A 57,158-nucleotide genomic window follows, 5' to 3' on the forward strand; every position below is an offset into this window, starting at 1 on the left:
AGGCCGGAATAACGGCATCACACACAATCCAATCCATAAATTCAAATACAGCCCCTTTGGGCAAAGTTCTCAATGATTACGGAACCCTTATGAAGGTGTTTCAGGAACAGCTTAAAAACGTCAATGCCGACAGCGACAAAGCCACAAACACCATAAGCGGGAGTTTTTCCGACATAGTCGACAAGGCAATGAATCAGTCGCAGGAGGCCGGCCGTGCTCTGGAAGGCTTCACAGGGGGAGAAGGCGGACAGGGATTCGTAGAAAGCAGCAGACAGACGCTCATCAGCGTTATCCGTGAAATGCAGGAGATGGGCTCATACGCCGTGAAGTCAAACGAAAGCCTGCAGGGTGTAATGAAAGAGGTGGAGAGCATAAGGGAGATAGTCGCAAACGTTGGCTATATAGCCGACCAGACTAACCTCCTCGCCCTCAACGCCGCCATTGAGGCCGCAAGAGCCGGAGAACACGGAAGAGGATTTGCCGTTGTTGCTGACGAGATACGCAAGCTTTCAGAAAAATCCAACCAGTTCGCTTCGGAAATAAAGACCGCAGTGAACAGCATTTCATCAAAAGTGACCTCGATCCACAGTGAATCGGCTTTCGAAGTGGACAAGATCGACCGGATCACCGCCGGAGCCCACAAAGAGGTGGACAGCACTCTGACAGGTCTGGACAAGGCCCTGGAACACTCAAAGAACATCATAGCCGAGCTTCAGCTAAGCTCAATGGCACTGGCACAGGACATCAACGCAATGGTGGTCTCAATGCAGTATCAGGACATAAACAGACAGCGGATCGAGCATGTGATCGAACCCCTTGAGATAATGAAACAGGATCTTCAGTCCATTGCGGAAGGGCTGAAAAATATAACCGAAGCGGGCGCTGCCCTGAACATAACCGAGCTTTCGGAGCATCTCAACCGGATATACACAATGGAATCCGAGCGAGAGCTTATGTCCAGCGTGTCCGCAGGCAAAACCAAAGGCGGCAGAGCCAAGGCCGCAGACAACGTGGAACTTTTTTAGGAGAACAAGATGAACCTGCATTTCAGCGGCGAAGGAGCCGTACCAAAACTTACAGTGTCAGGAAGCCTGACAGTGGAATACGCCTCAGAACTTCTGGAAAACCTTAAAAACATAAATGCGAACGGAACCGACCTGCATCTGGAAATCGGCGAAGTGGACAGCGTGGATATGACATTCTTCCAGCTTATGTGCTCCGCCCACAGAACGTTCACTGGCGGGGACAGGAAATTCATAGTCACAGGCAGAAAAAACGAGCTTCTGGAAAGAGGAGCAAAAACCGGATTCCGCAGACACAAAGGCTGCTCAAAGGATAAGTTCGGAACGTGCGCAATGGTAATGGAGAATTAAGAATGGCAAAAACAATACTTACGGTGGACGATTCCGCCAGCATAAGACAAATGGTCAAATTCACCCTTTCAAAAGAGGGCTACAGCATTATCGAGGCTTCCGACGGGCAGGATGCGCTGACAAAGATCGGCGGGGTCAAGGTCGACATGGTGATAACCGACCTCAACATGCCCAACATGGACGGAATAACCCTCATCAAACAGCTCAGGGCGAAGCCGGAATTCCGCTTCACACCCATAATAATGCTCACCACTGAATCTCAGGATTCAAAGAAGACGGAAGGAAAAGCGGCCGGAGCAACGGGCTGGATAGTTAAACCGTTTCAGCCGGAACAGCTTGTGACGGTAACAAAAAAAGTTCTGGGGTGATTTATGTCGGCAGACGTGCATCAAGAGGTTTTCATTCAGGAAGCGACCGAACTGCTCCAGGAACTGGAACAGTCGCTGCTTGAGCTTGAGGACGACACCTTAAACATGGATCTGGTGGCAAGGGTATTCCGTGCCATGCACACCATCAAAGGTTCCGGAGCGATGTTCGGTTTCGAGAACATTGCCGCACTGGTGCACAGTATAGAAACGGCCTACGACCTTGTCAGAAACGGCAAACTGGACATAACAAAGCCCATGCTGGACTACTCGCTGAAATCCTGCGACATAATCCGTGAGATGCTGGGCGACCCCTCAATGAAGGCGGATTCGCCTCTGGCTATGGAGATAGTGGCGTTCTTTTCGGAGGCAGGGGGCATAAAGCAGCCCCAGCAGAAGCCAAAAGAGAAGGAGCAGGAGAACAAACTGCTGAAAAGCAGCAATCTGAAGACCTACAGGGTGACCTTCAGGGCACCGCAGGACATTCTGCTCTCGGGCATAAATCCCGAACTTCTTGTCAAAGAGGTTGCGGAACTGGGCGAGGCAAGCATTTCAGCCCAGACAACCTATATGCCCGAACTTGGCGAAATGGAGGCGGAGAAGTGCTACACCTTCTGGGAGATAATCCTCACCACCGACAAGACCGAGAACGACATACGGGACATCTTTATCTTCGTTGAGGACGACAGCGATCTGAAAGTTACGCTGATCGATGACTTCACAGGCGGTTCCGAAAACCTGAAAAAGATAGGCGAGATACTCGTTGAAAAGGGCGACATATCTCAGGATGCCCTGATGGGGCTGATGCAGGAACGGAAGATGTTCGGCGAAATCCTTATTGAAAAAGGACTTATAACCAAAGAGGCTCTGGATTCGGCACTGAATGAACAGCTCCACGTCCGCCAGATAAGGGATCAGAAGGCGGTGGTTGAAAACATCTCCTCCGTTCGGGTTCCTTCGGAAAAACTGGATTTTCTGGTGGATCTCGTGGGCGAACTGGTGACTGTTCAGGCCAGACTGGGGCAGATAGCCGTTCAGGAGAACAATCAGGAGATGCTGAAGGTTGCAGAGGAGGTTGAACGCCTCGTCTGGGAACTCCGTGACAACACAATGAGCATCCGCATGCTTGAGATAGGTTCAACATTCAGCAAATTCAAAAGGCTGGTGCGTGACCTCTCCGCCGAACTGGGCAAAGAGATAGAGCTTATCGTCCACGGCGGCGAAACAGAGATAGACAAAACCGTTATAGAAAAACTGGGCGATCCGCTGGTGCACCTCATCCGCAACAGCATCGACCACGGAATAGAGACACCCCAGGAAAGGGTTGCCGCAGGCAAACCCGCAAAAGGACACATAACCCTCACCGCAACCCATTCAGGCGGCAGCGTTTTAATTGAAATATCAGACGACGGCAAAGGGATAAACAAGGAAGCTGTGCTGAAAAAGGCACGGGCAAACGGAATAGTTTCCGAAACGGCCGAACTCCCCGACAAAGAGGTGTTCGAGCTGATATTCGCATCCGGCTTTTCAACAGCCGAAACCATATCCAGCGTCTCCGGAAGGGGAGTCGGGATGGATGTGGTGCGAAGAAATATCGAGTCACTCAGAGGAACAATAGACATAACCAGCACTCAGGGCAAAGGAACAACGATAACCCTGAAACTCCCGCTGACACTGGCGATCATAGACGGTCTGCTGGTGGTTATAGGCGGCCAGTTCTACATAATCCCCCTTTCTCTGGTGAACGAGTGCATAGAGTTCAATGCGGCGAAGAACAGAAGCAGTTCCGGCCGCAGGATAATAATGGTCAGAAACGAGATAGTTCCCTATGTGTTTCTCCGTGACTTCTTTCAGGCAGAGGGCGAGGCGCCGGAGATTCAGCAGATAGTTATCATAGAGATAGACGGTCGCAGGGTCGGTTTTGTGGTTGACAGCGTTGTGGGCGACCACCAGACGGTGATCAAATCACTCGGCAAGGCTTTTAAGGACATAGAGTGTATTTCCGGCGCATCAGTTCTGGGTGACGGTTCGGTGGCTCTCATTGTCGATGTTTTTAAGATATACACAGAAATAGAGTAATTTTTTTACGGGGGCATTTTATGCTTAAGAATCTGAAACTTGGGGCAAAACTGTTTATTGGTTTCGGAATGCTTATCCTCCTTATCCTGCTTTCAGGATATATGGGATTCAGCGGTCTGAAAAAAGTGGAGAACAGAGTTCTTAACTCGAACGACCTGAACAGCATTATTCAGCTGGTACTGGAGTGCAGGCAGCAGGAAAAAAACTTCATAATGCGCAAGGATTATGCAGCGGCGGACATGGTCAACTCTAAAACACTGGAAATACTGAAACTGGCAGAGGAACTGAAAGGACGTTTCAAAGATCCGGCAAACAAAAAACAGATGGAAGACATCATCGCCGGAACCAATTTATATATCCAGTCGTTCAACAAGTTTGTAGAGCTTGAAAAGCAGAAAACAGAGCTTATGAACACTGTCGGTCAGAAATCCGCAGAAGCGGTCAAACTTTCCGACAAAGCCGCCATGGACTATAACTCTGTGGATGCCCAGCGGGTTGTCAGCTCATTCCTCATGGTCAGATTCCTCGGCAAGGAATTTATCATAACCCATGACGAAAGCTACCTTGTTAAGGTTGACGACGAATTCGCAAACACCATGAGACTTTCACGCTCACTCTCCGCACAGCACCCCGGCGAACTTACTTCGTCCATGGTGAAATCCCTTGAGGAATACAAGGTCAACATCGATCAGTTTTTCAAAAATATAAAAGATCAGATAACAATAGAAAAGGTTCTCATAGAGAATGCACGCAAAGCCATGGAAGTGGTATCTGCTACAACCGAGGATCAGGAAGACAAAATGATGGAAGAGATGGCAAACGCAATAACAATGATAGTAATTTTTGCAGTCATCGGTCTCATTCTTGGTGGAAGCATCGGCTATGTGCTTACAAAAGCCATAACAGGTCCTCTTTTCAAGGGTGTCAACTTTGCTTTACAGTTGTCCGAAGGTAATCTGGATGCGAAACTCGACGTTGAGCAGAAGGATGAGGTCGGTCAGCTTGCCGAGGCGCTCAAGGACATGGTCGGTAAACTCAGAAGCATAATAACCGACGTCCGCACATCATCCGACAACGTTGCCGCAGGAGCCAGAGAGCTTTCCAGCGCAGCTCAGGATATGTCGCAGGGCGCAACGGAACAGGCCGCCAGTGCAGAAGAGGCTTCAGCCTCTATGGAAGAGATGGCATCCAACATTAACCAGAACGCAGACAACGCTCTTCAGACAGAAAAAATAGCTCTGAAGGCCGCAGGCGACGCCAAAGAGGGCGGCGAGGCAGTTCAGCAGACCGTTAAAGCGATGAAAGAGATAGCAGACAAGATATCAATCATCGAAGAGATAGCCCGTCAGACCAACCTCCTCGCTCTGAACGCTGCAATAGAGGCAGCCAGAGCAGGCGAACACGGCAAGGGTTTTGCGGTGGTTGCGGCGGAAGTCCGCAAGCTTGCAGAGCGCAGTCAGGAGGCAGCAGGAGAGATCAGCGAGCTTTCATCATCCAGTGTTGCCATTGCCGAAAAGGCCGGACAACTCCTTGACCGCATTCTGCCCGACATTCAGAAGACGGCGGAGCTTGTTCAGGAGATAACCGCAGGCAGCAGCGAAATGCGCACCGGCGGCGAGCAGATAAACTCTGCCATCCAGCAGCTTGATCAGGTAATTCAGCGCAACGCAGGAGCATCCGAAGAGATGGCGGCCACGGCTGAGGAACTCTCCAGCCAGTCCGAAGCTCTCCAGCAGGCGGTCTCATTCTTCAAAATGAAGGGCGACAGCGGCAGAAGCAGCTATGCGGCTCCTGTTAAAAAAGCACCCAAGACAGTGCTTGCAGCAAAACACATAGAAAAACCCACTGTGACGGCCAATAAGAGTGCAGGCAGGAACGAGGGGATAAACCTCGACCTGACAGAGGGCAAAAGAGACAGCCTCGACCACGACTTCGAAAGTTTTTAAGGCGGTGACATCATGGAAGAGAAATACACCGCAGCAGGCGGAGAAGTATGTCAGGTACTGACCTTTAAACTGGCAGACGAGGTTTACGGGGTGGACATAATGTCCGTAAGAGAAGTTCTCGACTTCTCCAGCGTGACAAAGGTTCCCCACACGCCCGACTTTATGGTGGGCGTTATAAACCTGCGGGGCAACGTTGTTCCCGTGGTGGATCTGAAAAGAAAGTTCAAAATGGGCGCAACCGAGAAGGGAGTGAACACCTGTATAATCATCGTTGAGGTGATAATAGACGGCGATTCCACCATTCTGGGCGCACTGGCGGATTCGGTTCAGGAGGTTGTGGATTTTGAGGAAAGCGTCATAGAGGACGCACCCAAGATAGGCACACAGCTCAACACCGCATTCATAGCGGGCATGGCGAAGCGTGAGACCGGATTTGTCATAATCCTGAACGTCAACGCAGTATTTTCAATGAACGAAATAACGGCACTCTCCGCCCCGGCGGAACAGGTGCCTGTTCAATAGGAAGCGGAAATGGATGCGGAAAATCTGAATGACATATACCATCAGAAACTGACATCCGATGAATTCGGCCTTATTCAGAACTATATACAAGTGAAGTGCGGCATCCGCCTGCCCCTGACCAAAAAAAACATGGTCGAGGGCAGGCTCCGCCGCAGACTTAAGGCTCTCAACATCTCAACCTACGGGGAATACCTTGCCGTTGTTTTCGGCGGGGATTCCCCCGCGGCTGAACAGGAGCGCTTCTCCTTCATCGATGCAATAACAACCAACAAAACGGATTTTTTCCGTGAACCCAACCACTTCGATTATCTGAACAACAGACTTCTGCCAAACCTCCAGCAGCAGGGCTACGGAAAAGAGCAGACGCTGAACATCTGGAGTTCCGCCTGCTCAACGGGAGAAGAGCCGTACACTCTGGCGATGGTTCTGGCGGAATATTTCGGACTGAGCGGAAATTTCAGAATATACGCCAGCGACATCAGCACGGCAGTTCTGGAAAAGGCGGTGAGAGCCGTTTATTCCGAGGACAAGGCCGACAGCATCCCCTATGAGCTTAAGAAAAAATATCTGCTGAAATCAAAGAATCAGGATGCGGCGCTTGTCCGTGTTAAACCGGAACTGAGGCAGAAAGTGACCTTCGGCAGACTGAACCTTATGGACTCCGAATACAGCCTGCCTGTTAAAATGAACGTAGTTTTCTGCCGCAATGTAATAATTTACTTCGACCATCAGACACAATTTGATATAATTGGAAAGATATGCCGGAATATAGTCAGGGGAGGACACCTGTTTCTCGGACATTCGGAATCGGTTCACGGGATGGATCTGCCTCTCAGAACCGCTGCCCCGACAATATTCGAAAGGTTGTAAAAAATGCTGAATCAGAGCGAGAGCCTGTATCTGAAGCCGGGAGAAATGTTTTATGCCGACTCCCCCATGGTTGTGCATACAGTGCTTGGTTCGTGCGTGAGCATAACCATGTTCGTTCGCAGACTCGGCATAGGAATGATGAGCCACTGCATGCTCCCCTCCTCCACCGAATCGGTTAAACGGGGCGAGGACATCATGCGGTATGTTGACTGCGCAACGCTGTACATGAACAAAGTGATTCTGGAAGCGGGGGCAGACAAGCGTGAGACCGAGGTGAAGCTTTTCGGCGGAAGCAATATGTTCACAGGGATGAACGAGGAAGCCGGAGTGGGCCACAGAAACGTTGAAGCAGCACTGGCAATAATAAAAAAGCTGGGCTACACCATCACCTCAAGCGACACAGGCGGACAATACACACGCAAGCTCTATTTCTCTCTGGACACAGGAACGGTTTATCTCAGAAAAATATCAAGAATTCAGGGGATGTGATGATGAGCGGAAAACTGAAAGTTCTGGTGATTGATGATTCGGCGGTTGTCCGTCAGGTTCTGACGGAGATACTGCTTTCCGATTCCGCAATAGAATCCGTTGTCGCCTGTCAGGATCCGTTTGCGGCGGCTGAAAAGATGAAAACATTCATTCCGGATGTCATAACTCTGGACGTTGAAATGCCCCGTATGGACGGCATAACCTTCCTTAAAAAACTCATGAGCCAACACCCGATACCCGTTGTAATGTGCTCAAGCCTTACCGAGGAGAACTCGGCAACAGCCCTGAAATCCCTCGAATACGGCGCAGTGGATATAATTCAGAAGCCGAGAGCGGGTACGAAAGCCTTCCTTGAAGAATCCAAAATAATGATATGCGACACGGTGAAAGCCGCCGCAAAGGTGAAGGTCACCAAACTGTCCAACGCCTTCCGGGAGATTCAGCCTAAACTCACCGCAGATGCCGTTCTGGAGGCTCCGAAAGGCCATCAGGCCATGCTTAAGACAACTGAAAAAGTTATCCTTGTGGGGGCATCCACAGGGGGAACGGAGGCGCTCAGCGTGTTTCTTCAGGGACTTCCGGCCGACAGTCCCGGAGTTGCCATTGTTCAGCACATGCCCGAAAATTTCACAGCCTCTTTCGCAAACAGACTCAACTCACTCTGCCGTGTTACGGTCAAGCAGGCCGACGACGGGGACACGGTTCTCCCCGGCAGGGTTCTGATAGCTCCCGGCAACAAGCACATGCTGATAAAGCGGAGCGGAGCAAGATACTATGTCGAAATAAAGGACGGCCCGTTGGTAAGCCGACACAGACCTTCTGTGGACGTGCTTTTCCGAAGCGGCGCAAGATACGTCGGCAAGAACGCTATCGGGGTCATCCTCACCGGGATGGGCGACGACGGCGCAAAAGGAATGCGGGAGATGAAGGACGCAGGAGCATACAACATAGCACAGGACGAACGCACCAGCGTGGTGTTCGGAATGCCGAAAATGGCTATAGAGGCGGGAGCTGTGGACAGTGTTCTCCCTCTGGAAGTTATTTCAGGAGCAGTGCTGAAGCACTGTCAGGCCTGACAGCGCCATGATCTCCGCACTGAACGACTCGCTGACGCTCATTCTGGCGGCAATGACTCTGTCGTTCACCTTCCTGTTCATATATTACACCGAAAAGATGCAGTATCTGGTGCTCTGGAGCATCGGATGGGGTCTTAGCGCCCTTGCGATAGTTTTTTATTCACTCTCCATAATGGTTCCGGGCATGGAGAGATACGAAATGGCCTCGCTGGTGATAAACTACGTCAGCAGTGTTTTCATTGGTATGGGCATATACCATTTCATATACGGCAGACTGCCCTCGACACTTCTTCTAACAGCTCTCATATTCCTTACATTCATCCCCGGCGGGATTTACAGGAGCAATCCTGAACTGGCGGCTATGGCTGTTGTTTATATTTTCGGCGGAACGGTTTTTCTCCTGTGCGGTCTGGCTCTCATAAAGAATGTCAAGGGCATAGGCAGCAAGGTCGCCGGAACGTCATTCACCGTCTGGGGTGTTATCCTTATTCTTAATCTTATGTTCCGCAACAGCAGTGAGCTGGCGGCGGAGTTCATTCAGCTGAACGTTCTGCTGACTATGGTCTCTGCACTTGGCATCCTTCTGATGCACTTTGAAAAGATGCGGCTTGAACTGGCGGGAACAACCCTCCTGCTCAGGGAGCTTACCGAATCCAGCAAGGATATCGTGTTCTCCATAAGGCTTAAGCCCGAACCATACATAGACTATATAAGCCGCTCCGCAACAAAACTGCTGGGATATTCTCCGGAGGAGATACTTCAGGACAAAGGCTCGCTCTCCAGAATGATCAACGGCGAAAGGATGGCAAACCTCAGACTGATCTCCGAGGACAGAGCTGTCAAACAGCTTCAGGACATAGCCGAACTGACCGCCAAAAACGGAAAGGTCATGAAGTTCGACATAAACCAGACTCTGATATACGGAATGGACGGCAAGCCCGAAAGCATGATAGGCATAGCAAGGGACATGACCGACAGGGAACTGGAGTTTAACAGGCTGGCACTGGAAAAATCATGGTATGAGCTGATCTTCAAAAGCTCAAACATAATGACCATGCTGGTGCAGATGCAGACCATGACCATCATAGAGAGCAATATTGCCCTGAACTCATTCTACTGTTTCCCTAAAGAGGGGATGCGGGGTCTTCACATCCGTGAACTCTTTCTCAGCGACGACGACTATCTGGATTTTCTGGCCAGCACAAACGAAGGCCTTCCCTTCCAGTGCCGCAACAAGCTCCCCGACGGAACACAGGTGCACGTCACCATGCACTCCTCCATGCTCAGTTACGACGGGAAGGACTACACCTTCATAACCGTTCTGGACAACACCAGCGAAAACTATCTGGCGCATGAGCTATCATCCATAAAGAACCTGCACCGCTCCATTCTCGAATCCCTCAACGAAGGGGTCATAGGAATAAACAGCGACGGCGTGATATTCTTCATAAACAACTCGGCAGCTCAGGTTCTGGGCTATGAAACCGACGAGCTTCTATACAGATGCCACCACGAAACCATACACTACAGAGACGAATCAGGAGAGATACCCGAAAGCGGATGCACAATCCTCAACAGCCTCAAATCAGGCGGAAACATAAGGAATAAAAGGGAATTTCTGGTTCATAAGGATGGCGGGCTGATACCCGTTCTGCTGAATTTCAGCACAATGCGCTCCGAGGAGAACCGGAAACGGGGTGTTCTCATTTTCAGGGACATAACCGAGGAGCTTAATTCTGAAGAGATGATACTCACCTCTCTGGAAGAGAATAAAACACTGCTGAAAGAGCTTCACCACAGGGTTAAGAACAATTTTCAGATGATATGCAGTCTGCTTGCTCTCCATGCGGAGGATCTGCCTGAATCTGCTGAAAAAGAATTTCTGAACGAAAGCATCCTGAAGATACTTTCAATGGCTCTGACCCACGAACTGCTCTTTGAGACCAACAGTTTCTCCAGACTGGGGTCAAAGTCTTATCTGGAAAGGATGATAAGCCACCTGCAAAGAGCCAGCAACGGTGCTGACGATATCATTGTCACCACAGACATTGAGGACATAGACCTGACACTGGACGAAGCTGTCCCCTGTGCGCTGATAATAAACGAACTTTTTACAAACTCACTGAAATATGCCTCTCCTGAACCCGAAAAGCTGAAGATTCACATCAGTTTCAGACAGGACGGCGAAGAAAAGGTGCTGGTACTCTCCGATAACGGTCAGGGACTGAAAGATATCGAATCTTTCGGAAGCAAAAGCTCCTACGGCCACCTGATAATCAAATCGCTCACCAGACAGCTGAAAGGAAACATCAGCTTCGAAAACAGAAACGGACTGACCGTTACACTTCGCTACAAATAGAAATACCTATGCAGTGGCGGCTCTGTGGTAGTCCTCAAGCATGGGAGTCAGCTTTGAACACTGCCTGTATTCACCCTGCTTTATATTCGTCCGGTATTCCCTGTCGGCTCTGACATAGATGTCGCCCGTTATATGCACCTTTTTACCGATGGCGTGAACACAGCTTCCGTTTGAACAGAACATTCTGAGCGGTGTTCCTGAGCCTGCCGTCCCCCAGACAAGGGGTTTCTGCATGCATATGCTCTGAAGTCTTGCGGCAAACTCCATCAGCCCGCCCGAACATCCCTGTGAAAAAAGAATACCGAGCCATGAAACAGCCTTGCTGTCGGCATATCCGGAATCCGCAAGGTAGCGCATGTTTCTGTGCGCCTCCTGCGAAAAGGCGGTGAATCCGTTGTTCTCAAGGAGCCTGATGAATATATGAAAGGTCACGACATATCTTACATCCGAAGACACTCTGCTGTCCTCTCTGAACATCGCATCGGGCAGACAGTATCTTCCGCCGCAGTATCCAGCCGCTCTGCGAACACCCTCCGAAGGGCTGAACGCAGGAAAACAGCCGGAACCCGACCTCATGACCGGATAGAACATTACGGAAGACAGAAGGAATCTGTGCAGAGGTGACGAGGATGAGCTGACTCCGGCAAAAGACCGGATGCTTGTGCTGAGTCTGGCCGCAGAAACTGCCATGCATGCTGTATCGTGGAGCAGTGAAGAATCTTTTTCAAACTCACGCATGAGTTTAAGTCCGTCCCTGACACCGCCTGAAACGGATACAATCCGCCCGAAAAAATCAGTCAGAACAGCACTCAGGGCAGGATCTTCTATCCGGTTTTTAACAGCAGATCCCATCAGCGGGCTGCGCTCTGCCGCAGCCAGAATCATTGAAACCAGCTGTCCGGCAATGTATTGACCTGAATCTGCAACACTGCCTTCTGCATGATCTTCAGCTTTCTGTTTTCCGGGGGAAGTCTGTTCGCCGATGCTGGGCGTTGATAAGATGTAATCGACTATGTTTGAGTATATGACCGTGTTCATTGGACCTCTCGGAGATTGTGTATAAATCACGCTACATGAACAGCGGACAAAAAACAACGTTAATTATGTTAATATTTATCACAAAGTGAAATATCATGTAACCACAACGCTCTCCACAGACACCGTAATGTCACCTATTCCGTTCAGTGCGTTTATGATATGTACGGTCTCAAAATCCGAAAGCATCCCGGGGGTTATTTTCATTTCGGTTATAATGCCCGTGTCCAGCATCTGCTGACGCTTGGTTCCTTTCAGCAGACAGGCTTTCGGGGTCACATACACATTGCCCTTGTTAAGGACTATATTACTGAACGTTGTATCCGTAACCTGACCGTTCACCACAAACAGCGGCTCCTCGTCCGGCGCAAATTTTCCGGCATACTTCTGAAACATCTCCCTGTTCTCAAACTTGTGAGGATAGCTCAGGCTGTCGTCCTCAATGAGCACCAGACGGTTTATCTTGCGCCTCACATATGGAAAAACCGCCGCCTCCGCCCTTATGTCGCTGTATGACACCCTCAGTCTGTAAAGCCCGTCGGCAGGCAGCGAAACTCCCTCCAGAACCTCCTCAATACTCACCGGCCTCACCTTTGGAAAAAGTGCCTTAAAGGCCGCATCAACCCTGGCCTGATGATATCTCAGGTTAAAGATCCTCCCGCCGTCCAGTTTAATGGTTTCAAATAATAGGGACATAAACCTTCTCCAGAAGCTCGGCATATTCGTCCTGTGCACGACTGTAAACGGTTATGCCGCCGCCGCTGCGAAAGAACGTTCCGCCCTCTTTTTTTTCGATATATCTTATGATAACGCAGGTATCTATATTCTCTCCGTCATACACTCCGGCTATTCCGGTGTAAAACCCTCTGGGCGCACCCTCAGCCTGACGAATTATATCCAGTGTCATTCTTTTCGGCGCTCCGGAGACCGAACCCGCAGGCAGAAGCCCCAGAATGACCGAAGCCATATCCTTATCCTGTCTCAGCCTGCCCCGTATGTCCGTGCTGGTCTGCACAATGGTCTTTTCGCCGTGGCGGATGTATGAAGGGTATCTGAACGAGGTCACCCGAACATCGTCCGCAACCGAGTTCAGGTCGTTTCTGAGCAGATCCACAACAGTGATGTGCTCCGCCAGCTCCTTTTCGTCATCCATCAGCAGCCTTTCGCAGTCCGCCGTGGTCATCAGCCTCGTCCCCTTCATGGGGCTGGTGGTGATGTATCCGCCGGATATCCTGGCAAAACTCTCCGGCGAAAAGAACACGAACTCATCGCCGTATTTCAGCTTATATTCCGCACTGCTCCCGGCGAATATCTCATCAAAACTCAGATCAACGTCTATCTCCGTGGGAAAGGTGAGATTCAGCAGATAGCTGTCGCCGTCAGTCTGACGTTTCTGAACCATGTCAAACGATTTTCTATAACTATCAAAAGTTATAGGTCTTTTTGTGATTTCGGGAAGGCTGCGGCGGGTGTTTGTTCCTTGATAATTTGTGAGACCTCTGAAATCATAAAGGATATCAGAGGAGGAACCCAGCTCTGAAAGGGGGTGCAGAACGAAACGGCTCAGTTCAAAATCCACAATGAACAGAAAGGGTTCCGAATTGCCGTATAGTCTGTTAAACTCCGATATGAACCTGTCAGCTTCCATGTCTCCCCGCTGAAATCTAATAAGGGCATAGTCTAACAGCTTGCAAAACCATGTCAAGTCCATTACGCCAATTTTTATCATGTAAACATATAATTGAATAATTCCTGTAGATTTCCGCTGTTTTCAAGTGTAAAATCCGATATACATTGTCCCCCTAATGAGTTACGGAGCCACAATTATGCCGGCCATAAAAAAACTATCACTATTATTAATTGCCATATCTGTTCTGTTTACCACCTTCTGCGGCTGGGCAAAGCCGCTTTTAACAGCGGAGGAGAAACAGTACATCAGCAGAAAGAAGACTGTGATTGTGGGCGTTGTCAACGACAACGAGCCGTACTCATTCTTCCGTGACGGAGCCGAAAAGGGTTTTTCGGTGGATTTTCTGCGCCTGCTAGAAAAGGAATCCGGACTCAGATTCGAAATACGAATGGGCAACTGGACGGACATCTACAAAGCTTTCCTCTCCGGCAAAATAGACGTTATCGATGAAATATCATACACCGAAGAAAGAGCCAGAATAGTCAGCTTCACAGAACCTTATCATTTCCGCAAGACAGTGTTTTTCAAAAGGGGCGACGACAACAGGTTCTCCGGACTGTCGGTGGAGTCACTTAAAGGAAGAAAAATAGGCATCGCCAAAGACATATACTATCTCCCCATTCTAAGGGAGGCGGGAATTGAACTCACCGAGTACAACAACTACGCCGACCTGATGAAGTCTCTTGCCTTCGGCTGGACGGACGCAGTTGTCGCCAGCGAACTCACGGGAAAGTTCATCGCACGGGAAAACAGCCTGCCGAACATAGTCTCCGTGGGCAACGCCGGACTGGACAAGCTGCATCAGGAGGATTTCAGACTGGGCATCCTGAAGCAGTCCGACCCTCTGCTCTTCTCTGTCATAAACAAATCACTTAAAAGCATCCCCCGCTCCTCAGTCTCGGATCTTGAGCAGATGTGGGAGACCTTCAGCGGCAGAGATATAGCAAAACCGGAAAAGATAAAACTTACGCACGAGGAAGAGGCATACATAAAATCACATCCGGCAGTGTCAGTGGGCACAATGCCCGACTACTCGCCGTTCAGCTTTGTTTCAGGCGGCAGCGTATCGGGATATACCCGCTCCCTGCTCGACATAATAAGCAAACAGACGGGAATAACCTTCCTCTATTCCCCCAACAACTGGCCGGAGATTATCAAAAGCTTTAAAAAGGGCAGGCTCGACATTATGGCCGACATGTCGTACACAGAGGACAGAGCGAATTACACTCTGTTCACATCACCCTACTATCAGATACCCAACGTTGTCTTCGTCCGTGACGATTTCGGCGGATACAGCGGACTGAACTCCATCAGGGACAAGCGGGTCGGGGTCATGTCCGACATATTCTACATGGATAAACTGAAATCCATGCTCAAAAGCCCCCCGAAAGAATACGTCTCTCAGGACGATATGCTGAGAGATCTGGCCTTCGGAAGGCTCGACGCAGCTGTGACAGCACTGAACGCAGGCAACAACATAATAAAGAAATACGCTCTGGTGAACCTCCGCATCGCAGGCAGTTTCTCACCGGAGGGGGTCGGAATGGAGGATCTGCGCTTCGGAATCACGAAGCGTCATCCCCTGCTCCACTCCATAATGGAAAAAGCTCTGAAAGGCATCTCTCCTGAAGAGCATATTCAGCTTGAGAACCAGTGGATAACCGCAAAGGTGCCCGAAGCTTCCACTGGCAGAAACCTTTTCAATCCGGAGGAAATTGCGTATCTGAAAAAGAAAAAGGTCATCTACATGTGTGTAGACCCCGACTGGATACCTTTTGAGAAACTGAAAAACGGGAACACACACATAGGAATATCAGCGGACTTTTTCGAGCTGATACGCCCGAAACTTCCCGCCGAAATAACAATAGTCCCCACAACCACCTGGGAGGAATCCCTTCTGGCGGTCAACAGCAGAAAGTGCGACATTGTCTCCCTCGCCATGAAAACAGACGACAGACGCAAATATCTGAACTTCACGTCGCCGTATCTTGTTGTTCCAAACGTTGTGGCAACGTCGGTGAACGAACCCTTTATCAGCGGCATAGAGAGTGTTCTGGACAAAACCTTCGGCTCGGTTAAGGGATACGCCATAACCGAGGTTTTAAGAAGAAACTACCCCAGCCTGAAGATCATCGAGGTCACGAACGATGAAGAGGGAATCCGCATGCTCCAGCAGGGCAGGATATACGGCTACATCGGCACCATGGCATCCATAGGCTACCAGATAAGCCAGCAGAAGATAACCGATATAAAAATATCCGCACGTTTGCCGCAGGACTGGGAACTGGGAGTCGGAACACGCAACGACGAACCCATTCTGGGAAGCATTTTCCAGAAACTTGTGCTTTCGGTGAGTCCGGCGGAGCGGAACGAGATACTGGGCAGATGGCTCAGCGTCCGCTACGATCAGAAGTTCAACTACGACCTTTTCTCAAAAATTCTGGCCGTTGTGGCTCTGTTCCTCGTTGTCATGATGTATTGGGGCAATAAGCTGAGAAAGCTGAACACACAGCTGCAGGAGGCCAACCAGAGGCTTCAGGAACTGAGCGAAAAGGACAGTCTGACCGGACTTTACAACCGGAGATATTTTTCTGCGAACGCAATGCAGGTTTTCGGAATGTGCCGCCGCAGCGGAATAAGATTCTCCATAGCCATTCTGGATATAGACCACTTCAAGCGCATAAACGATACCTACGGGCACGTCACGGGCGACCTCTGTCTCCAGCGTATCGCACATACAATAAAGCAGCATTTCCTGCGGGAGAATGACACCTCCGCAAGATACGGCGGAGAGGAGTTTGCAGTCTACACCACAGGCGGGGACGAAAACGCTCTGGCTTCATATCTGGAAAGACTCAGACACGATATCGAAACCATCTGTGTGGACAATGAGGGGGACTGCATACGAATGACCATAAGTTCGGGAGTATATTCGCTTATCCCCGACAACAGGGACACGCTGGACGACGCCGTTCGCAAAGCGGACGACGCCCTTTATAAAGCCAAGCAGAACGGAAGAAACCGTGTTGAAATATATACCGAGGATTAATCTGAGGTGACGGTCCTGTTGCGTCCCAGTCTTTTTGCGGCATACTGTCTGTCGTCCGCTTTTCTCAGCAGGTCGTCAAGATTGCTTATGCCTTCGCTGACGCAGGTAACGCCGATGCTCACCGTGCAGTTTATCTTTTCGCCTTCGTAGTCGAGCCATGCATCCTCAACACTCTTTCTGATGCGCTCGGCAACTTCGGCAGCCTTTTTAAGCCCGGTGTCGGGCAGAAGGATAACAAACTCCTCGCCGCCTATGCGGGCGAAGGTGTCGTTCTTTCTGAGATGATCGGTAACTGTGTTGGCGACCATCACCAGAACCATATCGCCTACGGAATGGCCGTATTTATCGTTTATTTTCTTAAAGAAATCTATATCGAACATCGCCGCTGAAAGCTCATTTCCCGTCCTGCGGCTTTCGGCAATCAGAAGAGCACCCGTCTCCTCAAAATACCGCCTGTTGTAGATGCCTGTCAGCGGGTCTGTTGTGGCGAGAAGCTTAAGCACATGGTTTGCGTTTTTCAGCTTCATCTCCATCTCATAATTTGCGCTTATGTCGCTGAAAGCTATGACCACTCCGGTCACCTTGCAGTTGTTCTTTATGGGTGTGGCGATGGCACGCACGGGAAACTTATCGCCGTTCTTTTTAAACAGCCATGTGACCTCGTCGGATTTTGAGTTCATTGCAAGGGAACGATGGATTATGCAGTCCTGCCTTTCGTATACCCTGCCGTCTTCGTGGTGGTGGTGAAACAGCAGATGAGTCTCTTTGCCTATGACCTCGTGCTCCTCATACCCCAGAATCCGCAGAGCCTCACCGTTTATAAATATGCAGTTGCCGTCCAGATCCACCCCGTAAAGCCCCTCGCCTATGCTGTTGAAGATAAGCTCACGCTCTTTCAGACGCTCCATCTCCAGAGCTTCATTCCGGAGTTTTTCCTCGGTTTCTACCAGCTGGGTTATGTTCAGAACGAACACGGTCAGCCCCTCCACCGAACCGTCGTCACCGAAGATAGGCAGATATCTGTCCTCCCAGAAGGAATTTCCGTATTTTTCACGTACGATGAAGCTGTCGCCGGCAAGGGCTCTGTCAAAGTTAGACTTTGCTCTGGCTCTGTCAGTTTCCGAAACTATATAGTCAAGCATACACTCGCCATGCTCAATGTCGGTATTCCAGAGACATTTCATAACGGCCATGTGAGACATCGTGAACGAAATATAGCGGTATTCCTTGTCCAGAGCAAAAATAATAACGCCGTTGGGGTCATCGAAAATGGAACGCACAAGGAGAGCATCGCCTTCGCATATCGGAACATAATCACATTGTTTGTTAAAAGCTCCATCCTTTCGCATCTCACACCCCGGTAAGGAAAAAATAATACCAATAATATCTAATATTATACTCATTATAAAAATAATCAAGATATCAATGATTAGAAATTGTAATAACAAGTATTTTTAACACGAATTTTACATAATTCAGAGGATCGGGTAATAATTCAGTATTAATTAGTATTTCCTTTCTTCGTCACTTGACTATATTTCCATTTGAAAGATATCAACGGAGGAGTTAATGACCACGTTCAGCAACTTTACCTATTACAACCCGACACGGATAGTTTTCGGCAGCGGCACAATAGCCTCCATCGAAAAACTGATCCACACAGACAAAAAGATACTGTTTATTTACGGCGGCGGGTCAATCAAGACAAACGGAGTCTACGCACAGGTGACCGAGGCTCTTAAAGGACACACATTCACCGAGTTTTCCGGCGTTGAGGCAAACCCCCACAAAGAGACTCTGGACAAAGCTGTTGCCGTTGTCAAAAACGAAGGGATAGACTTTATCCTCGCTGTTGGCGGCGGCTCTGTCATAGACGGCGCAAAATATGTTGCGGCGGCCGCACTTTATGACGGCGACGGATGGGATATCCTTGAGTGGAAGCACACGGTTAAAAAGGCTGTGCCCATCGGCGCAGTGCTCACCCTGCCCGCTACCGGTTCCGAATCCAACGGCGGTTCCGTCATAACCAGAGCGGAAACTCAGGAAAAACGCTTTTTCAAATCCGAAGCGGTCTATCCCGTGTTCGCAGTTATGGACTACACAGTAATGACCACCCTAAGCGACAGACAGCTGGCAAACGGACTGGTGGACACCTTTGTCCACACCGCCGAGCAGTACCTGACATATCCCACCGACGGAATGGTTCAGGACGGATACGCCGAAGCCCTGCTTCGCAACATAGCCGCACTGGCGAAGGACTGGGAGAACAGACGCACGGAAAGCTGGCAGAAGAACCTGATGTGGACATCCAATCAGGCTCTGAACGAGCTTATAGGTGTGGGGGTTCCTCAGGACTGGGCAACACATATGATAGGCCACGAACTCACTGCAATCTACGGTCTTGACCACGGTCAGACGCTGGCAATAGTCCTGCCCGCACTCCTGCGGCAGCTGAGACTTCAGAAATCAAAAAAACTGCTGAAAATGGGCAGAAACGTTTTCGGACTTGAGGGCGCAGACCTCACCGAGGACAAGACAATAGACAAAATAGAGGCTCTCTTCCGCAGTGTGGACGTTAAGCTGACACTGAGCGAATACGGCATCAAGGCGGATGTTGACGCTGTTGTCACCGCACTGAAAGGCCACGGAATGACGGCACTGGGCGAAACAGGCTCCATAACGCCGGATGTCGCCGCCTGTATACTCCAGAGAGCGCTTTAATCATAACAGATTTGTCCGGTATGAGATTGCCACACCCGCCAAGCGGGTTCGCAATGATGAATGAACGTCTCTGCGAGGAGCGTAAGCGATGCGGCAGTCTCATCAGGGCAGATTGCTTCGGGCATCGCCCTCGCAAAGACGGCCGGACTTCATTGTTTGCACTTGCCTTTAATCGGTGACATATGTATTCTGTCCAACACACGGAGACAACATGAACAACAATGACGTACTTCGCCGCATCCGTTATGCGCTGAACCTCAACGACAACAAGCTCCTTAAAATTCTGGACATGGGCGGCAACCCTATCAAACGTGAGGATATCCCCACGCTGATGTCCAAAGAGGACGACCAGAACTACGCAGAAACACCCGACACTGTGCTGAATGCCTTTCTGGACGGACTTATCACCTACAAAAGGGGAGCTAAAGATGAAAAATAACGAAATTATCAAAAAACTGCGTGTTGCTCTGGAACTGAAAGACACCGACATAGCCGATATCTTCACGCTGGGCGGCGCAAACGTCAGCAAGTCCGAGGTATCTTCATACTTCCGCAGACCCGACCACAGAAACTATCAGGAACTGGGCGACCAGCACATGAGGAAATTTATGAACGGCCTCACAAAAAAATATCGGGAAGAATAAGCAACGCCTTAACCTGAAATCAAACTATGTTTCAGACATATTCAACCAAAGACTAACCGCTCTTCTCAATCACTTATAAACTGCGTTTTGAACCTTATTCAAAAATATCATATACCATATTGGAAAATATAAAACACCATCCACCGTTTAAGCAACTGCCGGTATATATAAACATCTTGCATTTAAAGAATAATTACACGAAATTAGCTGTCTTGAGAACAAGACCAGAGGTAAAAAATGAGCAAAGTATTGGAAAAGATTCAGCTCTCCAGAGACGTTTTCATGCTCAGACTCGAAGCACCGGAAATAGCAAGGGAGAGAAAAGCGGGACAGTTCGTCATTTTGCAGGCGGACAGCGACTACAGCGAGAGGATTCCCCTCACCATAGCCGATGCCGACGAAACGGCAGGCAGCATAACGGTCATTTTTCAGGTGGTCGGCAAGTCCACCCTGAAACTGGCGCAGAAGAATGCGGGAGATGTTGTGGAGAATGTTCTGGGGCCACTGGGAATGCCCACCCATATCGAGAATTTCGGCACGGTGGTCTGTGTCGGCGGCGGCATCGGCGTTGCGCCACTGCACCCCATCGCTCAGGCAATGAAAAAGGCCGGAAACAGGGTCATCATTATCATCGGAGCCAGAAACAAGGAACTGCTTATCCTTGAAAAGGAGATGCGTGCCATTGCGGACGAGTTCATCGTCTGCACCGACGACGGCTCCTACGGACGCAAAGACCTCGTCACAGCACCTCTGAAAGAGATATGCGAAAAGGGCGGAGTTGACCTTGCGGTTGCCATCGGCCCCGCAATTATGATGAAATTCTGCGCCGAGACCACACGCCCCTTCGGTGTGACAACCTATGCCTCGCTGAACACCATCATGGTGGATGGAACGGGCATGTGCGGCGGATGCCGTGTGACCGTTGGCGGAAAGACAAAGTTTGTCTGCGTCGACGGCCCCGAGTTCGACGCCCATCAGGTGGATTTCGACAACATGATGCTCCGTCTGCGCTCTTATAAGCCGCAGGAACAGGAAGCAAACCACAAATGCCGCCTTCAGCAGGCGGTGGACGAACTTCAGGAGCAGAGCAAATGACATTCATACCCGCAGAACAGCTGCGCAGAGAGGCGCAGGAACTCATTGAAAAAATAGATTTTTCCAATATAAAGCCCAAGGACAGGATAGCCATCCCCATGCAGGAGATGCCCGCACAGGAGCCGGCTGTCCGTGCCAAGAACATTCAGGAAGTGGCGATAGGCTATTTTGAAGAGCAGGTGAAACTTGAGGCCGAAAGATGCCTCCAGTGCAAAAACGCACCCTGCATAAAGGGCTGCCCCGTTGAGATCGACATCCCCGGTTTCATAAAGGCCGCAGCCGAAGGCGACTATCAGAGATCAGTGAACATCATCAAAAAATCCAGCATGCTCCCTGCAATCTGCGGAAGGGTCTGCCCGCAGGAGACCCAGTGCATGGCGGAATGTACGGTGGGCAAATCGCTGAAAGACTTTGATAAATCAGTGGCCATCGGCCGCATCGAGCGTTTTGTTGCTGACTGGGAGAGGGAACAGGGCAAAATGTCGCTTCCCGAAATTGCTCCCGCAACAGGCAAAAAAGTTGCCATCGTAGGCTCAGGTCCCGCAGGACTGACAGCGGCGGCCGACGTTCGCAAGGCAGGCCACGAGGTCGTGCTTTTCGAAGCCTTCCACAAGCTGGGCGGCGTTATGATATACGGAATCCCAGAGTTCCGTCTGCCCAAAGTGATTCTTGACAAAGAGATAGACAACCTCCTCTCAATGGGTGTCACCATTAAGAAGAACTTTCTTGTGGGACGCACAAGAAAGCTGAACGACCTCATTGAGAAAGACGGATTTGACGCTGTGTTCGTAGGAACCGGCGCAGGTCTGCCCAACTTCATGAACATAGAGGGCGAAGGACTGGTGGGCGTTTCATCAGCAAACGAGTTCCTCACCCGTGCAAACCTTATGAAGGCATATACTCCCGACAAGGCCGACACGCCCATCTTCACAGGCAAGAAGACTGCAATCGTGGGCGGCGGAAACGTTGCCATGGATGCGGCTCGCATGGCTCTCAGAGTTGGTGCGGAAGAGGTTTACGTCATCTACCGCAGAACCGAAAAGGAGATGCCCGCACGCCGTGAGGAGATAGCCCACGCCAAAGAGGAGGGAATCACCTTCCTGTTCCTCACAAACCCAAAAAGGATAATAGGCGATGCCGACGGTAAGGTTTCGGGTCTGGAATGTCTGAAATATGAACTTGGCGAACCGGACGATTCCGGCAGAAGAAAGCCTGTTGAGATAAAGGGCAGCGAGTTCATCCTTGAGATGGACAGCGTTATCATGGCTCTGGGCAACTCGTCCAACCCACTGATAAGCCAGACTACACCTGAGATAAACGTTAACAGATGGGGCAACATCCTCGTCAGCGGCGACCAGAAAACTTCTATGGAAAGGGTCTATGCAGGCGGAGACATTGTTCTTGGTGCGGCGACGGTCATCCTTGCCATGGGCGAAGGACGCAAAGCCGCAGAATCCATAAATAAACTGTTAGCTGAATAAAAATAGAATGAGACTGCTTCGTCCTAACGTCCTCGCAGAGACAGCATTTCGTCTTTGCGAACCGGAGGCGAAGCAATCTCATTTAACTATGCCCTGTGCAGTGTCAGCAGAGTTATCTCCGAAGGCACTCCCGTCCTCATGGGCGGCCCCCAGTATCCGGTTCCGGTGTTCACATAAACCCACATATCCTCATGGCGGTTAAGCCCTTTATAATATCTCTGGAAGAACGGAATAAGCAGGCTGAAAGGAAAATACTGCCCCGAATGGGTATGCCCCGAAAGCTGGAGGTGCGTCCCCGCATCGTATGCATCCTTATAGCTGTTGGGCTGATGCGCCAGCAGAATCTTTGTCATATCCTGCGGAACACCTTCAAAGGCTTTTGAAGGGCTTGAGGCGTGGAGCTTGCCATAGTGCCTTGTGGAGTAATCGCTCACCCCGCCGATGGCTATCTCGTCGCCGTTAACATTTATCTTTTCATGCCTGTTGATAAGCACGCTGAATCCCATCTTCTCAAACTCGTCCGTCCATCCGGCGACATCCCAGTAATACTCATGGTTTCCTGTGACATAATACACCCCGTGGGCGGCTTTCAGCTCCGCAAGGGGTGCTGTGTCCTCACGAAGGTCTTTTACGTGCCCCTCGATGAAATCTCCGGTCAGAGCAACCATATCGGCATTAAGGGCGTTCACCCTGTCCACCACCGTCTGCGTGAACCTGCGGCCGATGGTAGGGCCCACATGGAGATCAGACACCTGAGCTATGCGGAATCCTTCAAAACTCTCCGGCAGGTCTTTTATGGGAACCTTGACCTCTTTTACCTTAGGCTCCGCATGCGCCTGACCTATGCCCAGCACTGTGGAACCCACAGTGAGAACTCCAAGGGTCAGAAGCACCCTGCGCTCCATATCCACAGCCTCAGTGGGAGGGGCTATGAACTTCCAGACCACCGAGACCACGTCTGTAACTATTCCGTATGCCGCAAGCAGGGTCACCATGCCGAAAACAGTGTATGAAACCCAGTTGGCGGATACATAGAGCCAAGTCATTCCGGGCAGGTCTTTCAGTTTCGGCAGAAACATCCTGTCGCCTATTGGGGCGAGCAGTTCCAGCATGAATATAAGGAGCACAAACAGCCATGCAATGACCAAATGATCCTTTGCCCATTGCCAGCGGGTTATTATTCTGGAGAAGGCATATATGTTTATAAGGGCGAAAATGCTAAGGAATATGATAAATCTAAGACTCATGGTCTCCCCTCGTTAATCAGACGTTTATTTAGAATCTAGTCCTGCCGCTTCTTATTGCAATAGTATGCTGCAATTGTATAGAATGACTGATGGCAAAGATAACAGTTCAGGTTTTAAAAGAGAAATGCAGAGGATGCGGCGCATGTGTGACGCAATGTCCGGAGCGGGCATTTTCGCTGGATACAGACAGCGAAACCAACAGAAAACTCGTAAACATCGAAGCCGCAAGATGTACAGGGTGCGGGAAGTGTATCCCGTACTGCCGATACGGCGCACTTATTTTCAGGGGGGAATGATGGAACATTTAGGCGGAAAGGAACAGCTGGAGTTCTGGAAAAAGAGAGCACAGAATTTTCCCAGATATGAGAACGTCGCCGGAAACTATGAGCTTGGCATTCTTGACAGAATGAAAGGCATGGGCGTTGATTTCAGAGGTAAGACGGTCATAGATGCAGGATGCGGCACAGGCATGTATACCCTGCATATCGCTCAGGAGGCAGCATCCGTTGAAGGTGTTGATATCTCCGAAGAGATGCTTCACTTCCTGCGTATTGATGCCGAAGCCAACGGGATAAACAATCTTTCCATCGTATGCTCCAACTGGAACGACTACAAACCCTCAAAGCGGTTTGATATAGCCTTCTGCACCATGTCCCCTGCCCTGCGCACATCCGAAGCCAGAAAAAAACTCCACGACTACGCCTCGGAAACAGTTGTCTACATGGGATTTGACGGACTTCGTGAATCGAACGTTCTGGAACATTTCTACCCCATCTTCAATATCACTCCCAAGAGCTTCTCCGATGCCCACAAGATGCGTGCATGGCTTGAGGAAAACGGGATAAGCTATAAATGCGAAATCGTTGAAGGGGAATGGGTTTCATCAAAAAATCCGGACGAGCTGACGGAAAGCACCCTGAACGCACTCAGGCTGGATGCGCCGGATGCGGACGAAGAGACTGTCCGCAGAAATCTGGAAAAGTTCCGCAATGCTGACGGAACATATACCGAAACAGTTCGCTACAGAAGCGCAATCATCGTCTGGCGTAAAAGTTAGACCACTTTAAGTATTCTGGCCACGCACTGCTCAACCTGCTTTGTACTGGAAAAAAGATTCCCGCAGCCGACGTCGCCGAAGGGCTCATAGTTCTCCAGATGGTCGATAAGCTCACGGATCAGAGCATCATCAAACCCTTTGGTTTCGCAGATCAGGCTTATCTTTTCAAAAAGAGGATCGGGCAGATCCTGTTCATTGGAAGTATACACCGCAAGTTTCAGAAGTTTTTCATAAAGCATGTCAAATCACCTCACGCACCTAAGTTTATATCACCTTCAGAGCTTTAAGTTCAACACATAAAAAAACAGCTTGAGATATAATATTAAAAGGTAATATTGTTAAGTCTTAAGGGGGTTATTATGTCTGAACTTTTTAAACCTGTCACTCTTAACGGAGTCACCCTCAGAAACCGTGTTGTTGTTCCGCCCATGTGCCAGTACAGCGCAAGCGAAGGGTTGGCAAACGACTGGCATCTAACCCATTACGGTTCCATAGCCGCAGGGGGCGCAGGAGCGGTCATAATCGAGGCGACGGCCGTCTCTCCCGAAGGGCGCATCAGCCCCTATGATCTGGGTCTCTGGAACGACACTCAGGCGGACAAACTGGCTCGCATCTTCTCTTTCATAGAGTCTCAGGGTGCGGTTCCCGCAATTCAGATAGCCCACGCAGGCAGAAAAGCCTGTACAGATAAACCCTGGCTCGGCGGCAAACCTCTGAATGACTGGACAAACTTCCTCGCCCCAAGCCCTATCCCCTTTGACGAAAACTGCCAGATACCGAAATCCATGACCATCCAGCAGATACACGACATGACCGAAAAATTCGCAGAATCAGCCATGAGGGCTGTGCGTGCGGGAGCGCAGATAGTCGAGCTTCATGCCGCCCACGGATACCTGTTGAGCGAATTCATATCGCCCCTGTCAAACAGGCGTGAGGACGAATACGGCGGAACACCCGAGAACAGGGCAAGGTTCCTTATTGAGACAGTTAAAGCCGTTCAGTCTGCCGTCGGCTCCGAAATACCTCTTTCGGTGCGTATAAGCGCAACGGACTGGCTTGAGGACGGGTTTAAACCCGAAGACGCAGTGGATCTTGCAAACATGCTGAAACCCCTCGGCGTTGCTCTCATCGACGTTTCAACCTCCGGAGTTGTTCTGGCAAAGATACCCGCAGGCCCCGGATTTCAGGTTCCTTTCGCAGAGAAGATAAAGAAAGAGACAGGGATGACGGTCTCCGCAGTGGGACTTATCACCAAGGCACAGGATGCTGAAAACATCGTTGCCGAAGGCAGAGCCGACATAGTGATGATAGGCAGGGGACATCTGGCCAACCATCAGTGGACGATACACGCAGCCCGCGAGCTGGGCGCAGAAGCACCTATTCCGCCCCAGTATCAGCGAGCCTATAGATGAAGAACGGAAAAGAGTTTCTGATTCTGATGTTCGCAACAGTGATGACCATTTCGTCACTGTATGCGCCGCAGCCCGTTCAGCCGATCATAGCCGAGGAGTTCGGACTCTCAATGTCCGCCGCATCTCTGCTGACCACAGCAACCATGGCTCCTCTTGCCATAGCTCCTGTGTTCTACGGTTACATACTTGAGTCCGTGTCCGCAGGAAGAGTTCTGATATACTCACTGGCGTTCCTGTGCGTCTGCCAGTTCCTTTTCTTCTTTTCGAATACTTTCGCACTGCTGGTTGCAGCCCGCTTTCTTCAGGGCTGTGCCATTCCCGCCGTGCTGACAGGCATCATGACCTACATCTCGGATACCTCCGAAAAGAGCGACGTTCAGAAAAATATTGCTTTATACATCGCCGCCACCATCTTCGGTGGGTTCGCAGGACGCTTTTTCTCCGGAATGATAGCCCACTACGCCGGATGGCGCACAATGTTCGTCATTCTGGGGGTCAGCCTTGCTGTTGCGGTGTACCTCATCCGCTCACTGCCGGACAACAAGGCCACACTTACAAAGATGGATCCGCAGGCCGCAAAGGAGATACTCTCCCAAAGGCTCTTCCTGATGGTATACATCATGGTTTTTTTCATGTTCTTCATGTTCGCCGCAATCCTTAACTTCGTGCCGTTCCGCCTGCGCCAGCTTGATCCCAACGCAGGGGAGATGGTCATTGGCATAATGTACACAGGATATGTTATGGGTGTTCTGGTTTCGGTGAATATAATGAAAATAATCCGCCTCCTCGGCTCGGAGTTGAGGACGGTTTTTGCCGGACTGACAATGTTCGTTGTGTCGCTTCTGCTTTTCATCTCGTCCGACACAAAGCTGATGTTCCTCGGCATGTTCCTTTTCTGCGCCAGCATGTTCATGTCCCACACAGCAGCTGCGGGATATGTCAACAAGATAGCCGAGAAACATAAAGGCGTCACAAACGGACTGTACGTTGCGTTTTACTATTCAGGCGGGGCTATAGGCTCCGTTCTCCCCGGTCTGGTATATCAGAATTTCGGCTGGAACACTTTTCTGCTGATGCTGGGCGTGGTGATGTCCTCTGCAATACTGACCGGACGTCTGGTTCTCAGAAGCTATATGATAAAGTAATACTTTACACTTGAATCTACACATTATATTGTGTAGATTAGCTTAAAGGAGGATCATATGGCGACAAATCTGGCTATTGATGACAAACTTCTTACTGAAGCACAGAAAATAAGCGGTCTCAAAACGAAAAAGGACACCGTCAATACTGCCCTTAAAGAATTTATATTGAAAAGAAAGCAGGAAGAGATTCTTCCTCTCTTCGGAACCATAGATTATGACGAGGATTATGATTATAAAGCTCTGAGAAACCGCAAATGAAAATCCTTGTGGACACATCAGTCTGGTCACTTGCCCTACGCAAAAAACCGGAATCCGGTTCTGATATCGAAACAGTCGCTAAACTCTCCGAACTCATCAGAGATTCCAGAGCCGTTATCATCGGTGCTATCCGGCAGGAAATACTATCAGGAATCTCCTCAAAAGAGAGGTTTGAACTTCTTAAAACTAAAATCAGAGCTTTTGAAGACCTGCCTCTGACCACTGACATTTACGAACTGGCCGCAGAATTTTCAAACACATGCCGTTCAAACGGAATTCAGGGCTCCCACACTGATTTTCTGATATGTGCGGCAGCCGCAGGACACAATGTCCCCATATATACGCTCGATAATGATTTTGAACATTACAGAAAATATATTGATATAAAACTGTATTAGCAGGCATAAAAAAGGCCGGACGATCGTCCGGCCTTATTGTTTACTTGTTTTCCAGTGACTCAACCCTGTCTTCAAGGTTTTTAAGTCTTATTCCGAGGCTGAAAAAATAGCCTCCGAGAAGTACGAAAATCACTGTGTAACCTGCGAAAAGATATGTGAAATTACCCATTGTTATCTCCTAAAGCATCAACTCTTCTGGTCAGGGACGCAATGCGCACCCTCTTAAGCATCATAGCTGCATAAAGAACGGAAAATGCCAACAGTGCGAAAAGCATTGTTTTAAGCATGTCCGGATGCAGACCGCCGCCGCCCTTCTGAACCACGTTGGGGTGGATTGTTCTCCACCAGCGGATAGAGAAGAAAACTATCGGCACGTCTATGAAACCGATGATACCTATGGCCGCCGCAAACTTCGCCCTTTTGTCGGGTTCTTCGATGAATTTGCGCAGCATGATGTAGCCCGCATAGATGAACCACAGGATCGTGGTTGTGGTCAGACGGGGATCCCATGTCCACCACACGCCCCAGATGGGTCTTGCCCAGATAGGCCCTGTGATGAGCACTATCGTACAGAAGATGATGCCCATCTCCGCAGAGCTTTCCGCTATGTCGTCAAACAGATAGTTCTGTTTCACCAGAAACAGGATGCTGAAAACGAACGTAACGAAGAACGCAAAAAATGCGATCCATGCGGAAGCCACGTGGAAATAGAATATTTTCTGCACGGGACCCATGACCTTCTCCAGCGGAGCAAACATGAATGCCATGTAAAGTGCCGCAATGATAAGCACAATGGCGGCAAGGTCCAGAATTTTCTGTAACTTCATATCAGTCCTCTACTATGAAATCGAACACGGCGAATACCACCACCGTAAATATAGCATCAAAAGCAACGAGAAGCTTCAGCCATTTTCCGGCATCCGCAGGATCGTGGCCGAGAATGTAGATATTCAGAGCCTGAACGGACGACAGGATTATGGGAACGATTATAGGCAGAAGCAGAAGCGGGAGCATTACTTCCCTTGTTCTGGTGTTTACGGAGATTATGGAAAACAGTGTGCCAAGGATGGCGAAGCCGTATGTGCCCAGCAGAAAGATAACTACCGGCATAGGGCCGTTTGCGAAAACGTTTACGTTGTAAAGCACCATGAACAGCGGGAGGGTGAAAATTTCCACCAGCAGGATAAAAAGAAAGTTGCTGACGGCCTTGCCGAAGAATATTGCGCTTCTGTCCACAGGGGCAAGAAGCAGAGCGGAGAAGTTCCCGCCTGTGATCTCGCTCATCATGGACTTGTTAAGCCCCAGTATTCCGGCGAAAACAAACGACATCCAGAGGATTCCGCCCACGACCTCGTTTTTAAACTGTGAGCCAGGCTCAAAGATGAAGCTGAAAACCACAACAGTGAGCACGGAGAACAGGAGCATGGAAACGACTATTTCTCTGGATTTAAGTTCGTGGAGGATATCTTTGCGGAGGATGGCCGAAATGGTATTCAGGTATCTCATCTGCTCACCGCCTCGATATATCTTTCCTCGAACTCATTTATTCCTATATTTGCTTTTTCTTCGTTAAAAACCAGCTGGCCGCCTTTGATTATCGCCAGTCTGGATGCGGCATCGTAGCCCTGTTTCATGTTGTGGGTGACCATCATGATGGTCTTGTGCTCATCGAAAAGCTCCACAAGGATACGTGTCAGGATGTCCGATGCGTGGGTATCAAGCCCTGTGTAGGGCTCGTCAAGGATAACGATTTCAGGGTCGTGCAGAAGCGCCCTTGTGATGGACAGCCTCTGGAGCATCCCTCTGGAATAGCCCCGCACTCTGTCGTTGCGGCGTTTATAAAGCTCGACCTTGTCCAGAAGAACCTTTATTCGTTCATCGATGTTCTGCACTCCGTACATCTTTGCATAAAAGCGCAGGTTTTCCATCGCAGTAAGTTCGCTGTAAAGAAATGGCTGATGGGAGATGACTCCGAAACGGCTGCGGAAGCTGTCTTCCAGTTTGTTCAGCGGAGTTCCTTCATAGAGTATCTGGCCGCTTGTGGGGGCGGTCATAGTGCAGAGAAGTTTAAGAAAGGTGGATTTGCCCGCACCGTTAGGGCCGAAAACGCTGACAAACTCACCCTTATTAAGGGAAACGGACACATCCCGCAGAGCGTGGATGTGTCCGTATTTTTTATTTACTTTTTTAAACTCTACCAGAGTTTCAGGCATTCTTCTTTTTCCCGCCTGTCGCACCGTACAGTCCGCCGATAACCATTACGATACAGCCTATCCACACCCATGCTATGAAGGGCTGGAACACGGCCTGTATTCCCACAAAGTTTTCGGTCTTCGAGTAGCTGGCAAGAATCAGGTAAAGGTCGCCATGGAGCTTGGAGCTGATGGCAACTTCAGCGAAAGCCTGCTCGTTCTTCTCATAGAAACGTCTTTCGGGAGCAAGCGTCATAAGCTCTTTGCCGTTTTTGAAAACTGTCACGGGAGCGTATACGCCCACATAGTTAGCTCTCTCTTCTGCGGCAAGCTCGCCCACTTTCAGAGTGTATCCGCTGAACTCAAAGCTTTCGCCGGGAGCAACGGTGACGTCTTTTTTATCGTTGTAGAAGGATGAAGCGATGATACCGTAGGCCATCATAACCACGCCAAGGTGGATTATAAGACCGCCGTAGTATCTTCTGTTGTTAACAAGAACCTTAACGCCGCCCTTCTTAACGTTTGTTATAACCGAAACGAGGATCGCAACAAGCGAGAAGGTTGTGAAACCGGTCAGCAGAATGGGCAGGGGCTGAGTGTGGCCTGTGACAACAAGAGCAGCAACCGCCGCTATCATAGCGAGAACGGAGGGTGCGAATTTTTTAACAAGGTCTTTCGTTTCGGCCTTTCCGTGGCCGAGCAGGGGCGCAATGCCGCTTGCCAGCAGGATAAGCACGAAGAAGGGAGCTGAAACCTTGTTGAAGTAGGGGATTCCCACAGTGATCTTATCGGGAAGAATGAGGCCTGAAATGATGGGCATCATGGTTCCGATACCGATAACTATTGTGAGTCCGAGGAAGAACCAGTTCGCAAGGAAGAACATTCCGTCCCTCGAAAGGAAGCTGAACTGGTGCTCGTCCTTGTCTTTCAGCTCGTCTATCATCTTGAACAGGTAGTACAGGAAGACAGCCGAAGTTATCACTATGAACGCAAGGAAGAAGTATCCAAGCGATGATTTTGCAAAGGAGTGAACCGAATCAAGAACACCGCTTCTGGTGATGAAAGTTCCGAAGAGGCAGAGCTGGAAAGAAATGAGCGCAAGCATGTGCGTCCATATCTTAAGCTTGTTTCTTCTCTCAAACACCATACCGGAGTGAAGCAGAGCAGTTGATGTAAGCCAGGGAAGCAGAGATGCGTTCTCCACAGGGTCCCATGCCCAGTATCCGCCCCAGCCGAGTTCAACATATGCCCACTCGCCGCCGAGAACGATACCGATGGTAAGGAATACCCATGTGATGATGGTCCATTTGCGTGTATCAACAAACCAGTTTGATGATGAATCTCTGTTGAAAAGTGCCGCAAAAGCATGACCCACTGTGATGGTATAACCCACATAGCCCAGGAAAAGGGTGGGCGGGTGATACAGCATGCCGGGGTTCTGCAGAAGGGGGTTCATTCCCATTCCGTCTGCGGGGAAGAAATCCAGCTCTTTGAAAGGGTTTGTTACAAAAATTGTAAGTATCAGGAAAAAGGTTGATGTGAGTGCGGATACCGCAAGAACCGTAGACCTGTATTTTGTGTCGTAGTTTCTGGTGCGGAAGATCTCGATAACCGCAAAAACAGCCACAAGCCATCCCCAGAAGAGGAGCGAGCCTGCCTGTCCTGCCCACCAGCCGCTTATTTTATAGATAAACGGAAGTTTGAGGTCGGTATACTGTGCGACGTACTCCATTTTGAAGTAGCCTGTCGCAAGAGCGTAGATAAGCACGCAGGATGCAAGAGAAAAAGCAACCAGCTGACCTATCATGATCATGTCCGCTGTTTTGGCAGTGGACTTGTTTTGAGTCTGCATCGCATAGACATACATGCCGAAAGCGGCAAAGCCTGATACGAGACCCAGAATCTGGAATAAATTACCTAACTGTCCCATAATTCTCCCTTTAGTGTTGGAATAAAGCACGCCATAATATCGACTTAAAAACGACTTTGAGCCATTTTCAAGGCAACGGAAAGCACCGTTGCGCTAAAGGTATTTCAAATTTCAATTAATTTCGAAATGACCTTCAACTAAACACAGACAGACTAGCTTGCTTTTTGTTCAAGTTCCGCTTCATATTTTGACGGACATTTTGTCAAAACAGTTTCAGCGTTGAACAATTTCTTTTCTTTGTCGTATTTGCCTTCAACGATGACGTGTATGTCCTCTTTGAATGTATCGGGGATTATTCCGTTATATTCAACCTGAATGGTGTCAGGTTCACCCTGTATATCCTGAATTGTGAAAAGAAGATACTGTTTTTTATAATCCTGAGTGATGGTACCTTTCACAACGTTGCCTGTAACTCTCATTCCTTTCTGGTTGTACTTGTCGGGGTTCTTGGTTATCTCGTGCACTTCCAGATAATAGACGCTGTCCTGCGAGAAGCTCGACATAAGCAGCCAACCTATTACGCAGGCAAACACAACGCCTGCTAAAATAAATTTGTACGACTTTTTCATCATGACCTCGTTTTTATATTTTATTATGTCATAATTCCTATGCTCTATAAGACATCCTATGATGTGAAAAATTCATTGCTTAATCAAGTAAAAATTTGTAAAAAAGCAAATGGACAATGTTTCTTTTTTCACGGCGTTCATCGCCGGTGTACTTTCTTTTTTATCACCATGCGTTTTGCCGCTTCTGCCCGGCTATCTTTCCTTTATGTCGGGTGAATCCATCGAAACCCTTACATCCGGCGACAAAAAATCGGCAAAGTTTAAAGTATTTCTCGGAGCGGTCTTTTTCGGACTTGGGTTCATGCTGGTGTTCGTTCTTCTGGGTGCCGGCGCAACCAAGATAGGTATGTTTCTTAAAGAATATAAGCTCATAATCGGCAGGGTTGCCGGAGTGGTCATCATTGTCCTCGGTCTGCACATGCTCGGAGTTCTTCGCATAAATAAGCTGATGATGCATAAAAAATGGAACTACAGTTCAAAAAGCGGCACTCCCTTCTTTGTGAACGCCTTTCTTCTGGGTGTGGCGTTCGTTTTCGGCTGGACACCCTGCATAGGCCCCATTCTGGCGGGCATCCTGTCTCTGGCGGCGGCAAAAGAGACCGTTTCCAGCGGGATACTCATGCTTGCGGTTTTCGGCTTTGGTCTGTGGATCCCTTTTCTGCTCTCCGCACTGGCGGTCGGCTTTGTGTTCTCAACAGTGCGCAAGGCGAGCAGAGTTGTCATGATAGTTGAAAAGGTCTCGGGCGTTCTGCTGATAATCATCGGTCTGCTCATGGCCACCGACAGCATGAACACCCTCAGCGTTTATCTTTTAAAGGTCTTCCCCTTCCTGCTGGAACTCAATTACTGATCTTATATGTAACGGTACTGTCCGTCCATTCCGACGGGTCAAGCCTGTTAAGCCTGCGGACAAGATCGTTCATCATCCCCGTTGAAGATGCGTCATAGGTTATGAACATCCCTTCCTGAAAGCCAAGCGTAAGCAGATCGTCCTTCCTTTTGGATGCAATTATCTTCACCCGCTCCTCGGCGAACTTCCCCTTGAAGCCCGGCAGAAGCTGTGCAGTCAGAACTATTTTAGAATCCTTGTCGGGATAAACGTAGGTCTTTCCCTTTTCTGCAAAATTGTTCCGCTGAACGCTGTTGGGCAGAAGCAGTGTAACCGAACCGTCGGCGGCTATTGAGAACAGATAGACGTAGGCGTCCTCCGTCACTTTATAGCTCATGGAGATTATGTCGCCCGCTTTCAGCTCGCTTTTAGACAGAGCCAGATCGACGCTGAAACCGCCTGTTCTCTCCGGATGATACGGCTCCACCACCGCTTTTATCTTAACCACGTATTCCCTGTCCGTTCCGGCGGCAAACCCTTTCGAGAGAATGTCGTATTTTATTATCCTGCCCTTGACCGCAGTGTATATCAGGTCTTCCGCCAGCTGGCTGTTAAGCACCAGACTTCTTGTCTTTATGAAAATCCCCGTTGCCGTCTCCAGAGCGTTCCTCTGTGCATCGTTCAGCGCACGGGTGTACGTCTCCTTTATAGTATCGGCATCACCCATAACGGATGTACCCTCCGACTCCACCGTGATGGGGGGCTCTGCGGCAAAAGCGCCCGCAGAAATAAGAAGCAGAAGGGCTATCAGTATCGTCTTCATCAGTAAAGCTCACCGAAACTCTTGTCGTCTATCCTGCCTTTCAGAAAAGCGTCCATCAGCTTTGATTTCACAGGTTTTTTAAGCTCTTCAAGTCCTTTAGTAAGCTGTGTCGAGTTTATCAGACCCTTTTCGAACAGCCCTTTCAGCTTGTTCCGCCCTGTCTCCTCGTCTATCAGCCTGTACTGTTCCCAGTTGCGGCCGACGGTGAAATCGCCTGAGCCGACAACCTGCGGATCCTGCTCCTGACCTTTCAGCCTGAATGCTGTCTTGGCAACGTTGCTCTTAATATAGTCCGCTATATCGTTTATGGTCACCCAGACACCTTTTCCCGCCTTGCCTCTCAGTCCCTCCTTAAAGAAGTGACTGAATATACCCGACCTGTACTCGCTGTCGTCCTCCCATGACTGCTGGTTTGCGGCGGACGAAGTTATTATCACCCTGCCGGAACCTGTTGTCCTGAAAAGATCGGGTGCGGCCATCATTCCCACTATGGGTTTTCCGCCCTTGGCTGTGATGGATTTTCCGCTTCCTGTGAAACAGGCATCCAGAGCCACCATGACCCCTTTTGCGTTGGAAGTGTCCACCATGTTTTCAAGATAGCTTATTTTAACCGCTGTATCCGCCAGCGAATCGGGATCGCTTATCACTGCGTCGTAGGGGACTATAACGGCATCTGTGACCTTGTCACCGGAGGTGATGGGTGCACCATGCCCTGAAAAATATACATATATATATCCGTCCCACGTCCTTATCTTGCGGATTGCGGCGACCATGCTGTTTCTGGTTGCATTCTCATTCAGCAGAAGGACTGTGTTCTCCTTGGGTATACCGCCGTATCTTCTGTCGGTGAGGAGGTTATAAACGTCCTGCGCATCATTCGATGCGTATTTCAACCCCGGTATGTCCTTTCTGCCGCCGTAGTCTATTCCTATCACGACGGCATAGGCATCCTCCCTGAGCGGAGGCAGGTTCTCATCAGTTTCGGAAGCTGTTTTCTCCGGTTCTCTCTGAGCAGCAGCCTGCTGAACCGGCGGAGCTTTGGGATCAGCCGCCGAAGCCAGCACAACATCAAAATAGCTCGGTCTGTTGTCTCTTATGACATATAAGGTCAGCTTTGACTGAGGAGCCTGTGAGTTTATAAAGTTTACGAAAGCTTCCGGCGAGGATACAAGGGTTCCGCCCGCATCGGCTATGATATCGCCCACATGCAGTCCCGCTCTTTCCGCAGGGCTGGACGGTGCCACTCCCACAACCTCCACTCCGGCAAGCCCCATTCTGGTTCTGCCCAGCATGGCTGTATACCTTGCCACTGCCGTCTGCCTTTCTGTGCTTATGGCCTGAATGTTTACACCCAGATATCCGCCGCCGCCGACTTTAGCCGTAACCTGCTGAACGACAGCAGCCTGCTGCTGTGCGTATTGGGGTCTTGAGGGAGCCGTCTGTTTTTTCATGTTCGATGCATATGTCTGAAGCTCTCCCGAAAGGGATATATCTTCGTTTATTTTCCGGAAACACTCCGCCATAGCAGCGGAAAGCACTTCTGCTTTGAGGGTTTCAACGGGTATCACTGGCGACACTACCGCCCTGCTCTCCTTAACGCTTCTGGCGCTGGTCTCCCATACCGTCATTCTGTTCCTGTCGGTGATAACCGCCTTAACGCCGAGATTCAGCCGGAATTTAAGTCCGAATCCCGCCGCAACCTGAACACCTTCATAGGAGTAATCCTGAATATCGGTGGATATCAGAACGTCCACACTTTCGGGAAAACTGCCCGCGGGAACCACAACGGCCGATGAGAAAGCATAGGGATAGTATTTTTTCGCCATGCTCCTTATCTGTTTTCCGGCAGGGATAGTCTCTGTGTAGCTTCCGCTGACTTTGGTCTTAACCATGTTTTCATCCGGCAGAACTATTCCCGCCCGCAGGTTCACCGCCGCAACCCTGTCCGGAGATACGGCTGTGTTTTCGACCATGGGGATGTCAGAACGGGTTGCGCACCCGAATGTGAGCATCATCAATATTGCCATTGCAAAAAAACTGAATTTTTTCATCAGTAAAGCTCCCCGAATTTAGTAGGGTCAATGTTTCCATTAAGGAAGGAGTCCAGAAGTTTGGATCTTTCCCCTCCGAGTTCATCTATGGCTCTTCTCAGCTGAGCGGCATCTATAGCCCCGCTCTCAAAGGCGGCTCTCAGCCTGTCCTTGTCCGTTACACCTTCCGGCGCAAACTTCGGTGCGGGCTGAGGTGAGGCGGACTGTGCCCCGCTTAGATAGCTGTTAAGAGCGTATGAACCCGTCATCCCGTTGAACCCTTTAGCCAGAGCATCCGCTGCGGCCTTGTATATCTGCCTGTTCCATATCTCGCTCATTCCAGACGAATCCATGCAGTTCCCCTCAATAACGGGAACAGAGGAAACGGTGTCCGACCTGTATATCTCCCTTCCGCTGTTGTCCATGAAATGGATGCGGAGGTTAATTTTCGGAGCCACACCGCAGGTGCTGAAACCTCTTACGGTGGTGTTGAAATCATAATCCTGAAGCTCCGGAGAGATTATCAGACCTCTATCGGCAGATGGTGTCTGAACCTCTGCTGTCTCCGCAAAGAACAGAGGCATGGTGTCTTTTGCGGCCTTGTTTATCTGTTGTGTCATGGGGGTTATGATGAGCTGTTCTATACCGGAGCCGTTGTTGAGAACTTTCTGCGAAGGTACTTTGGCATCAATAGGCAGAAGAGACGCCTTTATGCCGAGTTTCTGGGCGGGATAGACCGCCGGCAGCTCCGAGACAGGGATATCCTGATACGGAACTTCATATTTAACCGTACATGCGGCAGCGGTCAGAGAAATCAGGATCAGAAGGACAAACTTCACCATTGCTCCACCTTAAATTACTACACTTATCAAATAATACCGCTGTCAACGCCTGAAATAAAGCGTTAATCGCAAAGTAATTATGTTAATTTGACCTGTCAGCGTAATTATTTATGGCTACACGCTTTTTCAATCAATAGCTCAAAACGGCATAAACAGTCATTCTGAGTGTAACGAAGAATCTCTGCGCCTGAGACTCTTCACTTCGTTCAGAGTGACGAAGGCTGTATGAGTCCACTTTCATCTAATTGTCGAATTGGGAGGAGCTGATGAAGTATTGCGCCGTATATAACCGCCAAATTTCTGCTTAGAACCGATTCGTCCGACATCAGCCATCGGCGGTTAGATGCAAGCAGTACAAGGAAGGTTTGACGAGAGGGCTGCGAGCATACACGCCGGTATGTGAGCAGTTCCGAGGAGAAGCTGACGAAGTAATGCGCCGTATATAACCGCCGATTATGTGGGCATGGAGGAGATGAGGGTAAAAATAGGCCCCATCAATCCTATCATAATAACCAGCATAAACACCCCGACAACGCCTATCACTATCGGCTCTATCATCTTTGAGATGTTGTTGGCTATGGTGTCAACTTTGTAATAGTAGTATTCGGAGACGTTGCCGAGCTGGTTGTCCAGATTACCCGTCTGCTCGCCGATACCCACCATTCTGGTGATTATTTTGGGATACATTTTCTGCTCGGCAAGTGCGGCGGAGAATGACCTTCCGCTGGCTATCATGTCCCTTGCGGAGCCTATGGAGCGTTTATAGACCAGATTCGGAAGGCTCTCTTCCATTATATTAAGGGCGGTATACAGCGGCAGACCTGCGGATATCATCAGCCTGATGTATTCCGCTATGAAGGCGTAGTTATAATTTTTTACGATGTGACCAAACACTGGGAGTCTGGTTATCAGCCTGTCGGTGGCAAACCTGTATTCCACAGCTGTTTTGCGCAGAAAAGTGTTCAGAATGATCATCCCCACCACTGCAACAGCTATGAAAACTATATAGCTCTGAAGGAAGTCCGAAAGCCACATTATGAATCTGGTTGTCGGCGGCAGGTCTATGTTGAACGATTTGAAAGCCTCGATCATCTTCGGCATGACCACTATGAGCCAGAAGACCATGACAAGAATCATCGCCACAAAGGCGAACGAGGGATAGATGAGCGCTGATTTTGTTTTGGTGCGCAGGTCGGATATTTTTTTCAGGTGTTCTGCGGCGTTCTTCAGGGTGTTGTCAAGCTGTCCCGTCTCCTCTCCGATCCGGATGAGGTTCACAACCATTCCCGTGAAAACGTGTTCGTATTTCGCCATTGCCTTTGAAAATGTAAGACCGGACTGAACCCTCTGGCTGAGGTCGTTCAGCATGTCTGCCATGGCGGGATTGTCGCTGTCGGCGGCCAGATCCATAAGGCCTGAGTTAACGGGCATGCCGGATTTGACTATCATGTGCAGGTTGTCTATGACTTCGACAACCTCCGAGGTTTTTATCTTAGGTTTGCGACGCAGAAGTTTTGCATAGGGCGGAAGTTTCGACACACCTATTACGTTGGCTCCGAAACCGGCGACATACGACTGTATGTCCTCGTCCCGATCCACCTCCACAATCTTGGTCAGAACCTTTCCGTTGGAATCGAGCAGCCTGATCTTATAAAGTTGCATTAAAGAGCTACCCTCAAAATCTCTTCGGGGGTGGTGATGCCTTTCAGCATCTTAAGAACCCCTGATTCAAGTATGGGGATCATACCGGATTCCACCGCTTTTGTATATATTTTTAAGGGAGATGCGCCTGCCACGATAAGGTCGCCGACCTCGTCGTCGATCTCCAGAAGCTCGCTTATGACGCCCCTGCCGGAATAGCCTGTGCCTTTGCACATTTCGCATCCCTCACCCCGCATGTAGTTCACATCAAACTCGGCGGAGATTCCGTTTCTGTTCAGCATGTCTTCGGGTATGCCCATTTTGAGCAGTTCCGACCCCTTCATGCTCGCCTCTTTGCGGCAGAAGATGCAGACCTTCCTCACAAGTCTCTGCGCCAGAATGCCCCCCACACCGGAGGCTATCATATAGTCCTTGATGTTCATCTCCAGGAGTCTGGGGATGGCAGTGACTGCGTCGTTCGTGTGGAGGGTGGAGAGCACGAGGTGACCTGTGATGGCCGCACGCATGGCCATTTCTGCGGTCTCTTCGTCCCTCATCTCGCCAAGGAGGATAACGTCGGGGTCCTGCCTGAGGAACGCCCTCATTGCACGGGCAAAGGTGTAGCCCGCCTTTTCGTTGACCTGAGTCTGTTTTATGAACGGGAATTTGTATTCTATGGGGTCTTCAGCCGTGAGCACTTTTCGCTGAAGTGAGTTTATTTTTCTTAAGGAGGCGTAGAGGGTCGTGGTTTTACCAGAACCCGTGGGGCCTGTGACCAGAAGGATGCCGTGGGGACGGGCAAGCTGTTTCTCAAGCCTTGCCTGTGTAGGCTTTTCAAAGCCCAGACTGTCGAGGTTGAACAGCGAAACGTTCTTGCTGAGCACCCTCATAACGATACCTTCGCCGTGGATGGTGGGGATCGTTGAAACCCTGATGTCAAAGTTCTCATCGAAGAAGGTGTGTGTCATGGAACCGTCCTGCGGCAGACGCTGTTCGGCGATGTCCATGTTAGAAAGGATCTTTATTCTGGATGAAATGGGGTTGTGAAGTTCACGCTGAAAAACGAAAGTGTGGCGGAGGATGCCGTCAACCCTGAAAAAGACGTGGGTTGCGATGTCTTCAGGCGATATGTGTATGTCCGTTGCACGGGTGATTATCGCACTGTTGAGGATGTGCTCCAGCAGCTGGGGGATCTCTCCCGATGAACCGGAGCTGACGAACCTGTGCAGAATCTTGCTTATCTCCTCCTCGATGGGTTTTTCCAGCAGGAAATAGTTTATCTCAATGTTCTTAAGGATGGAGTCACGGTCGCAGACATAAATGTCCACCTCTTTTCCGGCCTTTCGTTTAAGGATGTCTATTGTGTTGATGTTGAAGGGGTCGGCAACGGCAACAACGAGCTTTTCCGGCCTGTTCTCCAGAGGGATTATCTCAAGCTGTTTTGCGATACTGCGGTCGAAAAGTCGCAGGGCATCCTTTGAGGGCGGATGTTCATTTATATCTATGTATGGTCTGCCCGACTGCTTCGCAACAACAAGGGCTATCTCTCTGGGCGAAACGAACGACAGCTCAATGAGTATCTCACCGAGCAGTCTGTCTCTGATTTTCTTAACCTCCAGAGCGACCTGAATCTGTTCCTCGGTGACATATCCGAGTTCTTTAAGAAGCTGACCAACAGTTTTTTTCGACATAAAACTACCCCCCGGGGAATAATACATCAACATTCTTAAAATCGTCTGAAAAAATTAATTCTTCACACAAACAGCATAATGGAATAAGATTAGCAGTGGCGTCAACAGCCGGATTATGATATAGATTTTTCTTTTCATCAAGGAGAGATGACATATGAGATACAGCAGATTTTTCATACCTACCCTGCGTGAGGTTCCCGCTGAAGCCGAGGTCGTCAGCCATAAACTGATGCTCCGTGCGGGGATGATAAAAAAACTTGCATCGGGCATATACAGCTATCTGCCGCTGGGTCTCATGGTGATCCGCAAGGTTGAGGACGTTGTTCGCCGCTGTATGAACGAGGCGGGAGCCATCGAGCTTCTTATGCCCTCTGTCCAGCCCGCCGAGCTCTGGAAGGAATCCGGCCGCTGGAACTACTACGGCAAGGAGCTTCTGCGCATTAAAGACCGCCACGACAGAGATTTCTGCTATGGCCCCACCCACGAAGAGGTCATAACCGACATCGTCCGCAGCTATATCAGCTCATACAAAAACCTGCCTATAAATCTTTATCAGATACAGAATAAATTCCGTGACGAAGTTCGCCCCCGTTTCGGACTGATGAGAGGACGTGAGTTCTCGATGAAGGATGCCTACTCTTTCGACATGGACGACGCAGGCGCAAACCTGAGTTATGAGAAGATGTATAAGGCATACTGCGCAGTCTTTGAGGCATGCGGACTGAAATATAAGGTTGTCGAGGCCGACTCAGGCGCAATCGGCGGTTCATTCTCCCACGAGTTCATGGTTCTGGCCGAAACAGGCGAGGACTTTGTTATAAGCTGTGATTCATGTGACTATTCGGCCAACCTTGAAAAGGCCATCTGCGTGAACGATCATAAGAAATCCGGCGAAGAGCTTCTGCCCTCAGAGGACGTGGCCACCCCCAAGGCCAAAACCGTTGAAGAGGTTGCCGCTTTCCTCGGAATGCCCGCAGAGAAGATAGTGAAAACGATGATAGTCCGTGTGGATGAAAAACTGGTGGGCATCATGGTTCGGGGCGACCACGAGATGAACGAGGCGAAGGTTAAGAACTATTTCAATGCCTCTGTGGTCGAGCTGGCATCGCACGCCGAAATAGAAGAGGCAACAGGCGGCCCGCTGGGCTACTCAGGCCCTGTGGGAATAAAGGTTCCCGTTTACGGCGACTACGCCGTTGCGGCAATGGCAAACTACTGTGTCGGCGCAAACCTGCGTGAGACACACACAATAAACATCAACCACGGCAGAGACTTTGAATTTGCCGACGTCGACGACTTCCGCAACGCAAACCCCGGCGACACTTGCTGCAAATGCGGCGGAAAATATGTAATAACCAAAGGCATCGAGGTCGGGCACATCTTCAAGCTGGGAACAAAATACTCAGCATCAATGAACGCCACCTATCTGGACAAAGAGGGCAAAAGACAGCCCTTCATCATGGGATGCTACGGAATCGGCGTAACCCGTGTGGCTGCATCGGCAATCGAGCAGAACCACGACGAGAAAGGAATAGTGTGGCCTGTTCAGCTGGCTCCCTTCAAGGCTGTGGTCACTCCCCTCTCTGTAAAAGAGGAGGATGTGGTGAAAAATGCGGAAGCAATATACAATATTCTGAACAATATGGGACTTGAACCCCTCTTAGATGACAGGGACGAAAGAGCGGGCGTTAAATTCAACGACGCAGAGCTTATCGGTATCCCCGTCAGGATAACCGTGGGCAAAAAGACTCTGGAAAGAGGATGCGTCGAAGTCACCGTCAGAAAGACCGGAGTGACCGAGGAAGTTCCCGTTGCCGAGTGCGCTCACAGAGTAAAAGATTTGCTGGCGGAACTGTCAGGGCAAATTTAATAAAAATATAACAACGATTTAGAGCGAAACTGCCGGAACGGGATAATATCTTGATAAAATCGGCAGTTTCGTGTAAACTTGACAATCAAATTCAATTATGGGAGGCGGAATGAAGAAAAAGTATACGGTCATGATTTTCGATGAGTCACGGCTCGGCGAAGTTAAGACACGTAAGCTCAGCGGCAGCCTTGTTGCCGGGGTTCTTGCGTTCAGCGCCGTTTTTGCCGCTGTCTCCGGTGTCGGATTCTACAAACTCAGCCAGATCAGTAAAGAAAAACAGGTTCTTCTCACATATAAAAACGAAAACGAAAAACTTAAGAACCAGATAGCAGGCTACGAAAACCAGATGGTGGTCATCAACGACAAACTGGCTTCCGTAATCGAGCTTGAAGAGAAGGTAAGAGGCCTCGCATCATACGGCGGCAAGGTTCCTGAAAAGAAACAGCTGGCAATGGGCGGAAAAGAGATCGACCCCGTTGAAGATATCGAAAAAGCCAACGAACAGAAAGACAAAGACTATTTTAAAGACCTTTCAAACACACTCTCCAGCCTCGGTTCTGACCTCGAAAAAAGAGCCCTCAGCCTGACAGAGCTGGCAGATTTCCTTGAAAAACAGAAGCTCGTTATGAGCTCAACCCCCTCCATCTGGCCCGCAGGCGGATGGATATCAAGCCGTTTCGGATACAGAATATCCCCCTTCACAGGCCGCAGGGTCTTCCATGAAGGTGTCGACATAGCCGCTAAATACGGCGCACCCGTCAGAGCTGCCGCAAAAGGTACGGTTATCTTTTCCGGACGCAAAAACGGATACGGCAAGATAGTTATCATCGACCACGGTTTCGGCTACATGACAAAATACGCACACAACAGCAACATGTACGTTCAGGCAGGACAGCAGGTTCAGAAGGGTGAGCGCATAGCGGCAGTCGGAAGCTCCGGCAGAAGCACAGGCCCCCACGTTCACTACGAAGTTCTGGTGAACGGTGTACCCGTCAACCCCACCCGCTTCATAGTGGGATCAAGATAACAACTCAAAACCCGCTCAGCCGAGCGGGTTTTTTTACGTCCGTTTAAATCCCTCTCCGGAAACAAATGGTAAATCAACACAACTTTATTCTCCATTTTCTCTTTATTTGATAAAATCCATAATGTACAATTAAACAAAACAATACTAATCACAGAGGGTGCTATGTCCTATTTCTCTAAAGCGGGTATCGGAAAATTCTTAAGATTCACAGCGGTATCCGCCGCAGTGGCGGTTTCTGTGGCCGGATGCGTGACAGCGGACGATGATGTTCTGTTCCGTAACAGTCTGGTCATGTTTGAACAGGGACAGAAGGAACAGGCCTACGGCAACGTTAAAGGACTCTGCGAAAAATTCCCCGCTGAACAGAAATTCTGCTCGGAAGCAGAAAACTTCAGAAGAGCACTCTATGATGAGAAGATGGAGCTGGTTAAACAGAACCTCTCACAGGAACCGCCCGTTCCGATGGAACTGCTCACATCTGCTGACGACAGCATAGCCGCCGCAGAAAAGTATGCCGTCACCTCCGAAGAGCTCACAAAATATAAAAGAATTTCAGCTGAATACAGAAAATTCACCAATGACGCCATAAATGCCGGAAAGGAGGAGGCGCAGAAAGCCTTCGACTCCGGTGAATACATCGAGGCATACGACGCCATAGCCTCTGTCAAAGATCTGGACAAAACCGCACTCGCCCCCATATTCAGAAACTATTCCGACAGGATATTCGCCCAGCTTAAGACCAAAACAGAAAATCTGGCCGCAAAGGACGAATGGAGACAGGCCGAACCCGTCCTTAAAAAGATGGCGGAGATAAGACCCGAAGATCCGTTTGTAAAAGAATATTCCGAAAAGGCAAAGGCAGCTTCCGTTGCTTCATATTACGCTGAAAAGGCAGACAGATACATCACCGACGGAGACCTTGCCTCCGCCATCAGCTACTACACCAAAGCCGTGTCATACCCCGATGTCACAGACGACATGAAAAAGAATCTGGCCTCAGCCAAGATAAAACTTATAGAAACAGATTTCCAGAAGGGCGTTGAGCTTGCCTCTCAGGACATGTTCAAGCAGTCCTATGACCTGTTCATGACCGCAAACCGGCTTATGAGCACACTCAACAACGACCAGAAGCATGCGGTCAAGGTTCCCGCAGCTGAGTTGAACAGATATTACGACAACATGTTCTTCCACGGACAGAAGGCGAAGCAGGCAGGAGCATACGGCCTCTCCTACTTCTATTACAGAATGCTGAGCGATCTGGCTCCCTCCTATCAGGGACTTCTGACCGAAAGAAAGGACGTTGAGGAGAGAATACTCTCCAGAGCACTGAAAAGCATCGCAGTTATACCCTTCAAATCCCCTGTGAACGAGCCGGAACTGGGACTTCAGGCCTCCTCCAACATAATGCAGCTGCTTCAGAAACAGCTTGCTGACGATGTCAAAATAATCGAAAGGGGCGCACTTGAGGTGCTTCTGCGTGAGTATGAGCTTGCGGTTGCAGGCAACAGCGGCGCAGCATCTGCCGGAGCCGATCCTTTCAAGATAAAGAGTGCCGACTATCTGCTCATGGGCGACGTTCTGGATTCCAGAACCGAATCCAACGTGCAGAAGAGCAAGCGCAAGGATCGTGTTCAGGTGGGCACGGAGAAGGTGCTGAACATCGAATGGACCGACTGGGAAAAGATGAAGGCCAAGGCCGAAAAAGAGAGGACGGAAATCCCTGCGGAACCTAAAAAATTCATCGACAAGCCCGTATACGACTACGCCGAATATGACGTTTCGTTCTATGAGAAATTCAGCTTCCTCAGCATCAGCTACAGGGTAGTGGAAACCTCTCAGGGACGAATAGTTTACAGCAACACGGTTCAGTCTCAGCAGGAAGCCAGAGACGAGGCCACCAGCGGCATTGACATGGGAAGCTACAAAGTGCCCATGAAAGTGGCGAAACTCCCCACCGACATAGAGCTTAGCAACAAGGTTCGCAAAGAGAACATAGACAAGATAACTTCTCAGATAATCGAAATATTTAAAGATCAGGACGTAAAATATATCGCCGATGCGGAAAGGCTTGAATCCGCAAACAACCTGAAAGAGGCTGTTGAGATGTATGCCAACGGCATCATCCTCATGAAAAAGAAGAAAAAAGATGCCTCTGCCCTTGAGGACAAGGCAGGGAAGTATCTCGATGTTCTCGCAGCAAATTAAACATTTAATATCAGCGGTTTTTGCGGCACTGTTCATTCTGGCGGTGCCCGCTTTTTCTTATGCAAAACTGCCGTCGGCAATTGCAGTCCTTCCGGTTTCGGGCGACGGACAGCCGGAAGACCTGAAAGAGCTGAGGGTCACTTTTTTCAACCATATAGGCTCCAAAAACTACGCCGATACGGAGCTTTCAGCAATAGATTCCAAAATATTCCTTATGGAGGAGAAATCCGGAAAGCAATGGCAGGATTTCACCACAAAGGAACTGGGCGACGCTCTGGGCGTTGACGGTCTGGTCTATGTGAACGTTCTGGGCGTTGACAAGATATACGCAGGAATATACGGCAGTCTGACGGTAAGCATGGCGGTTAAGCTGGTGGATGCCGAAACGGGAGCTATCATCTGGGAAAAAGAGGACAGAGTTGTAAAACAGTCCGGAAGCATCCCGCTCTCTCCCTGGTCGGCAATCTCAACGGCTGTCTCATCCGCTCTGGTGCTGAGAGATTCTGTCAAGATCGGCCTTTTCGATGAGCTTTGCCGTGGCATAGCCAAGCAGATGCCCGAACCTGTGGATCTTCTGAGACTCCGTCCCCCCACCATATTTTCCGTTGTCACAAACGCTCTGGATTCCCCCTTTAAAACAGGCTCGGAGATACTCGTATCCCTCAAAGGAGACGAAGGGCTTGATGCATATTTCGACATAGGAACCATGCGCAAGGGAATCGAGATGCAGGAAACGGCACCCGGACAGTATCTGGGCAAATATGTGGTTGTTTCCGGCGACAATTGGGAAAACCAGACGATAACCGTCAGCCTGAACAATAAACTCAAGCGCACCTCCGCAAAAACTCAGGTGCCTTATCAGATAATTGTAGACACGGTTCCTCCGGCACAGCCGACTGATTTCGCAAGCTCCATAGCGGGCAAAGGACTCAGGCTGACATGGACAATGCTTAACGAACCCGACATGAAGGATTACATAATTCAGAAAGCCACCATAGCCCAGCCCGAATATGCGGAACTGGCACACACCCCGCTGAACGAATACACCGACGAAAATATTGAATACGGACAGAAGGTCTTCTACAGACTGCTTGCAAAGGACACCGCAGGAAACCTCAGCCGCTATTCCGAAATTTCCAGAATGGTCGTTAAACCCGGCCCCACAGAGGTTTCGGGAGAGCTGAAAGAGTCCACGACCTTTTATGCACTGGCAAGCCCGTACATTATCAAAGGGGCACTCAAGGTTCCAAAAGGCATCAGGCTGGATATCGAAGAGGGAACGGTTCTTAAGTTCGAAGACGGAGCTTCCCTTCTGGTGGAAGGTTCTGTGAAAGCCATCGGTTCAGAGAAGCAGAATATAGTCTTCAGAGGTAAAAACTATACTGTGAGCCTAGCAGACACAGGCGATAACGGCGGAATATTCGAACACGTCTTTTTCCATGAGGGCACAGGCCTCACAGCGGCAAACTCCTCCGTCAGCTTCACAAACTGCCGCATAGAGGGGCTTGAAAAGGGAATAAGCCTCCTCCACGGAGCAACCGTTAAAATATTCAAATCCAGATTCACAGCCAACAAAACAGGACTGGCGGCGGGAGCGGGCAGTCTGGCCTGTTCCGAAAGCGAGTTTTCAGGGAACGAAACTGCAATTTCTGTGGCCGATGCAGATGCGGACATAAAGGATGTTATCTTCAGAGACAACAGCATGAACCTTGCCGCACGCAAACCCCTGAACATAAAATCTGTTCTGATGAACGACAGACCATCTTTCGAGGTGATACGCAGTTTCCAAGGCGATGTCACCATCGACAACATCCGCCCGTTCGGAAAGTCCCTGACGGCTCTGAAAAACGACTCCTCAAACGACCTTTCGTCTCAGGTGGCGGAGACACTCTCCGCAGGACGCTTCACGGAAACGGACAGGTTACTGGATACCATGAAAGAGCTTTTCCCCGAAAGATACGAGACGGTTAAACCGCTCCACGGCTACGTTATGCGCAAGGCCGGAAAAGATCAGGAAGGGGCGGCCATGATGGCTGCGGCAAAAGCTCCCTACTCCAAAGTGCTTGAAAGCCCCAATCAGTCGGGCATCCGTTTTGTCAGGGTTCGCATACCCGCTCTTGGAAGCGGCGAGGGAATAGGCAAGCTGGCAGTATCAAAGGCATCCAGACAGGCGGTCAAATCCTTTACTGATGAAGCCGCAGGCAGCCTTGACCGTGAAAAGAACTTCACTGTAAACGAAAAAATATACTCTGTATCAGATAAATATGTAGACAACTCCTTCCCTCTGCTGACATCCTTCTCCGGAAACTTCTTCGACGGACTGTATCTGGTGCAGATACGCCCTGAAACGGTGGTTAACGACCTCACGGAGCTGGGAATTATAGGCGGAAAGGGAAGAAACCTGAGAATAGCAGTGGTCAGCTGCAGTGCTGACAACAACATCCTGCCAACACTGGTGAACAACCTTGCGGGGATGAAATTCACCGTCACGGAGCTTTCGGCCAGAAGCTGTTCCGTGGGCGACTACAGGGATGAGGCGAAAAGATCGTCCGATCTGCTTTTAATAGTCAAAGAACAGTTCGGAATCTCAGAGAGCAGGGTCAGCAAAAACCTGAAAATGATAAGCGCCGACCTGACAGTAAACATGTATGACCTCAGAACCGGAGGTCAGATCTACGACACATCCAAAGGTTCGGTGGTCTACCACATGAACCAGAGCATGGGAAAGAAATCAGCAATATTAAGCTGTTACGAACAGGTTCGTGACAATCTGATGAACAAGGTCATCGAGACCGACAGAAAGAAATGATCATAAGGATCCGAGAATATAGGCAACGTTTGTGATTGCGGAGGTGTTTACAGCTCCGCCCGTAACACAGGCTGTGCCATCGGTTGTCCATGATGATGCCGTGGTCTCTAAAGTGTCACCGTTTATGCGCCTGACCCTTCCGCTGCCGGCGTTGTTCAGAGCGGCAGGGTTGGTGTTGTCCATCTGAATCTCCATCTGAAACGCCGCCGCACATTCAACGCCCAGCACAACTATCATGTTGGTGGTTCCTATGCCGGCAAAATACATATAGGCTCCGTCCTGAGTTGATGAGAGCAGAGCGTTTGAACTGGTGGCGGGGAGTATCCCCAGAGCCTGCAGTTCGTCAAATGCGTTGTCGACATCCGCTGCTCCGGTGTTTATGTCGTCGGGCTGAGTTGAATTAAGTGTTGTGAAATCTATAAGTCCGTCGTTGTTCGTATCCCCTGCCAGTCTTTTCATCCTCTCGTAATACCTGTTCTGAGCGTCCACAAGCACAGTGACATCAGAAACCACCCTCTTTCCTCTGGCCTGCTGAATTATTCCCGTAAACTTCAGAGCTCCGCCCATCAATACACCTATGATGACCATTACAATGGCAACTTCGATAAGTGTAAATCCCTTTTCGGACATCAGACACCTCATTTCTTAACACTCAGAATAAAAACCGGCCCATCGGGAGTGTTTTCCGCTTTAAGAAAACCGTTCATGCCCATGGCCAGATTGCGGCAGTGGAAAAGCCCGATACCCAGTCCGTTCACCTTGCCGGAATAAAACGGCTCAAATATCTTTTCGCAGTCGGGGATGGGGGAGCCCGTGTCCCTGAAAGTCAGCAGATATGCACCGTCCTCTTCGTCCATGCTCATGAAAAGATCGATACCCGGTTCCACGATGCTCTTATCGTAAAAGTTTTTTATAATATTTTCAATAATAACGGTGAGTTCTCTCTTGCCTGCGGTTATTTCGGTGTCAATTGAGTTTTCCGAGTGCAGGACTATGCCGTATATCGCGGAGATGTCCGAGGCCAGCACTATCGGCCTCATTTTTTCCGGTATGCTGTCCGGCTCGGGTCTGGTGCTGTTCAGAGCCGATAATATCTTATCCGCCCGCACCTTCAGCGAGGGCAGACTTTTCTGAAGATAGCGGATCAGCCTCTTATGCCCCGCCTCGTCCTGAACTTCGTTCAGGTTAAACTCCAGTGCATTTACAAACTGGATCAGGTTTTTTACGTCATGGTTCACAAAAGTCTGTATCTCTTCTGATTTACGGAACGCTTCCCTTGCCGATGCGGTCTGAATGTTCACATCCGCTTTGAGCAGAAGGAAGATTATCTCCACCAGTATCCTTGAGATAAAATCCGGATCGAGCCTGCCGAATCTGGGAACAATGCCTATATAAACCGTATAGTCGGCGGTGTGGACGAACTTTTCCATGGGTTTGCGCATTGAGCCGTTTCGTCGTACATATTCGGTGTTGTGATAAAAAAGATAGTAGCCGTAATCCTTTATGCCCAGTTTGGTCAGAAAGGGTTCCAGATGATGAAGAAGTTTAACGGGGTCAAACCCGTCAACTTCATTCATCTTTATAAGCTGGCTTATGATATTAAAATGTCTGGACGTAATCCTGTTTGTGGATAAACGGACTATCAGAAGAACCGCAGCAATGGCCAGAACCGACAGAAAAAACTGCTCAGGCATCCGTTTTTCTGACCAGATTGAATTTCTTTATGAAGTAATAGAGGCTCTCACGCTTAACGCCCAGAATTTTTGCGGACTGGTAAACGTTGAACCCTGTTTCATTCAGAACCTTGAGAATTATGTTCTTCTCGGCGGATTCTCTCAGCTTCTGCAATCCGTCGCCTATCTTGACCTGAAGCTCGATACGCTCAACACCCTGCTTCTGAAGCTCCCTTTCGGTGGTGATGAAAAGCTCGGCTCTCTCAATTGAAAACAGGAGCTGTTCCATCTTGACGGGTTTCAGCAGAAAGTCGAAAACTCCCCTCTCAAGGGCTTTCATTGCGGTTTCCTGAGTACCCTGCCCGGTCAGAACGATTATCTTGCACTGTGACGTGGCCAGAAGGTGATCGATAACCTTCAGCCCCTCCACAGGGCTCTGCTCGCTGGGGGGCATGCCCAGATCCACAACGGCGGCATCAAAGGTTTTTCCGCTCGTGGCGGCAATGGCATCCGGAGCGTTAGAAGCTTCGGACACTTCATATTTTCTTTCTAAGGCGAAGCAAAGCTGACTGCGTATTGCCTCGTCATCTTCAACAACTAGAATTCGCAACATATAGTATTAAATCTCTTGAAATAGCCCGCATGCCATAGTATCGTTGGGTATGAAATTATTCAGTGCCGAACTTCTCAAGTCCAACGAGACAACTTCTGCTAAGGCCGTAATAATACAGAGAAAAGGAAAAACCTTTTCCCTGCTTAAATATTATACCACGGATGTTGAAAATATTCAGCCTCTTTCTAAAGGCCTGCCCGTCAACATCGGCATAAGTTATTTCGATACCATCGAGGAGAACATCACCCTGCCCCCTGTAAAGGACGCCGCAACCTTCCGTCTGATCTCAATGAACAAGCTGAAAGAGAGCATCGACCCTGCACAGGACTATCTGATGGCCTACAAATCAAACAGTGCCCAGCTTCCGGATTCATCCGGCGGACTGAACTATAAGGTGCTGATGGTTCCATCTTCCCTGCTCTATAAAGATTCCGGACTCACCGAGGACACCATGGAGCGGCTGAACATGTTCACCGTGTCCGACTTTGCCCTCTGCTCGCTGGTGCAGAGATATTTTCCGGACAAGGTGGTGTTCCACGCCTACGCAGACAAAACCAAAATATGCGTGACGATCTGCCAGAACGACTTCATAATCTACACCAGAAGCAACCCCACTGAAAATTCGGCAAACCTTTTAAACGCCTACTACGAATACCTTAACCTTACATATATGTACGCCACGAAAAACCTGCGTCTGAAAATTGATCAGGTCATTTTCTCCGGCAGACTCGCCGACATGAGCGACCTTGTCACCATGTTCTACGAATTTTCGGGCATCGCCCAGTCAACCCTTGTTCCCACAGGGGTCATCGAAAACTGCCCCAACGACGTGTTTCAGGAATACCTTATCCCAATCTCCCTGTGCTATCTTGACGATGCATACGACATGACCCCGACCCCCATAGCAGAGAAACAGGCGCAGATTCAGCTTACATCCATCGTATGCATAATCTCGTTCTTCATTGTGATGCTTCTGGGAGTGCTCAATGCGTCATCTATAATACATTTTTACAACAACAAAGAGCAGATGACCGCACAGGCCATGAACCTGCAAAACAGGATACGCTCTTATATGTCCGAGGTTAACGCCGGAAAAGAGAGGCATTTCGACCTGCACTACTACCGCACCCTGCAGGAGCGTGACAAAAGCGCACTGAAAGACTTCGGGCTGTTCGCCGAACTTCTGAAGATGACCGATTTTGATCTGGTCTCCTTCAACACTAAAGATGCCGCAAACGACATAGTGGAGTTTAACGGCAAACTTCCCTTCAAAAGGCTGGATCAGATGGAAGACTTCAAAGAGAGGCTCAGCGCCGAATCGGAGAAGATAACATCTCAGGGCGGCTACACCCTTGAAAACACCACCGAATACCGCACAGGCGAAATGATTGCCAACATACACCTTATCTTCAAGCGGCCGAAACAGGGCGAAGCGGTGACCCAATGACAGGCTTTATGAACATCTTCAAAAGCTACAGACTGCTTATGGTTTTCAGCAGCCTTATCCTGACCCTTGCGGTGTCGCTGGCTGTACTTAGCGCCATAAACTCGGTCATTGAGAGCAATATACAAAAGATACGCTCAGAGGCGGCAGGGTATAAAACAGGAGAGATACGCACCAGACTGAACGATCTGGAAAAGGCTCTCAGCGAAACTAACCCTCCCTATCTGAACCGCAGAGAGGCAAAGATCCTCCTGCTTGAAACACTGGAAAATTTCCGCACTCTCTACGGCGGAAGTATAACGGAAGAGCTTACCGATTCCGGCAGTGCCTACACTGCGGAAATGGAATTTGAAATAGAGCCCACCGACCCTTCACAGATAATCCAGATAGCCGATTATCTTGAAAACAGCGTTGCGCCTGTGATCGTGGTCAAGAAGATGACCTTCACATCCGGCGGCAAAAAAAGGTAATGTTCGCAATACGAACTACTCAGCCCTACTTCGGCGGCAATGATGAACAATAAGAAGCTTAAACTGCTCACAGCCCGCCACTATGTTAAGGTCGCACTGCCTTTTGCAGTGCTTTTGTGTGTATTTTTTCTTCAGTCTATGATAGATTCTTTTGTGACCTCAAGAGCTGTTATGCAAAGCTCTCACCTGCTTAAAATGTTCAATGTGAGCATAGCGGAAGAGGATTCCGGATTCATTAAGGACCTGATGTTAGGCCCGCCTCCGGCAAAGCCTGAAACGTTTGAACTGTCGGGGTATTATCAGAATCCGTTTATTAAAAACTTTTATAATGTTTTTCAGCCCGATGCCGTTCCGTCAGTTACTGCTGCCGAAGAGGGGGCATCCCCCGCTCCGGAGATAGTCGCTCCGCCAAGAGCCATAGTTTCGGCCGTCATGAACGGAAAATTTAAAAAATGTGCCGTAGTAAACGGCAGACTCGTTAACCTCGGAGATATTGTCTCGGAGAATATTAGGCTGACAGCAGTTGAAGATTCCAGAATACTGCTGGAAGGAACATGGGGAAAAAGATGGTATTACGTTCAGTACTAACTGTTTTGCTTGCTCTGTCTCTGGCTTCGTGCGCAACTGTGGACGAAAAAAGACAGGCGGCCTCTGTTACGCCAGATTTTTCTAAGGCACAGCCCGTGCTCCCGCTGGCTCCGCCCCCTCCCCCTGTCATTTTCAAGCCCGCAATAGAGAACGATCCGCTGGAAAACGTCTATGTGTCCATGGATGCCGTGGAGCAGAACCTCTCCTCCGTTCTGTATATGGTAGCCGCAGAAACGGGTCTAAACCTCATAATCGGTCCGGAAATAAACGTAAACAAGCCATTCACCCTCACCGTTAAGAACATGCCCGCAAAAGAGGCACTGGAAATAATCTGTGAAAACGCAGGAGTGGGCTATAAAATATCCGGCAGCACCATCAGGGTGAACGCCTTCACCACCAAAAACTACAGGATTCCCTACACAACCGTTGTGGGTGACAACACCGCCGTAATAGGCGGAAATATATTCGGCTCAACCGGAAGCGACTCAGGTCTGGCCGGCGATTTTAAACTCAGCTACAGCAAAAAGGGCAGCAGAGCCGATCTTCACCAGACGATCCTCGGCACTGTCAATGCCATGATTTTCCCAGACACCGATGAAACAGGCCAGAAAACCAAGGGCGCAGACCAGCCGGCACAGCCAGCACAGGACGGTGCATCTGCTCCTGCGGCATCCGGAACCGGATCAAAAGCCGCCGCTTCCGCAGGCTCATCATCCGGTCAGTCATCATCAGGCGACACCAGAATATCATACTACAGAGGCATGAAAGGCTACTCGTTCAACACCCTTACGGGCATGCTGACAGTGACCGCTCCGCCTTATATCATAGCGATGATAGACGACTACATCGCCCATGCGGTTAAAGACGCTTCAAAACAGGTGCTCATCGAAGCCAGAATAATGGAAGTGACCCTCTCAGATGCCAGCTCATACGGAATAAACTGGACCAGCGAGAACGCACGCTTCGGCGTGTCGCTGATAGGCGATCTTGTGGCATCGGGAACTCCCGTAGGCTATGTAAAGTCTTACGACAATTTCTTTAAATTCATCGCCACTCAGGGAAAAATAGAGACTCTGGGCAATCCCAGAATAAGGGTTCTAAACGGCCAGAGCGCAATGATAACCTCCGGTCAGCTCCGCCCATTCTGGGAGAAAAAGGTCGACCGTGACACTGAAAACAACGAACAGACAATAACATACGAACGCTCAACAGTTCTCCACGGAATAACTCTCGGCGTTACTGCAAATATTATGGAGGACAACAGCGTAACCCTCCATGTGGTGCCCATACTCACAAGAATTGAGGACGATACCGCCGGAACCTACGTTCAGGAATGCGATTCAAGCGGCACATGCACCACAGTGGCAAGCTATCCGAAAGTCAACCTGAAAGAGGCGGGAACTGTTCTGACCGTGCCCAACGGCTCCACCATAGTAATGGGCGGCCTTATCGACAATGAAGAGAAGATAGCGGAAAAACGCATTCCCATTCTGGCGGATATCCCCGGAATAGGCGCACTTTTCAAAGCCAAGGACAAGCAGGTGGAAAAGCGTGAACTGGTAATAATGATAACAACTTCACTGATAGACGGTAACTTATGAGCCTTGTACTGGACAGCCTGAAAAAGGTAAACAGCTCAAACAGAAAAGGAGGTGCGGTTCCGCCGAGTATGCTGAACCTGAAACCTTCCGGCAGAAGAGGGAAAGGCCCCAGAAAGTCACTTCTGGTGCTTCTGGCTGTTGCTGTCATCGGTTTTATGATCGTAATGTTTATGCCCGCAGGCAACGACTATAAGGTCAATGCGGCGGCAGACGCCGTTCCCATGGCGGCGGAACCTGTGGTTCAGTCTCCGGATGCTTCCGCACCTGCACCCCGTAAGGCTCCCGAGCCTCAGACGGCTCAGCCTGTTCAGCCTGCTCCCGTTCAGCAGCCCCCCATGGCTGAAAAGGCTCCCGAATATGACCCCACAGCGGCAAATCAGCAAAGACTGGCTGCAATGCGCAGTCTGCCAGAGATACATAAACCGGCAGGTCTGGAACCCCAGCAGTCTGCTCCGATGCCCCCTCAGACACCTGCGGCGGCTCCGGCACAGCCGGAAACACCTGCCCAGCCCGAAGTTCAGGCTGCACCAAGACCGACAGTACAGAGCAACCCATCATTCGTGCTGTCCGGAAAAGCAAAAAGGGAATACGACCGCAAATCAGAATATAACACCACTGTCGCTCAGGCGGCAGAGGCACTCAGAAACGGCAATAACAGACGTGCGGAGGAGTTCTACTCCAGAGCACTTGCTGAAAACGCCACAAAGCCCGTTCTGACAGGGTTTCTCACTGCGAAGATACGTCAGGGCAAGCTGAACGAGGTTCAGCCTGTGATAGACGACCACCCGTATCTGGCGGATGCTTCTGTGGTCAGTGCGGCGGCAATGGAAATGTCCTCTCTGGGGCTTGACCAGCAGGCACTCTCACTTCTGAACTCAAACACACGCAAGAGCGGAAGCGGACAGATATATTACACAGCAGGACTGATTCAGGAGAACGCAGGGGATTTTGATAAGGCGGAAACGGCATATCAGAAAGCGGTTCACGCCGCACCCGGCGATGCGTATATGCTTTATGCCTATGCACGTATACTTGATATTCAGAAGAAATACGGCGAAGCTGTTAACGCTTACGAAAAACTGGCGTCCATACCCTCTGCGGATGATGCAATGAAAAACAACGCAAAGGCCAGAGCGGCTCTGCTCAAAAATTATATGAGCAGCCTCAACTAGGCGTTGAAACCGCTCTCTTTCATAAACTCCGCAAGTTTCTTGTCATATCCCATGATGTGAGCCACAAGCCACTCGTTCAGAAGAACTCTGAGACGCTCCACTATCTCTTCGCTGTGACCGTCTGATATCAGTGATTTATAGCAGTTCATCAGCTCGTCCACGAGCTTTCTGTGCTCCGTAAGGTGTTCGCTGAAGTCGGGATATCCGTAACGCTTCATCAGCTCCTCTTCGGTTCCGAAGTGAAATCTGACGTATTTCAGAAGATAGTTCAGGGTCTTTATGGTTATCTCATGCCCGTAGACCTTTTCAAGACTGTCAAAATATGCGTTGATATGGTTGAACAGATCCCTGTGCTGGGAATCAATGGTTTCATTGCCGCTTTCGAGGGCCTCATTCCAGTCAGCCTTCATACATCCTCCAAAGTTAAACAATAAAACATATTATACAGTATTGTTACTAAAACACTAAATTATTTTTTGGATTTATTATGGCAGTTTTCACATTTCAGCATTGGGGCGTGGTTGCCGTCTTTCGGCCATTGTTTGTGACAGTCGAAACAGTTGTCGCCGCAGCCTTCGTTCGATCTGCTGCCGAACTCGAACAGTTTCTTGTTTGACGGGGTATGGCATTTGACGCAGGTGGTGAGTGCTATGTGGTCTTTATTTCCCACCAGCTTACGATGGCAGGTCATGCAGTCTCCCGCACAGCCCGCAAAGGCGTTCAGGGCAAACAGCCCCACAAATATTCCTGCACAGAGTCCAAGATAAGTTCCCCTTTTTCCGTTAAGCATAGATTCTCCCGCCGCCATGTGAGCATTCCTTCCGAAAC

General features: G+C 49.7%; 54 protein-coding genes and 1 pseudogene (2 of these 55 cut by a window edge). 32 read left to right on the forward strand and 23 right to left on the reverse strand.

The features are described 5' to 3' along the window. From C8D98_RS14010 to C8D98_RS11360, 10 genes and pseudogenes are all read left to right on the forward strand, one after another. Positions 1–698 (forward strand): annotated as a pseudogene (locus C8D98_RS14010) (methyl-accepting chemotaxis protein) (its annotated part extends 163 nt beyond the left edge of the window); the annotation flags it as partial. 336 nt (positions 699–1,034) lie between these two features. Continuing rightward, positions 1,035–1,373, forward strand: a complete 339-nt coding sequence (locus tag C8D98_RS11320) for an STAS domain-containing protein (protein ID WP_132874271.1) — start codon at positions 1,035–1,037, stop codon at positions 1,371–1,373. Between the two features lie 2 nt (positions 1,374–1,375). Then, on the forward strand, positions 1,376–1,741 hold the full coding sequence (locus tag C8D98_RS11325) for a response regulator (RefSeq protein ID WP_132874272.1): 366 nt from the start codon (positions 1,376–1,378) through the stop codon (positions 1,739–1,741). A 3-nt stretch (positions 1,742–1,744) separates the two neighbouring features. Beyond that, positions 1,745–3,817 carry a chemotaxis protein CheA gene (locus C8D98_RS11330; protein ID WP_132874273.1) on the forward strand — a complete coding sequence of 691 codons (2,073 nt, stop codon included), beginning with the start codon at positions 1,745–1,747 and terminating at the stop codon, positions 3,815–3,817. Between the two features lie 20 nt (positions 3,818–3,837). Further along, positions 3,838–5,763: a HAMP domain-containing methyl-accepting chemotaxis protein gene (locus C8D98_RS11335; RefSeq protein ID WP_207891275.1), complete on the forward strand. Its 1,926-nt coding sequence runs from the start codon at positions 3,838–3,840 to the stop codon at positions 5,761–5,763. Between the two features lie 12 nt (positions 5,764–5,775). After that, on the forward strand, positions 5,776–6,285 hold the full coding sequence (locus tag C8D98_RS11340; RefSeq protein WP_132874274.1) for a chemotaxis protein CheW: 510 nt from the start codon (positions 5,776–5,778) through the stop codon (positions 6,283–6,285). 9 nt (positions 6,286–6,294) lie between these two features. Beyond that, the gene (locus tag C8D98_RS11345) at positions 6,295–7,155 is read left to right on the forward strand and encodes a CheR family methyltransferase (protein ID WP_132874275.1); all 861 of its coding nucleotides are present in this window, start codon (positions 6,295–6,297) and stop codon (positions 7,153–7,155) included. Positions 7,156–7,158: 3 nt separating this feature from the next. After that, complete coding sequence (locus C8D98_RS11350; protein ID WP_132874276.1) at positions 7,159–7,644, forward strand: chemotaxis protein CheD; 486 nt, start codon at positions 7,159–7,161, stop codon at positions 7,642–7,644. A gap of 2 nt (positions 7,645–7,646) precedes the next feature. Further along, positions 7,647–8,720: a protein-glutamate methylesterase/protein-glutamine glutaminase gene (locus C8D98_RS11355; protein WP_132874277.1), complete on the forward strand. Its 1,074-nt coding sequence runs from the start codon at positions 7,647–7,649 to the stop codon at positions 8,718–8,720. A 7-nt stretch (positions 8,721–8,727) separates the two neighbouring features. After that, positions 8,728–11,079 carry a PAS domain S-box protein gene (locus C8D98_RS11360; RefSeq protein ID WP_132874278.1) on the forward strand — a complete coding sequence of 784 codons (2,352 nt, stop codon included), beginning with the start codon at positions 8,728–8,730 and terminating at the stop codon, positions 11,077–11,079. A gap of 6 nt (positions 11,080–11,085) precedes the next feature. Here C8D98_RS11360 and C8D98_RS11365 read toward each other — a convergent pair whose 3' ends face one another. The 3 genes from C8D98_RS11365 to C8D98_RS11375 form a co-directional block, all read right to left on the reverse strand. Beyond that, positions 11,086–12,117: a hypothetical protein gene (locus tag C8D98_RS11365; protein ID WP_132874279.1), complete on the reverse strand. Its 1,032-nt coding sequence runs from the start codon at positions 12,115–12,117 to the stop codon at positions 11,086–11,088. A gap of 93 nt (positions 12,118–12,210) precedes the next feature. Continuing rightward, positions 12,211–12,810 carry an aminotransferase class IV gene (locus C8D98_RS11370; RefSeq protein ID WP_165871301.1) on the reverse strand — a complete coding sequence of 200 codons (600 nt, stop codon included), beginning with the start codon at positions 12,808–12,810 and terminating at the stop codon, positions 12,211–12,213. Beyond that, the gene (locus C8D98_RS11375) at positions 12,794–13,762 is read right to left on the reverse strand and encodes an aminodeoxychorismate synthase component I (RefSeq protein ID WP_132874281.1); all 969 of its coding nucleotides are present in this window, start codon (positions 13,760–13,762) and stop codon (positions 12,794–12,796) included. The genes C8D98_RS11370 and C8D98_RS11375 overlap by 17 nt, the downstream gene beginning before the upstream one ends. A gap of 178 nt (positions 13,763–13,940) precedes the next feature. On the opposite strand from C8D98_RS11375, the gene C8D98_RS11380 reads away from it, so the two are divergent. Beyond that, positions 13,941–16,853, forward strand: coding sequence for a transporter substrate-binding domain-containing diguanylate cyclase (locus C8D98_RS11380; protein WP_165871302.1), 2,913 nt, complete (start codon positions 13,941–13,943; stop codon positions 16,851–16,853). Here C8D98_RS11380 and C8D98_RS11385 read toward each other — a convergent pair. Then, complete coding sequence (locus tag C8D98_RS11385) at positions 16,850–18,202, reverse strand: sensor domain-containing diguanylate cyclase (RefSeq protein ID WP_165871303.1); 1,353 nt, start codon at positions 18,200–18,202, stop codon at positions 16,850–16,852. The genes C8D98_RS11380 and C8D98_RS11385 overlap by 4 nt on opposite strands. A gap of 220 nt (positions 18,203–18,422) precedes the next feature. Here C8D98_RS11385 and C8D98_RS11390 point away from each other — a divergent pair, with 220 nt between their 5' ends. The 5 genes from C8D98_RS11390 to gltA all read left to right on the forward strand — a co-directional run bounded on the left by C8D98_RS11390 (position 18,423) and on the right by gltA (position 22,794). Further along, entirely contained in the window at positions 18,423–19,574 is a 1,152-nt protein-coding gene (locus tag C8D98_RS11390) for an iron-containing alcohol dehydrogenase (protein WP_132874284.1), read from the forward strand. Between the two features lie 211 nt (positions 19,575–19,785). Then, complete coding sequence (locus C8D98_RS11395; protein ID WP_132874285.1) at positions 19,786–20,013, forward strand: DUF1456 family protein; 228 nt, start codon at positions 19,786–19,788, stop codon at positions 20,011–20,013. Then, positions 20,003–20,218 (forward strand): DUF1456 family protein, encoded by a 216-nt coding sequence (locus tag C8D98_RS11400; protein ID WP_165871304.1) that lies wholly within the window; start codon positions 20,003–20,005, stop codon positions 20,216–20,218. The genes C8D98_RS11395 and C8D98_RS11400 overlap by 11 nt, the downstream gene beginning before the upstream one ends. A gap of 237 nt (positions 20,219–20,455) precedes the next feature. Continuing rightward, entirely contained in the window at positions 20,456–21,313 is an 858-nt protein-coding gene (locus C8D98_RS11405) for a sulfide/dihydroorotate dehydrogenase-like FAD/NAD-binding protein (RefSeq protein ID WP_132874287.1), read from the forward strand. Then, complete coding sequence (gene gltA, locus C8D98_RS11410) at positions 21,310–22,794, forward strand: NADPH-dependent glutamate synthase (protein WP_132874288.1); 1,485 nt, start codon at positions 21,310–21,312, stop codon at positions 22,792–22,794. The genes C8D98_RS11405 and gltA overlap by 4 nt, the downstream gene beginning before the upstream one ends. 86 nt (positions 22,795–22,880) lie before the next feature. On the opposite strand, the gene C8D98_RS11415 is transcribed toward gltA, so the two are convergent. Continuing rightward, on the reverse strand, positions 22,881–24,041 hold the full coding sequence (locus C8D98_RS11415) for a metallophosphoesterase (RefSeq protein WP_132874289.1): 1,161 nt from the start codon (positions 24,039–24,041) through the stop codon (positions 22,881–22,883). Positions 24,042–24,130: 89 nt separating this feature from the next. On the opposite strand from C8D98_RS11415, the gene C8D98_RS11420 reads away from it, so the two are divergent. Next, the gene (locus tag C8D98_RS11420) at positions 24,131–24,337 is read left to right on the forward strand and encodes a 4Fe-4S binding protein (RefSeq protein ID WP_132874290.1); all 207 of its coding nucleotides are present in this window, start codon (positions 24,131–24,133) and stop codon (positions 24,335–24,337) included. After that, the gene (locus C8D98_RS11425; protein WP_165871305.1) at positions 24,337–25,098 is read left to right on the forward strand and encodes a class I SAM-dependent methyltransferase; all 762 of its coding nucleotides are present in this window, start codon (positions 24,337–24,339) and stop codon (positions 25,096–25,098) included. Before C8D98_RS11420 ends, C8D98_RS11425 begins: the two co-directional genes overlap by 1 nt. Here the strand turns inward: C8D98_RS11425 and C8D98_RS11430 are convergent. Then, positions 25,095–25,337 (reverse strand): GSU3529 family protein, encoded by a 243-nt coding sequence (locus tag C8D98_RS11430; RefSeq protein ID WP_132874292.1) that lies wholly within the window; start codon positions 25,335–25,337, stop codon positions 25,095–25,097. The genes C8D98_RS11425 and C8D98_RS11430 overlap by 4 nt on opposite strands. A gap of 120 nt (positions 25,338–25,457) precedes the next feature. Here C8D98_RS11430 and C8D98_RS11435 point away from each other — a divergent pair, with 120 nt between their 5' ends. Genes C8D98_RS11435 through vapC form a run of 4 tightly spaced genes read left to right on the forward strand, consistent with a single transcriptional unit; the run spans position 25,458 to position 28,311 of the window. Continuing rightward, on the forward strand, positions 25,458–26,510 hold the full coding sequence (locus C8D98_RS11435; protein WP_132874293.1) for an NADH:flavin oxidoreductase/NADH oxidase: 1,053 nt from the start codon (positions 25,458–25,460) through the stop codon (positions 26,508–26,510). Continuing rightward, a complete protein-coding gene (locus tag C8D98_RS11440; RefSeq protein WP_132874294.1) occupies positions 26,507–27,655 on the forward strand; it encodes an MFS transporter in 1,149 nt (382 codons plus the stop codon). The genes C8D98_RS11435 and C8D98_RS11440 overlap by 4 nt, the downstream gene beginning before the upstream one ends. A gap of 57 nt (positions 27,656–27,712) precedes the next feature. Continuing rightward, a complete protein-coding gene (locus C8D98_RS11445; RefSeq protein ID WP_132874295.1) occupies positions 27,713–27,913 on the forward strand; it encodes a type II toxin-antitoxin system VapB family antitoxin in 201 nt (66 codons plus the stop codon). After that, positions 27,910–28,311 (forward strand): type II toxin-antitoxin system VapC family toxin, encoded by a 402-nt coding sequence (gene vapC / locus C8D98_RS11450; RefSeq protein WP_132874296.1) that lies wholly within the window; start codon positions 27,910–27,912, stop codon positions 28,309–28,311. The genes C8D98_RS11445 and vapC overlap by 4 nt, the downstream gene beginning before the upstream one ends. 40 nt (positions 28,312–28,351) lie before the next feature. On the opposite strand, the gene C8D98_RS11455 is transcribed toward vapC, so the two are convergent. The 6 genes from C8D98_RS11455 to C8D98_RS11480 form a co-directional block, all read right to left on the reverse strand. Further along, complete coding sequence (locus tag C8D98_RS11455; protein WP_132874297.1) at positions 28,352–28,480, reverse strand: CcmD family protein; 129 nt, start codon at positions 28,478–28,480, stop codon at positions 28,352–28,354. Beyond that, positions 28,473–29,138 (reverse strand): cytochrome c biogenesis protein CcsA, encoded by a 666-nt coding sequence (ccsA, locus tag C8D98_RS11460; RefSeq protein ID WP_132874298.1) that lies wholly within the window; start codon positions 29,136–29,138, stop codon positions 28,473–28,475. The genes C8D98_RS11455 and ccsA overlap by 8 nt, the downstream gene beginning before the upstream one ends. Before the next feature lies 1 nt (position 29,139). Next, positions 29,140–29,817, reverse strand: a complete 678-nt coding sequence (locus C8D98_RS11465) for a heme exporter protein CcmB (protein WP_132874299.1) — start codon at positions 29,815–29,817, stop codon at positions 29,140–29,142. Continuing rightward, complete coding sequence (locus tag C8D98_RS11470; RefSeq protein WP_132874300.1) at positions 29,814–30,524, reverse strand: ABC transporter ATP-binding protein; 711 nt, start codon at positions 30,522–30,524, stop codon at positions 29,814–29,816. The genes C8D98_RS11465 and C8D98_RS11470 overlap by 4 nt, the downstream gene beginning before the upstream one ends. Beyond that, complete coding sequence (locus tag C8D98_RS11475; protein ID WP_132874301.1) at positions 30,517–32,433, reverse strand: heme lyase CcmF/NrfE family subunit; 1,917 nt, start codon at positions 32,431–32,433, stop codon at positions 30,517–30,519. Before C8D98_RS11475 ends, C8D98_RS11470 begins: the two co-directional genes overlap by 8 nt. A 152-nt stretch (positions 32,434–32,585) precedes the next feature. After that, positions 32,586–33,002 carry a cytochrome c maturation protein CcmE gene (locus C8D98_RS11480; protein WP_132874302.1) on the reverse strand — a complete coding sequence of 139 codons (417 nt, stop codon included), beginning with the start codon at positions 33,000–33,002 and terminating at the stop codon, positions 32,586–32,588. A gap of 109 nt (positions 33,003–33,111) precedes the next feature. Here C8D98_RS11480 and C8D98_RS11485 point away from each other — a divergent pair, with 109 nt between their 5' ends. Next, positions 33,112–33,852 (forward strand): cytochrome c biogenesis CcdA family protein, encoded by a 741-nt coding sequence (locus tag C8D98_RS11485; RefSeq protein WP_132874303.1) that lies wholly within the window; start codon positions 33,112–33,114, stop codon positions 33,850–33,852. Here the strand turns inward: C8D98_RS11485 and C8D98_RS11490 are convergent. From C8D98_RS11490 to C8D98_RS11510, 5 genes are all read right to left on the reverse strand, one after another. After that, positions 33,842–34,654 (reverse strand): DUF4384 domain-containing protein, encoded by an 813-nt coding sequence (locus C8D98_RS11490; protein WP_132874304.1) that lies wholly within the window; start codon positions 34,652–34,654, stop codon positions 33,842–33,844. The genes C8D98_RS11485 and C8D98_RS11490 overlap by 11 nt on opposite strands. Beyond that, positions 34,654–36,705 (reverse strand): caspase family protein, encoded by a 2,052-nt coding sequence (locus C8D98_RS11495; protein ID WP_132874305.1) that lies wholly within the window; start codon positions 36,703–36,705, stop codon positions 34,654–34,656. The genes C8D98_RS11490 and C8D98_RS11495 overlap by 1 nt, the downstream gene beginning before the upstream one ends. Then, positions 36,705–37,526, reverse strand: coding sequence for a hypothetical protein (locus C8D98_RS11500; protein WP_132874306.1), 822 nt, complete (start codon positions 37,524–37,526; stop codon positions 36,705–36,707). Before C8D98_RS11500 ends, C8D98_RS11495 begins: the two co-directional genes overlap by 1 nt. Positions 37,527–37,979: 453 nt before the next feature. After that, complete coding sequence (locus C8D98_RS11505) at positions 37,980–39,188, reverse strand: type II secretion system F family protein (protein ID WP_132874307.1); 1,209 nt, start codon at positions 39,186–39,188, stop codon at positions 37,980–37,982. Then, entirely contained in the window at positions 39,188–40,858 is a 1,671-nt protein-coding gene (locus C8D98_RS11510) for a GspE/PulE family protein (RefSeq protein ID WP_132874308.1), read from the reverse strand. Before C8D98_RS11510 ends, C8D98_RS11505 begins: the two co-directional genes overlap by 1 nt. Positions 40,859–41,012: 154 nt before the next feature. Between C8D98_RS11510 and C8D98_RS11515 the strand changes: the two genes are divergently transcribed. From C8D98_RS11515 to C8D98_RS11530, 4 genes are all read left to right on the forward strand, one after another. Next, positions 41,013–42,728, forward strand: coding sequence for a proline--tRNA ligase (locus C8D98_RS11515; protein WP_132874309.1), 1,716 nt, complete (start codon positions 41,013–41,015; stop codon positions 42,726–42,728). A gap of 109 nt (positions 42,729–42,837) precedes the next feature. Then, positions 42,838–43,755 carry a M23 family metallopeptidase gene (locus C8D98_RS11520; protein ID WP_132874310.1) on the forward strand — a complete coding sequence of 306 codons (918 nt, stop codon included), beginning with the start codon at positions 42,838–42,840 and terminating at the stop codon, positions 43,753–43,755. 162 nt (positions 43,756–43,917) lie between these two features. Then, positions 43,918–45,960, forward strand: coding sequence for a hypothetical protein (locus tag C8D98_RS11525; protein WP_132874311.1), 2,043 nt, complete (start codon positions 43,918–43,920; stop codon positions 45,958–45,960). Next, a complete protein-coding gene (locus C8D98_RS11530; protein ID WP_165871306.1) occupies positions 45,941–48,769 on the forward strand; it encodes a fibronectin type III domain-containing protein in 2,829 nt (942 codons plus the stop codon). Before C8D98_RS11525 ends, C8D98_RS11530 begins: the two co-directional genes overlap by 20 nt. Here the strand turns inward: C8D98_RS11530 and C8D98_RS11535 are convergent, their stop codons facing one another. From C8D98_RS11535 to C8D98_RS11545, 3 genes are read right to left on the reverse strand one after another with little or no spacing between them, the layout of a single operon-like run. After that, entirely contained in the window at positions 48,770–49,399 is a 630-nt protein-coding gene (locus C8D98_RS11535; RefSeq protein WP_165871307.1) for a type II secretion system protein, read from the reverse strand. An 8-nt stretch (positions 49,400–49,407) separates the two neighbouring features. After that, a complete protein-coding gene (locus C8D98_RS11540) occupies positions 49,408–50,463 on the reverse strand; it encodes a sensor histidine kinase (RefSeq protein ID WP_132874314.1) in 1,056 nt (351 codons plus the stop codon). Then, complete coding sequence (locus tag C8D98_RS11545) at positions 50,456–51,055, reverse strand: response regulator (RefSeq protein WP_132874315.1); 600 nt, start codon at positions 51,053–51,055, stop codon at positions 50,456–50,458. The genes C8D98_RS11540 and C8D98_RS11545 overlap by 8 nt, the downstream gene beginning before the upstream one ends. 49 nt (positions 51,056–51,104) lie before the next feature. Here C8D98_RS11545 and C8D98_RS11550 point away from each other — a divergent pair, with 49 nt between their 5' ends. The 5 genes from C8D98_RS11550 to C8D98_RS11570 are packed head-to-tail and all read left to right on the forward strand — an operon-like array spanning position 51,105 to position 56,330. Then, a complete protein-coding gene (locus C8D98_RS11550; RefSeq protein WP_132874316.1) occupies positions 51,105–52,502 on the forward strand; it encodes a type IV pilus biogenesis protein PilM in 1,398 nt (465 codons plus the stop codon). Beyond that, on the forward strand, positions 52,499–52,969 hold the full coding sequence (locus C8D98_RS11555; protein ID WP_132874317.1) for a hypothetical protein: 471 nt from the start codon (positions 52,499–52,501) through the stop codon (positions 52,967–52,969). The genes C8D98_RS11550 and C8D98_RS11555 overlap by 4 nt, the downstream gene beginning before the upstream one ends. A 42-nt stretch (positions 52,970–53,011) precedes the next feature. Next, positions 53,012–53,557 (forward strand): hypothetical protein, encoded by a 546-nt coding sequence (locus C8D98_RS11560; RefSeq protein ID WP_132874318.1) that lies wholly within the window; start codon positions 53,012–53,014, stop codon positions 53,555–53,557. Continuing rightward, complete coding sequence (locus tag C8D98_RS11565; RefSeq protein ID WP_165871308.1) at positions 53,536–55,158, forward strand: hypothetical protein; 1,623 nt, start codon at positions 53,536–53,538, stop codon at positions 55,156–55,158. The genes C8D98_RS11560 and C8D98_RS11565 overlap by 22 nt, the downstream gene beginning before the upstream one ends. Then, complete coding sequence (locus C8D98_RS11570; protein WP_132874320.1) at positions 55,155–56,330, forward strand: tetratricopeptide repeat protein; 1,176 nt, start codon at positions 55,155–55,157, stop codon at positions 56,328–56,330. The genes C8D98_RS11565 and C8D98_RS11570 overlap by 4 nt, the downstream gene beginning before the upstream one ends. Here C8D98_RS11570 and C8D98_RS11575 read toward each other — a convergent pair. The 3 genes in view from C8D98_RS11575 to hemW are tightly spaced (at most 59 nt apart) and all read right to left on the reverse strand, a layout consistent with a single transcriptional unit that may run on beyond the window. Then, positions 56,327–56,740, reverse strand: a complete 414-nt coding sequence (locus C8D98_RS11575; protein ID WP_132874321.1) for a bacteriohemerythrin — start codon at positions 56,738–56,740, stop codon at positions 56,327–56,329. The two genes, C8D98_RS11570 and C8D98_RS11575, sit on opposite strands and share 4 nt — an antisense overlap. Before the next feature lie 59 nt (positions 56,741–56,799). Next, positions 56,800–57,120, reverse strand: coding sequence for a cytochrome c3 family protein (locus C8D98_RS11580; protein WP_243640968.1), 321 nt, complete (start codon positions 57,118–57,120; stop codon positions 56,800–56,802). Continuing rightward, positions 57,051–57,158 carry the final stretch of a radical SAM family heme chaperone HemW gene (gene hemW, locus C8D98_RS11585; RefSeq protein WP_132874322.1) on the reverse strand. Its footprint extends 984 nt past the window's final position, so the window shows 108 of its 1,092 coding nt (coding positions 985–1,092); its start codon lies beyond the right edge, outside the window; the stop codon is at positions 57,051–57,053. The genes C8D98_RS11580 and hemW overlap by 70 nt, the downstream gene beginning before the upstream one ends.

Origin of the sequence: Seleniivibrio woodruffii, assembly GCF_004339245.1 — a bacterium.
GTDB lineage: Bacteria > Chrysiogenota > Deferribacteres > Deferribacterales > Geovibrionaceae > Seleniivibrio > Seleniivibrio woodruffii.

Coding starts and splice junctions, on each gene's coding strand:
- C8D98_RS11320 (WP_132874271.1), top strand. CDS start 1,035: ATGAACCTGCATTTCAGCGGCGAAGGAGCCGTACCAAAACTTACAGTG.
- C8D98_RS11325 (WP_132874272.1), top strand. CDS start 1,376: ATGGCAAAAACAATACTTACGGTGGACGATTCCGCCAGCATAAGACAA.
- C8D98_RS11330 (WP_132874273.1), top strand. CDS start 1,745: ATGTCGGCAGACGTGCATCAAGAGGTTTTCATTCAGGAAGCGACCGAA.
- C8D98_RS11335 (WP_207891275.1), top strand. CDS start 3,838: ATGCTTAAGAATCTGAAACTTGGGGCAAAACTGTTTATTGGTTTCGGA.
- C8D98_RS11340 (WP_132874274.1), top strand. CDS start 5,776: ATGGAAGAGAAATACACCGCAGCAGGCGGAGAAGTATGTCAGGTACTG.
- C8D98_RS11345 (WP_132874275.1), top strand. CDS start 6,295: ATGGATGCGGAAAATCTGAATGACATATACCATCAGAAACTGACATCC.
- C8D98_RS11350 (WP_132874276.1), top strand. CDS start 7,159: ATGCTGAATCAGAGCGAGAGCCTGTATCTGAAGCCGGGAGAAATGTTT.
- C8D98_RS11355 (WP_132874277.1), top strand. CDS start 7,647: ATGAGCGGAAAACTGAAAGTTCTGGTGATTGATGATTCGGCGGTTGTC.
- C8D98_RS11360 (WP_132874278.1), top strand. CDS start 8,728: ATGATCTCCGCACTGAACGACTCGCTGACGCTCATTCTGGCGGCAATG.
- C8D98_RS11365 (WP_132874279.1), bottom strand. CDS start 12,117: ATGAACACGGTCATATACTCAAACATAGTCGATTACATCTTATCAACG.
- C8D98_RS11370 (WP_165871301.1), bottom strand. CDS start 12,810: ATGTCCCTATTATTTGAAACCATTAAACTGGACGGCGGGAGGATCTTT.
- C8D98_RS11375 (WP_132874281.1), bottom strand. CDS start 13,762: ATGGAAGCTGACAGGTTCATATCGGAGTTTAACAGACTATACGGCAAT.
- C8D98_RS11380 (WP_165871302.1), top strand. CDS start 13,941: ATGCCGGCCATAAAAAAACTATCACTATTATTAATTGCCATATCTGTT.
- C8D98_RS11385 (WP_165871303.1), bottom strand. CDS start 18,202: ATGCGAAAGGATGGAGCTTTTAACAAACAATGTGATTATGTTCCGATA.
- C8D98_RS11390 (WP_132874284.1), top strand. CDS start 18,423: ATGACCACGTTCAGCAACTTTACCTATTACAACCCGACACGGATAGTT.
- C8D98_RS11395 (WP_132874285.1), top strand. CDS start 19,786: ATGAACAACAATGACGTACTTCGCCGCATCCGTTATGCGCTGAACCTC.
- C8D98_RS11400 (WP_165871304.1), top strand. CDS start 20,003: ATGAAAAATAACGAAATTATCAAAAAACTGCGTGTTGCTCTGGAACTG.
- C8D98_RS11405 (WP_132874287.1), top strand. CDS start 20,456: ATGAGCAAAGTATTGGAAAAGATTCAGCTCTCCAGAGACGTTTTCATG.
- gltA (WP_132874288.1), top strand. CDS start 21,310: ATGACATTCATACCCGCAGAACAGCTGCGCAGAGAGGCGCAGGAACTC.
- C8D98_RS11415 (WP_132874289.1), bottom strand. CDS start 24,041: ATGAGTCTTAGATTTATCATATTCCTTAGCATTTTCGCCCTTATAAAC.
- C8D98_RS11420 (WP_132874290.1), top strand. CDS start 24,131: ATGGCAAAGATAACAGTTCAGGTTTTAAAAGAGAAATGCAGAGGATGC.
- C8D98_RS11425 (WP_165871305.1), top strand. CDS start 24,337: ATGGAACATTTAGGCGGAAAGGAACAGCTGGAGTTCTGGAAAAAGAGA.
- C8D98_RS11430 (WP_132874292.1), bottom strand. CDS start 25,337: ATGCTTTATGAAAAACTTCTGAAACTTGCGGTGTATACTTCCAATGAA.
- C8D98_RS11435 (WP_132874293.1), top strand. CDS start 25,458: ATGTCTGAACTTTTTAAACCTGTCACTCTTAACGGAGTCACCCTCAGA.
- C8D98_RS11440 (WP_132874294.1), top strand. CDS start 26,507: ATGAAGAACGGAAAAGAGTTTCTGATTCTGATGTTCGCAACAGTGATG.
- C8D98_RS11445 (WP_132874295.1), top strand. CDS start 27,713: ATGGCGACAAATCTGGCTATTGATGACAAACTTCTTACTGAAGCACAG.
- vapC (WP_132874296.1), top strand. CDS start 27,910: ATGAAAATCCTTGTGGACACATCAGTCTGGTCACTTGCCCTACGCAAA.
- C8D98_RS11455 (WP_132874297.1), bottom strand. CDS start 28,480: ATGGGTAATTTCACATATCTTTTCGCAGGTTACACAGTGATTTTCGTA.
- ccsA (WP_132874298.1), bottom strand. CDS start 29,138: ATGAAGTTACAGAAAATTCTGGACCTTGCCGCCATTGTGCTTATCATT.
- C8D98_RS11465 (WP_132874299.1), bottom strand. CDS start 29,817: ATGAGATACCTGAATACCATTTCGGCCATCCTCCGCAAAGATATCCTC.
- C8D98_RS11470 (WP_132874300.1), bottom strand. CDS start 30,524: ATGCCTGAAACTCTGGTAGAGTTTAAAAAAGTAAATAAAAAATACGGA.
- C8D98_RS11475 (WP_132874301.1), bottom strand. CDS start 32,433: ATGGGACAGTTAGGTAATTTATTCCAGATTCTGGGTCTCGTATCAGGC.
- C8D98_RS11480 (WP_132874302.1), bottom strand. CDS start 33,002: ATGAAAAAGTCGTACAAATTTATTTTAGCAGGCGTTGTGTTTGCCTGC.
- C8D98_RS11485 (WP_132874303.1), top strand. CDS start 33,112: ATGGACAATGTTTCTTTTTTCACGGCGTTCATCGCCGGTGTACTTTCT.
- C8D98_RS11490 (WP_132874304.1), bottom strand. CDS start 34,654: ATGAAGACGATACTGATAGCCCTTCTGCTTCTTATTTCTGCGGGCGCT.
- C8D98_RS11495 (WP_132874305.1), bottom strand. CDS start 36,705: ATGAAAAAATTCAGTTTTTTTGCAATGGCAATATTGATGATGCTCACA.
- C8D98_RS11500 (WP_132874306.1), bottom strand. CDS start 37,526: ATGGTGAAGTTTGTCCTTCTGATCCTGATTTCTCTGACCGCTGCCGCA.
- C8D98_RS11505 (WP_132874307.1), bottom strand. CDS start 39,188: ATGCAACTTTATAAGATCAGGCTGCTCGATTCCAACGGAAAGGTTCTG.
- C8D98_RS11510 (WP_132874308.1), bottom strand. CDS start 40,858: ATGTCGAAAAAAACTGTTGGTCAGCTTCTTAAAGAACTCGGATATGTC.
- C8D98_RS11515 (WP_132874309.1), top strand. CDS start 41,013: ATGAGATACAGCAGATTTTTCATACCTACCCTGCGTGAGGTTCCCGCT.
- C8D98_RS11520 (WP_132874310.1), top strand. CDS start 42,838: ATGAAGAAAAAGTATACGGTCATGATTTTCGATGAGTCACGGCTCGGC.
- C8D98_RS11525 (WP_132874311.1), top strand. CDS start 43,918: ATGTCCTATTTCTCTAAAGCGGGTATCGGAAAATTCTTAAGATTCACA.
- C8D98_RS11530 (WP_165871306.1), top strand. CDS start 45,941: ATGTTCTCGCAGCAAATTAAACATTTAATATCAGCGGTTTTTGCGGCA.
- C8D98_RS11535 (WP_165871307.1), bottom strand. CDS start 49,399: ATGTCCGAAAAGGGATTTACACTTATCGAAGTTGCCATTGTAATGGTC.
- C8D98_RS11540 (WP_132874314.1), bottom strand. CDS start 50,463: ATGCCTGAGCAGTTTTTTCTGTCGGTTCTGGCCATTGCTGCGGTTCTT.
- C8D98_RS11545 (WP_132874315.1), bottom strand. CDS start 51,055: ATGTTGCGAATTCTAGTTGTTGAAGATGACGAGGCAATACGCAGTCAG.
- C8D98_RS11550 (WP_132874316.1), top strand. CDS start 51,105: ATGAAATTATTCAGTGCCGAACTTCTCAAGTCCAACGAGACAACTTCT.
- C8D98_RS11555 (WP_132874317.1), top strand. CDS start 52,499: ATGACAGGCTTTATGAACATCTTCAAAAGCTACAGACTGCTTATGGTT.
- C8D98_RS11560 (WP_132874318.1), top strand. CDS start 53,012: ATGAACAATAAGAAGCTTAAACTGCTCACAGCCCGCCACTATGTTAAG.
- C8D98_RS11565 (WP_165871308.1), top strand. CDS start 53,536: ATGGTATTACGTTCAGTACTAACTGTTTTGCTTGCTCTGTCTCTGGCT.
- C8D98_RS11570 (WP_132874320.1), top strand. CDS start 55,155: ATGAGCCTTGTACTGGACAGCCTGAAAAAGGTAAACAGCTCAAACAGA.
- C8D98_RS11575 (WP_132874321.1), bottom strand. CDS start 56,740: ATGAAGGCTGACTGGAATGAGGCCCTCGAAAGCGGCAATGAAACCATT.
- C8D98_RS11580 (WP_243640968.1), bottom strand. CDS start 57,120: ATGCTTAACGGAAAAAGGGGAACTTATCTTGGACTCTGTGCAGGAATA.